At 59.4% G+C, this 57,671-nt stretch carries 53 protein-coding genes (2 of these 53 running past the window's edge); 37 read left to right on the top strand and 16 right to left on the bottom strand.

Annotated features, from left to right (window positions below; all coding sequences use genetic code 11):
* Nucleotides 1–28, top strand: partial view of a response regulator transcription factor gene (locus AD659_RS27990; protein WP_053127137.1) — the final stretch only. 707 nt of this gene lie to the left of the window's left edge; only the last 28 of its 735 coding nucleotides appear in the window; its start codon lies off the left edge, out of view; it ends in the stop codon at nt 26–28.
* Between the two features lie 99 nt (nt 29–127).
* Here AD659_RS27990 and AD659_RS27985 read toward each other — a convergent pair whose 3' ends face one another.
* The 5 genes from AD659_RS27985 to dnaA form a co-directional block, all read right to left on the bottom strand.
* Entirely contained in the window at nt 128–1,225 is a 1,098-nt protein-coding gene (locus tag AD659_RS27985; RefSeq protein ID WP_231987662.1) for an Abi family protein, read from the bottom strand.
* Nucleotides 1,226–1,419: 194 nt separating this feature from the next.
* Nucleotides 1,420–3,837 carry a DNA topoisomerase (ATP-hydrolyzing) subunit B gene (gene gyrB, locus AD659_RS27980; protein WP_053127133.1) on the bottom strand — a complete coding sequence of 806 codons (2,418 nt, stop codon included), beginning with the start codon at nt 3,835–3,837 and terminating at the stop codon, nt 1,420–1,422.
* Between the two features lie 5 nt (nt 3,838–3,842).
* Nucleotides 3,843–4,946, bottom strand: coding sequence for a DNA replication/repair protein RecF (recF, locus tag AD659_RS27975; RefSeq protein WP_053126833.1), 1,104 nt, complete (start codon nt 4,944–4,946; stop codon nt 3,843–3,845).
* Between the two features lie 14 nt (nt 4,947–4,960).
* Complete coding sequence (gene dnaN / locus AD659_RS27970; RefSeq protein ID WP_003177083.1) at nt 4,961–6,064, bottom strand: DNA polymerase III subunit beta; 1,104 nt, start codon at nt 6,062–6,064, stop codon at nt 4,961–4,963.
* A 39-nt stretch (nt 6,065–6,103) separates the two neighbouring features.
* On the bottom strand, nt 6,104–7,633 hold the full coding sequence (gene dnaA / locus AD659_RS27965) for a chromosomal replication initiator protein DnaA (protein ID WP_053126831.1): 1,530 nt from the start codon (nt 7,631–7,633) through the stop codon (nt 6,104–6,106).
* Nucleotides 7,634–8,200: 567 nt separating this feature from the next.
* On the opposite strand from dnaA, the gene rpmH reads away from it, so the two are divergent.
* The 28 genes from rpmH (at nt 8,201) to AD659_RS27835 (ending at nt 36,805) form a co-directional block, all read left to right on the top strand.
* The gene (rpmH, locus tag AD659_RS29665; RefSeq protein WP_003213577.1) at nt 8,201–8,335 is read left to right on the top strand and encodes a 50S ribosomal protein L34; all 135 of its coding nucleotides are present in this window, start codon (nt 8,201–8,203) and stop codon (nt 8,333–8,335) included.
* Between the two features lie 16 nt (nt 8,336–8,351).
* Nucleotides 8,352–8,753, top strand: coding sequence for a ribonuclease P protein component (gene rnpA, locus AD659_RS27960; protein ID WP_003207107.1), 402 nt, complete (start codon nt 8,352–8,354; stop codon nt 8,751–8,753).
* Nucleotides 8,746–8,991: a membrane protein insertion efficiency factor YidD gene (gene yidD, locus AD659_RS29660; protein WP_010465488.1), complete on the top strand. Its 246-nt coding sequence runs from the start codon at nt 8,746–8,748 to the stop codon at nt 8,989–8,991. The genes rnpA and yidD overlap by 8 nt, the downstream gene beginning before the upstream one ends.
* A 2-nt stretch (nt 8,992–8,993) precedes the next feature.
* The gene (gene yidC, locus AD659_RS27955) at nt 8,994–10,676 is read left to right on the top strand and encodes a membrane protein insertase YidC (RefSeq protein ID WP_053126829.1); all 1,683 of its coding nucleotides are present in this window, start codon (nt 8,994–8,996) and stop codon (nt 10,674–10,676) included.
* 79 nt (nt 10,677–10,755) lie between these two features.
* Entirely contained in the window at nt 10,756–12,126 is a 1,371-nt protein-coding gene (mnmE, locus tag AD659_RS27950; RefSeq protein ID WP_053126827.1) for a tRNA uridine-5-carboxymethylaminomethyl(34) synthesis GTPase MnmE, read from the top strand.
* Between the two features lie 746 nt (nt 12,127–12,872).
* Nucleotides 12,873–14,771 (top strand): tRNA uridine-5-carboxymethylaminomethyl(34) synthesis enzyme MnmG, encoded by a 1,899-nt coding sequence (mnmG, locus tag AD659_RS27945; protein ID WP_053126824.1) that lies wholly within the window; start codon nt 12,873–12,875, stop codon nt 14,769–14,771.
* Nucleotides 14,772–14,776: 5 nt separating this feature from the next.
* A complete protein-coding gene (gene rsmG / locus AD659_RS27940) occupies nt 14,777–15,412 on the top strand; it encodes a 16S rRNA (guanine(527)-N(7))-methyltransferase RsmG (RefSeq protein ID WP_172681770.1) in 636 nt (211 codons plus the stop codon).
* A gap of 18 nt (nt 15,413–15,430) precedes the next feature.
* The gene (locus AD659_RS27935) at nt 15,431–16,228 is read left to right on the top strand and encodes a ParA family protein (protein ID WP_003207100.1); all 798 of its coding nucleotides are present in this window, start codon (nt 15,431–15,433) and stop codon (nt 16,226–16,228) included.
* Nucleotides 16,229–16,237: 9 nt separating this feature from the next.
* The gene (locus AD659_RS27930) at nt 16,238–17,110 is read left to right on the top strand and encodes a ParB/RepB/Spo0J family partition protein (protein ID WP_053126822.1); all 873 of its coding nucleotides are present in this window, start codon (nt 16,238–16,240) and stop codon (nt 17,108–17,110) included.
* A 148-nt stretch (nt 17,111–17,258) separates the two neighbouring features.
* Nucleotides 17,259–17,666, top strand: a complete 408-nt coding sequence (locus AD659_RS27925; RefSeq protein WP_053126821.1) for a F0F1 ATP synthase subunit I — start codon at nt 17,259–17,261, stop codon at nt 17,664–17,666.
* A gap of 16 nt (nt 17,667–17,682) precedes the next feature.
* Nucleotides 17,683–18,552, top strand: a complete 870-nt coding sequence (gene atpB, locus AD659_RS27920; protein WP_014340989.1) for a F0F1 ATP synthase subunit A — start codon at nt 17,683–17,685, stop codon at nt 18,550–18,552.
* Between the two features lie 131 nt (nt 18,553–18,683).
* Nucleotides 18,684–18,941 carry a F0F1 ATP synthase subunit C gene (gene atpE / locus AD659_RS27915; RefSeq protein ID WP_003097235.1) on the top strand — a complete coding sequence of 86 codons (258 nt, stop codon included), beginning with the start codon at nt 18,684–18,686 and terminating at the stop codon, nt 18,939–18,941.
* A gap of 58 nt (nt 18,942–18,999) precedes the next feature.
* A complete protein-coding gene (locus AD659_RS27910; RefSeq protein WP_003187193.1) occupies nt 19,000–19,470 on the top strand; it encodes a F0F1 ATP synthase subunit B in 471 nt (156 codons plus the stop codon).
* A 12-nt stretch (nt 19,471–19,482) separates the two neighbouring features.
* Nucleotides 19,483–20,019, top strand: a complete 537-nt coding sequence (locus tag AD659_RS27905; RefSeq protein WP_003187192.1) for a F0F1 ATP synthase subunit delta — start codon at nt 19,483–19,485, stop codon at nt 20,017–20,019.
* Nucleotides 20,020–20,040: 21 nt separating this feature from the next.
* Nucleotides 20,041–21,585, top strand: coding sequence for a F0F1 ATP synthase subunit alpha (gene atpA, locus AD659_RS27900; RefSeq protein ID WP_053126819.1), 1,545 nt, complete (start codon nt 20,041–20,043; stop codon nt 21,583–21,585).
* A 50-nt stretch (nt 21,586–21,635) separates the two neighbouring features.
* On the top strand, nt 21,636–22,496 hold the full coding sequence (gene atpG, locus AD659_RS27895; RefSeq protein WP_030139034.1) for a F0F1 ATP synthase subunit gamma: 861 nt from the start codon (nt 21,636–21,638) through the stop codon (nt 22,494–22,496).
* 27 nt (nt 22,497–22,523) lie between these two features.
* Nucleotides 22,524–23,900 (top strand): F0F1 ATP synthase subunit beta, encoded by a 1,377-nt coding sequence (atpD, locus tag AD659_RS27890; protein ID WP_003187186.1) that lies wholly within the window; start codon nt 22,524–22,526, stop codon nt 23,898–23,900.
* 45 nt (nt 23,901–23,945) lie between these two features.
* The gene (locus AD659_RS27885) at nt 23,946–24,371 is read left to right on the top strand and encodes a F0F1 ATP synthase subunit epsilon (protein WP_053126817.1); all 426 of its coding nucleotides are present in this window, start codon (nt 23,946–23,948) and stop codon (nt 24,369–24,371) included.
* 115 nt (nt 24,372–24,486) lie between these two features.
* Complete coding sequence (gene glmU / locus AD659_RS27880; protein WP_053126815.1) at nt 24,487–25,854, top strand: bifunctional UDP-N-acetylglucosamine diphosphorylase/glucosamine-1-phosphate N-acetyltransferase GlmU; 1,368 nt, start codon at nt 24,487–24,489, stop codon at nt 25,852–25,854.
* Between the two features lie 209 nt (nt 25,855–26,063).
* Nucleotides 26,064–26,840: a DeoR/GlpR family DNA-binding transcription regulator gene (locus AD659_RS27875; protein ID WP_053126813.1), complete on the top strand. Its 777-nt coding sequence runs from the start codon at nt 26,064–26,066 to the stop codon at nt 26,838–26,840.
* 1 nt (nt 26,841) lies between these two features.
* On the top strand, nt 26,842–28,674 hold the full coding sequence (glmS, locus tag AD659_RS27870) for a glutamine--fructose-6-phosphate transaminase (isomerizing) (RefSeq protein WP_053126811.1): 1,833 nt from the start codon (nt 26,842–26,844) through the stop codon (nt 28,672–28,674).
* A gap of 520 nt (nt 28,675–29,194) precedes the next feature.
* Nucleotides 29,195–30,166: a tripartite tricarboxylate transporter substrate binding protein gene (locus tag AD659_RS27865; protein WP_053126809.1), complete on the top strand. Its 972-nt coding sequence runs from the start codon at nt 29,195–29,197 to the stop codon at nt 30,164–30,166.
* Nucleotides 30,167–30,242: 76 nt separating this feature from the next.
* A complete protein-coding gene (locus AD659_RS27860) occupies nt 30,243–30,716 on the top strand; it encodes a tripartite tricarboxylate transporter TctB family protein (protein ID WP_053126807.1) in 474 nt (157 codons plus the stop codon).
* 9 nt (nt 30,717–30,725) lie between these two features.
* On the top strand, nt 30,726–32,246 hold the full coding sequence (locus tag AD659_RS27855; RefSeq protein WP_046063370.1) for a tripartite tricarboxylate transporter permease: 1,521 nt from the start codon (nt 30,726–30,728) through the stop codon (nt 32,244–32,246).
* A 70-nt stretch (nt 32,247–32,316) separates the two neighbouring features.
* Complete coding sequence (locus AD659_RS27850; protein WP_053126805.1) at nt 32,317–33,474, top strand: L-talarate/galactarate dehydratase; 1,158 nt, start codon at nt 32,317–32,319, stop codon at nt 33,472–33,474.
* A 12-nt stretch (nt 33,475–33,486) separates the two neighbouring features.
* Nucleotides 33,487–34,956, top strand: coding sequence for an FAD-binding oxidoreductase (locus AD659_RS27845; protein WP_053126803.1), 1,470 nt, complete (start codon nt 33,487–33,489; stop codon nt 34,954–34,956).
* A 138-nt stretch (nt 34,957–35,094) separates the two neighbouring features.
* Nucleotides 35,095–35,556 (top strand): helix-turn-helix domain-containing protein, encoded by a 462-nt coding sequence (locus tag AD659_RS29655; protein WP_082342057.1) that lies wholly within the window; start codon nt 35,095–35,097, stop codon nt 35,554–35,556.
* A complete protein-coding gene (locus AD659_RS27835; RefSeq protein WP_053126801.1) occupies nt 35,549–36,805 on the top strand; it encodes a type II toxin-antitoxin system HipA family toxin in 1,257 nt (418 codons plus the stop codon). The genes AD659_RS29655 and AD659_RS27835 overlap by 8 nt, the downstream gene beginning before the upstream one ends.
* Before the next feature lie 3 nt (nt 36,806–36,808).
* Here the strand turns inward: AD659_RS27835 and AD659_RS27830 are convergent, their stop codons facing one another.
* Together AD659_RS27830 and AD659_RS27825 are read right to left on the bottom strand one after the other, a co-directional pair.
* Nucleotides 36,809–37,516 carry an NUDIX hydrolase gene (locus tag AD659_RS27830; RefSeq protein WP_053126799.1) on the bottom strand — a complete coding sequence of 236 codons (708 nt, stop codon included), beginning with the start codon at nt 37,514–37,516 and terminating at the stop codon, nt 36,809–36,811.
* A complete protein-coding gene (locus tag AD659_RS27825) occupies nt 37,506–38,063 on the bottom strand; it encodes an adenylyltransferase/cytidyltransferase family protein (RefSeq protein ID WP_053126797.1) in 558 nt (185 codons plus the stop codon). Before AD659_RS27825 ends, AD659_RS27830 begins: the two co-directional genes overlap by 11 nt.
* Before the next feature lie 182 nt (nt 38,064–38,245).
* Between AD659_RS27825 and AD659_RS27820 the strand changes: the two genes are divergently transcribed.
* The 4 genes from AD659_RS27820 (at nt 38,246) to nudK (ending at nt 41,814) form a co-directional block, all read left to right on the top strand.
* Nucleotides 38,246–38,893 (top strand): nicotinamidase, encoded by a 648-nt coding sequence (locus AD659_RS27820; RefSeq protein ID WP_053126795.1) that lies wholly within the window; start codon nt 38,246–38,248, stop codon nt 38,891–38,893.
* A gap of 9 nt (nt 38,894–38,902) precedes the next feature.
* Nucleotides 38,903–40,132 (top strand): nicotinate phosphoribosyltransferase, encoded by a 1,230-nt coding sequence (gene pncB / locus AD659_RS27815; RefSeq protein ID WP_053126793.1) that lies wholly within the window; start codon nt 38,903–38,905, stop codon nt 40,130–40,132.
* A 1-nt stretch (nt 40,133) separates the two neighbouring features.
* Complete coding sequence (gene nadE / locus AD659_RS27810; RefSeq protein ID WP_053126791.1) at nt 40,134–40,967, top strand: NAD(+) synthase; 834 nt, start codon at nt 40,134–40,136, stop codon at nt 40,965–40,967.
* Nucleotides 40,968–41,217: 250 nt separating this feature from the next.
* Nucleotides 41,218–41,814 (top strand): GDP-mannose pyrophosphatase NudK, encoded by a 597-nt coding sequence (gene nudK, locus AD659_RS27805; RefSeq protein WP_053126790.1) that lies wholly within the window; start codon nt 41,218–41,220, stop codon nt 41,812–41,814.
* Nucleotides 41,815–41,937: 123 nt separating this feature from the next.
* On the opposite strand, the gene AD659_RS27800 is transcribed toward nudK, so the two are convergent.
* Nucleotides 41,938–44,160, bottom strand: a complete 2,223-nt coding sequence (locus AD659_RS27800) for an LTA synthase family protein (RefSeq protein ID WP_173667202.1) — start codon at nt 44,158–44,160, stop codon at nt 41,938–41,940.
* A gap of 330 nt (nt 44,161–44,490) precedes the next feature.
* On the opposite strand from AD659_RS27800, the gene AD659_RS27795 reads away from it, so the two are divergent.
* Nucleotides 44,491–45,393 carry a LysR family transcriptional regulator gene (locus tag AD659_RS27795; protein ID WP_053126786.1) on the top strand — a complete coding sequence of 301 codons (903 nt, stop codon included), beginning with the start codon at nt 44,491–44,493 and terminating at the stop codon, nt 45,391–45,393.
* A gap of 125 nt (nt 45,394–45,518) precedes the next feature.
* The gene (locus tag AD659_RS27790) at nt 45,519–46,145 is read left to right on the top strand and encodes a glutathione S-transferase family protein (protein WP_053126784.1); all 627 of its coding nucleotides are present in this window, start codon (nt 45,519–45,521) and stop codon (nt 46,143–46,145) included.
* Nucleotides 46,146–46,367: 222 nt separating this feature from the next.
* Here AD659_RS27790 and AD659_RS27785 read toward each other — a convergent pair whose 3' ends face one another.
* The 8 genes from AD659_RS27785 to AD659_RS27750 are packed head-to-tail and all read right to left on the bottom strand — an operon-like array spanning nt 46,368 to nt 55,371.
* Nucleotides 46,368–47,498, bottom strand: a complete 1,131-nt coding sequence (locus AD659_RS27785) for a glycosyltransferase family 4 protein (protein WP_053126782.1) — start codon at nt 47,496–47,498, stop codon at nt 46,368–46,370.
* Nucleotides 47,499–48,629, bottom strand: coding sequence for a glycosyltransferase family 4 protein (locus AD659_RS27780; RefSeq protein WP_053126780.1), 1,131 nt, complete (start codon nt 48,627–48,629; stop codon nt 47,499–47,501). It lies immediately after the preceding gene.
* On the bottom strand, nt 48,620–49,987 hold the full coding sequence (locus AD659_RS27775; RefSeq protein ID WP_053126778.1) for a glycosyltransferase family 4 protein: 1,368 nt from the start codon (nt 49,985–49,987) through the stop codon (nt 48,620–48,622). The genes AD659_RS27780 and AD659_RS27775 overlap by 10 nt, the downstream gene beginning before the upstream one ends.
* Complete coding sequence (locus tag AD659_RS27770) at nt 49,984–51,249, bottom strand: ABC transporter ATP-binding protein (protein WP_053126776.1); 1,266 nt, start codon at nt 51,247–51,249, stop codon at nt 49,984–49,986. The genes AD659_RS27775 and AD659_RS27770 overlap by 4 nt, the downstream gene beginning before the upstream one ends.
* Nucleotides 51,249–52,046 (bottom strand): ABC transporter permease, encoded by a 798-nt coding sequence (locus tag AD659_RS27765; protein WP_053126773.1) that lies wholly within the window; start codon nt 52,044–52,046, stop codon nt 51,249–51,251. Before AD659_RS27765 ends, AD659_RS27770 begins: the two co-directional genes overlap by 1 nt.
* Nucleotides 52,037–53,488, bottom strand: coding sequence for a mannose-1-phosphate guanylyltransferase/mannose-6-phosphate isomerase (locus AD659_RS27760; RefSeq protein WP_053126771.1), 1,452 nt, complete (start codon nt 53,486–53,488; stop codon nt 52,037–52,039). Before AD659_RS27760 ends, AD659_RS27765 begins: the two co-directional genes overlap by 10 nt.
* A 3-nt stretch (nt 53,489–53,491) precedes the next feature.
* On the bottom strand, nt 53,492–54,460 hold the full coding sequence (gene gmd, locus AD659_RS27755) for a GDP-mannose 4,6-dehydratase (RefSeq protein WP_053126769.1): 969 nt from the start codon (nt 54,458–54,460) through the stop codon (nt 53,492–53,494).
* Nucleotides 54,457–55,371 carry a GDP-mannose 4,6-dehydratase gene (locus AD659_RS27750; RefSeq protein WP_053127131.1) on the bottom strand — a complete coding sequence of 305 codons (915 nt, stop codon included), beginning with the start codon at nt 55,369–55,371 and terminating at the stop codon, nt 54,457–54,459. Before AD659_RS27750 ends, gmd begins: the two co-directional genes overlap by 4 nt.
* Nucleotides 55,372–55,796: 425 nt before the next feature.
* On the opposite strand from AD659_RS27750, the gene AD659_RS27740 reads away from it, so the two are divergent.
* Entirely contained in the window at nt 55,797–57,377 is a 1,581-nt protein-coding gene (locus AD659_RS27740) for a glycosyltransferase (protein WP_053126765.1), read from the top strand.
* Nucleotides 57,371–57,671, top strand: partial view of a glycosyltransferase gene (locus AD659_RS27735; RefSeq protein WP_053126763.1) — the start only. 992 nt of this gene lie beyond the right edge of the window; 301 of the gene's 1,293 nt are visible here — the first part of the coding sequence; the start codon lies at nt 57,371–57,373; its stop codon lies beyond the right edge, outside the window. Before AD659_RS27740 ends, AD659_RS27735 begins: the two co-directional genes overlap by 7 nt.

Genomic DNA, 57,671 nt, shown 5'->3' with positions numbered 1-57,671 from the left:
GGGGAGTGAAGCGTCTGTCGCGAGCTAGGACAGCAGGAATGAAAAAGGCCAACGCATGTGCGTTGGCCTTTTTTGTTGAAGTAGGGTGGGGTTCGTCGAGCCAATATGCGGTCGACGATCAAGCGAGCTAAATCCCAAAGGCTGCCCGAGGGAACCCAGTCTCGGTCGGAAGCCCTAACGATGCAAACGTGCATCCCGGCAACCCCGGTTTGGTGTCAACCAAGTCCGCGACGGTCTTGATCCAGTTCGAGCGCGGTGCGATCTTCTGCAATAGGAACCAGACAATAGAGACTAGTCCATAGAGCCTGGTCAGCGCGTTGCCGTCCAAATTCAGAGCAATGAAATATGGTTCAGTAGGAAGTGCAGACAGTGGATTCAGGGATACCTGATTCCAAACTCGAGTGTGATGAGCACAGCGGTTGCGCAGAAGATTGATCTCCTGCAGCCAGCGAGCGAAAATCCGCGCATCAGTCAAACCAAACCTAGCCAGAACTTGGTTCTGGTAAGTGCCGTTAAGCATCTCGAAGTAGCGAGAAAGGGCACCAAAATCCCACGCCTCTACCGCTACCCAGAAAGGAATCGGTCTCCCCGACCGGCGATGCCACTCGATGGAATCCTCGGTACTTCTGTTCAGCAGCTCCTGCTGCCGAGCCACCCACTCGTTCCATTTGTTACGGACCTTGCCGCGCGAAGTGAAGTTCTTGGCGTACTTAGGCTGGATGAACTTTGGATCGGTGTACCCCATAGGGTGGTGATAGCCTACAACGTGAGCGATCACAGTCTTCAGGTTAACCTCTAGCCGCTCGATAGCATCAAGCATGAGTAGTCGCAGATGTTTATCGAACTGATAGAGGGCAACAGCGTCATCAAAATCGGCACCATTTGCGAACATATCCTGGCGAAGCGGCTTTCCCGATATCGGACAGATTTTAGTCAGGTTAGTCGCAGGATCCTTGTCAAACTCGCGGGCGGGATACCAATAGCCACTAAGGCGGTAATACCCCAACTGAGCGAGCTTACGCTCTGCGCGTGCAGGGTCCGCTACGTGCATATTGCGCTGAGTAAGGAGGGCGACAAGGTCTGGATAGGTTCGGAAAGGCTTTGGAGCCAACAACTTCCATGTCTCCAGAAATAAGAAGGCCCGAACATAATGCCGGACCAAGCCAGCACCAGAGGATCGGGCGCGATTGGGCATAATATTGCCGAATGCACTATCTAACGTCAAGCGAAAATCGCTTGACGAAAAATGCGTCGAAACAGGTGCGGAAAATCAATGAGGCTTGTGTCATGAGAGAAAGAAATCGTGCGATGCGGAGCACAATGAAAAAAGCCAACGCCTCTTAAGCGTTGGCTTTTTGTTTAGCATGGTTCAACTGTTTGCGGGAGTTCTCGTTTATTTTGAGAACCCACAGGGCCGGATCAGAAATCCAGGTTGGACACCGCCAACGCGTTGCTCTCGATGAAGTCACGACGTGGCTCGACCGCATCACCCATCAGGGTGTTGAAGATCTGGTCCGCGCCAATGGCGTCTTCGATGGTGACTTTCAGCATCCGGCGCGAGCCCGGGTCCATGGTGGTTTCCCACAGCTGATCCGGGTTCATCTCACCCAGACCTTTGTATCGCTGGATGGTGTGGCGCTTGGTGCTTTCGGCCATCAGCCATTCAAGGGCTTCCTTGAACTCGGTCACGGACTTCTTGCGCTCACCGCGTTGGATATACGCACCTTCGTCCAGCAGCGTGCTCAGTTGCGCGCCGAGGGATACCACGGTCTTGTAATCGTTGCTGCCGAAGAAGTCGCGGTTGAAGGTGACGTAGTTCGACAGGCCGTGGGAGATCAGTTCGACCTCCGGCAGCCAGACGTTACGCTCACGGTCTTCGCGCAAGCTGGCCTTGTAGACCAGGCCGGATTTTTCCACGGTGCGCAGGCGTACTTCGTACTGGGCCAGCCAATCCTGCATCGCTGCGTGATCGGACAGTTGCTCCAGGCTCACGGCTGGCAGGTAGATGAAGTGCTCGGTCAGTTCCTGTGGGTACAGGCGCGACAGGCGCTTGAGGGTCTTCATCACCAGGCGGAAGTCATTCACCAGGCGCTCGAGGGCTTCACCGGAAATGCCCGGGGCGTCTTCGTTCAGGTGCAGGCTCGCATCTTCCAGGGCCGACTGCGTCATGTACTCTTCCATGGCGTCGTCGTCTTTGATGTATTGCTCTTGCTTGCCTTTCTTGACCTTGTACAGCGGCGGCTGGGCGATGTAGATGTAGCCGCGCTCGATCAGCTCCGGCAACTGACGGAAGAAGAAGGTCAGCAGCAGGGTACGGATGTGCGAGCCGTCGACGTCAGCATCGGTCATGATGATGATGTTGTGATAGCGCAACTTGTCGATGTTGTACTCTTCGCGGCCAATGCCGCAGCCCAGCGCGGTGATCAAGGTGCCGACTTCCTGGGAGGAAATCATCTTGTCGAAGCGCGCCTTCTCGACGTTGAGGATCTTGCCCTTGAGCGGCAGGATAGCCTGGGTGCGACGGTTGCGACCCTGCTTGGCGGAACCGCCAGCAGAGTCACCTTCCACGAGGTACAACTCGGACAGGGCAGGGTCCTTTTCCTGGCAGTCAGCCAGTTTGCCCGGCAAGCCGGCGATGTCCAGCGCGCCTTTGCGGCGGGTCATCTCACGAGCCTTGCGCGCCGCTTCCCGGGCACGGGCGGCGTCGATCATCTTGCCGACCACCAGCTTGGCTTCGTTCGGGTTCTCCAACAGGAAGTCGGAGAAGTACTTGCCCATTTCCTGTTCGACCGCAGTCTTCACTTCGGAAGACACCAGCTTGTCCTTGGTCTGGGAACTGAACTTCGGATCCGGCACCTTCACCGAAATGATCGCCGTCAGGCCTTCACGGGCATCGTCACCAGTGGTGGCGACTTTGTGCTTCTTCGCCAGGCCTTCCTGTTCGATGTAGTTGTTCAGGTTACGGGTCAACGCCGAACGGAAGCCCACCAGGTGGGTCCCGCCGTCGCGCTGCGGAATGTTGTTGGTGAAGCACAACAGGTTCTCGTTGAAGCTGTCGTTCCATTGCAGGGCGATTTCGACGCCGATGCCGTCTTCACGCTGGACGTTGAAGTGGAACACCTGGTTGACCGCAGTCTTGTTGGTGTTCAGGTATTCAACGAACGCACGCAGGCCACCTTCGTACTTGAACAGCTCTTCCTTGCCGCTGCGCTCGTCCTTGAGGACGATGCCGACACCGGAGTTGAGGAAGGACAGTTCACGAATCCGCTTGGCCAGGATGTCCCAGCTGAAGTGGATGTTCTTGAAGGTTTCGCTCGAGGCCTTGAAGTGAATCTGGGTGCCGGTGGACTCGCTGTCGCCAACGATCGCCATCGGTGCCTGAGGCACGCCGTGGACGTAGGTCTGTTCCCAGATCTTGCCGCTGCGGCGAACGGTCAGGACCAGTTGCTCGGACAGTGCGTTCACCACCGAGACACCTACGCCGTGCAGACCGCCGGATACCTTGTAGGAGTTGTCGTCGAACTTCCCGCCTGCGTGGAGGACGGTCATGATGACCTCGGCGGCGGAAACGCCTTCCTCTTTGTGCACGTCTACCGGGATGCCACGGCCGTTGTCGCGAACGGTGATGGACTCATCCGGGTGGATGATGATGCTGATGTCGTCGCAATGGCCGGCGAGGGCTTCGTCGATGGAGTTGTCGACCACCTCGAACACCATGTGGTGCAGACCGCTGCCATCGTCGGTGTCACCAATGTACATACCGGGACGTTTGCGTACGGCATCCAGGCCTTTCAGCACTTTAATGCTCGTTGAGTCGTACGTATTTTCTTCGCTCAATGCCTTCACTCCCGATGGTCGTGGGTCTGGGTGATACGGCCCTGTTCCACGTGGAACAGAGCGACTGGCGTTTCCGTCTGCCAGCCTTCCCTCAATAATTCGTGGTCTACACAGGTGATGAACACCTGGCAGCGTAAGTCTTCCAGCAAGCGGCACAATGCGCGACGGTGGGCTTCGTCCAGCTCGGACGGCAAATCATCCACCAGATAAATACACTGACCGCGACGGGCCTGGCTGACCAGATGCCCTTGGGCAATACGCAAGGCACACACCACCAACTTCTGCTGCCCCCGGGACAAGATGTCCGCGGCATTATGTGCGCCCAATCTGAGACGCAAGTCAGCGCGTTGTGGTCCAGCCTGGGTATGGCCCATCTGTTGGTCTCGCTGCAGCGAGCCAGCCAGCACGGTGCTCAGTTCCCGGTCCTTGTCCCAGCCTCGGTAATAGCTGAGCGTCAGGCCCTCAAGCTCAACCAGTTCGCTCAAGGTCTGCTCGAAGACCGGTTTCAAGGCTTTGATGTAAGCGCGGCGGTATTCATCGATTTCAGCGCTGGCCTGGCACAGTTCCCTGTCCCAAACCGCTTGCGAAACGGCGTCAAGTGTACCATGTCGCAGCCAAGAGTTTCGCTGGCGCAGCGCCTTCTGCAGGCGTTGCCAAGTCATCATGAAACGCGGTTCCACGTGGAACACGCCCCAGTCGAGGAATTGCCGGCGAATCTTCGGTGCGCCTTCCAACAGGCGGAAGCTGTCCGGGTTGATCAGCTGCAACGGCAAGATCTCAGCCAGTTGTGCAGCACTGCGGGCGTTCTGCCCGTCAATGCGGATCTGGAACTCGCCTTGCCGGTCCCGCGAAATCCCCAGGGCGCTGTGGCCGCCTTCCGCCAGTTCTACCTGTCCGAACACCGTGCACGCCAGTTGATCGTACTGGATGACCGGTAACAGGCGGGTGCTGCGAAAGGAACGGGCAAGCCCAAGCAGGTGCACGGCTTCCAGGACGCTGGTTTTGCCGCTGCCGTTGGCGCCGTAAAGGATATTGATGCGGGGGGAAGGGGAGAAGGTCACCGGGTGCAGATTGCGCACCGCGGTGACCGAGACGCGACTTAAGGACATCTAGCTGATTCTGATTACAGACGCATCGGCATGACAACGTAAGCCGAATCGTCGTTGTCAGACTCTTGCACCAGCGCACTGCTGTTGGAGTCGGACAGGATCAGACGTACTTGCTCGGTGGTCATCACGCCCAGCACGTCCAGCAGGTAGCTGACGTTGAAGCCGATTTCCAGGGAACCGCCGTTGTAATCAACACCGACTTCTTCTTCCGCTTCTTCCTGTTCCGGGTTGTTCGCCTGGATCTTCAGTTGACCATTGGCCAGTTGCAGACGGATGCCGCGGTACTTCTCGTTGGACAGGATCGCGGTACGGCTGAAGGCTTCACGCAGCGCTTGGCGATCGCCCAGTACCAGCTTGTCACCGCCTTTTGGCAGCACGCGCTCGTAGTCTGGGAATTTGCCGTCCACCAGTTTCGAGGTGAAGGTGAACTCGCCGGTGGTGGCGCGGATGTGGTGCTGGCCCAGCACGATGCTGACGTTGCCATCCGGCTCGGTCAGAAGGCGGGCCAACTCCAGGATACCTTTACGCGGCACGATCACCTGGTGGCGATCCGGCTGACCGATATCGGCCTGCATCGAGCACATGGCCAGGCGGTGCCCGTCGGTGGCGACGGCGCGGATAACACCGGCGGACACTTCCAGGAGCATGCCGTTGAGGTAATAACGCACGTCCTGCTGGGCCATGGCGAAGCTGGTGCGTTCGATCAGGCGACGCAATTTGCTCTGGTCCAGGCTGCAGGTCAGCGAACCCGGGCCTTCTTCAACGGTTGGGAAATCGTTGGCGGGCAGTGTGGACAACGTGAAACGGCTGCGACCGGCCTTGACCACGAGCTTCTGCTCATCAACCTTGATGTCGATCAGTGCGTCGTTGGGCAGGCTCTTGCAGATGTCCATCAGCTTGCGCGCCGGCACGGTGATGGAACCCGGATCGGCCGGTTCCTCAAGTTGCACACGACCGACCAGCTCGACTTCCAGGTCGGTACCGGTCAGCGACAATTGCTGGCCTTCGACAACCAGCAGCACGTTGGAAAGTACCGGCAAGGTCTGGCGGCGTTCGACGACGCCTGCGACCAGTTGCAGGGGTTTCAACAGGGCTTCGCGTTGAATGGTGAAATGCATGGTCTAGTCCCTTGCCTTAATAAGCTGCGCTGGTGGTCATCAAGTGGTCAGTGTACGCAGCAGGTTCTTGTAGTCCTCGCGGATGTCCGCGTCGGATTCCTTAAGTTCGTTGATCTTGCGGCAGGCGTGCAACACGGTGGTGTGGTCGCGTCCGCCAAACACATCGCCGATTTCCGGCAGGCTGTGGTTGGTCAGTTCCTTGGACAGGGCCATGGCCACCTGGCGCGGACGTGCCACCGAACGCGAACGGCGTTTGGACAGCAGGTCGGAGATCTTGATTTTGTAGTATTCGGCAACCGTTCGCTGAATGTTATCCACAGAAACCAATTTGTCCTGAAGTGCCAACAGATCCTTCAAGGATTCGCGAATCAGCTCGATGGTGATATCGCGGCCCATGAAGTGCGAGTGAGCGATCACTCGCTTGAGAGCGCCTTCGAGCTCGCGCACGTTCGAACGAATACGCTGGGCAATGAAGAAGGCGGCGTCGTGAGGCAGCTCGACCTTGGCCTGGTCGGCTTTCTTCATCAGGATCGCGACCCGGGTCTCCAGCTCCGGCGGCTCGACGGCTACCGTCAGGCCCCAGCCGAAACGCGACTTGAGGCGTTCCTCGAGGCCTTCGATCTCTTTCGGGTAGCGGTCACTGGTGAGAATGACCTGCTGCCCACCTTCAAGCAAGGCGTTGAAGGTGTGGAAAAACTCTTCCTGGGAACGTTCCTTGCGGGCGAAGAACTGAATGTCGTCGATCAACAAGGCATCCACCGAACGGTAGAAACGCTTGAACTCGTTGATGGCGTTCAGTTGCAACGCCTTGACCATGTCGGCCACGAAACGCTCGGAATGCAGGTACACGACCTTGGCATTCGGGTTCTTCTTTAATAGGTGGTTGCCCACGGCGTGCATCAAGTGAGTCTTACCCAAGCCGACGCCGCCATACAGGAAGAGCGGGTTGTAACCGTGCTTGGGATTGTCCGCGACCTGCCAGGCCGCCGCGCGAGCCAGTTGGTTGGATTTACCTTCGACGAAATTCTCGAAGGTAAAGGTCCGGTTCAGGTAACTGGTGTGCTTGAGCGCGCCTTCGACCTGGACGGTACGCTGTTCGGCCCGAATCGGAGCCTGCTGGGAGCTGGCGCCGGCCATCGGGTCGAAGCTGTCCCGGGAAGGCTCTTCGCTGACTTCGGCAACCTTTTGTGCGTTGCGTTTGCTCGGGGCGGGCGAGGGCGCCGGGGCGGCATGGTTGGTGACCGGTGCCGGAGCGGCCTGCTGGGCCTGGGAAGCGGCGGCAGCCGCCAGCGGTGCATTGGGTGCAGCGCGGGGTGCCGAGCTGCGCTTGCTGCCTATTAATAAGGACAACGCAGGCGCCATGCCATTGCCATGCTCGTCGAGCAGTTCCATGACCCGGCCCAGGTACTTTTCGTTGACCCAGTCGAGAACGAAACGGTTCGGTGCATAGACACGCAACTCGTCGCCTTCGGCTTCGACCTGTAGTGGACGGATCCAAGTGTTGAATTGTTGGGCAGGCAGCTCATCGCGCAAAAGCTCCACGCACTGCTGCCAAAGTTCCACTGACACGGATATCCCCTAAGTTGAAAGCCGGTGAGGCAAAAACAAGCGGCCATTGTAGCGAGCAGACGTGCACTTATCCACACGCAGCTTGCTCATCAGCCATGATTTATCAATGCGTTAACCGAGAGAAAGGCGACCGGCGGTCAGTGGATAAGCTCTGTGGATAACCGCACTTGAGGTCGTTGCACAACTGGGGGCGAAACTCGGTGGATAACCAGCCTGTGGATAACCATGCATTCCACACACAGCTTATCCGACAGCGCAGCACAGGCTGGCCACTGCTTTCCCGCCTAGTTGTCATTCTCTGTACATGGCGGATTACAAGGCCTCAGCATGGTTATCCACAGACAGGTGGCGCCCTTGCTTTTATAAGCTTTACAGAAAAGCTTTAAATAATTCCCTTCTTTATTTCTATATCTAGCGCTGTGTGATGAATCCGCCGAAAGCGGCTGGATATCTATTTAAAGGAAACGCTGGTTGGAAATTGACCTAGAGGCTTGCTTTCTCTAGAATCCCCGGTCTCTTAAAACGGGGGCCATTCCGGCCCGTTGTGGACGAACCAGGTAACACGACATGAAACGTACTTTCCAACCAAGCACTATCAAACGCGCTCGTACCCACGGTTTCCGTGCTCGCATGGCTACCAAGAACGGTCGTGCCGTCCTGTCGCGTCGTCGCGCCAAAGGTCGTGCGCGTCTGGCAGTTTGATAATCCGGCACTGGAGGTGAGTCAGGACTTCAGTCGGGAAAAGCGTCTGCTTACACCCCGGCATTTCAAGGCAGTCTTTGACTCCCCTACCGGCAAGGTTCCGGGGAAAAATCTCCTGCTCCTTGCGCGCAGCAACGATCTCGATCACCCCCGTCTAGGGCTGGTTATCGGGAAAAAGAGCGTCAAGCTCTCCGTTCAGCGCAATCGCCTCAAACGTCTGATGCGCGAATCGTTTCGCCTGAACCAGGATTCACTGGTCGGATGGGACATCGTTATCGTCGCGCGCAAAGGTTTGGGTGACGTAGAAAACCCCGAATTGATTCAGCATTTCGGCAAGCTCTGGAAACGTCTGGCACGCAACAAGCCAGTACCAGCAGTCAACACCGAAACTGTAGGGGTAGACAGTCCCGATGCGTAAACTGGCACTCGTTCCGATCCAGTTTTATCGCTATGCCATTAGTCCTTTGATGGCCAGTCACTGTCGTTTCTACCCCAGTTGTTCCTGCTACGCGTACGAAGCCATAGAAAATCATGGCCTCCTGCGCGGTGGCTGGCTGACCTTTCGTCGTTTAGGTCGCTGTCATCCGTGGAATCCCGGCGGTTATGACCCGGTTCCGCCTATCCCTACCTCCCGTTCTTCTTCGATGGCCGAGTAATCATGGATATCAAACGCACGATCCTGATCGTCGCCCTGGCAATCGTGTCCTACGTCATGGTCCTTAAATGGAACCAGGACTATGGCCAGGCTGCCCTGCCGACTCAGAATGTTGCAGCCAGCAATACCGCACCGAGCCTGCCGGATGCTCCAGTTGGCAACAACGCTGCCAGCAATGACGACATCCCACGCGCGGCAAGCGATACCAGCGCTCCTGCCGAAGCCCCCGTGGCCGTAAGCAAAGATCTCATCCAGATCAAGACGGACGTGCTCGAGCTGGCAATCGATCCACAAGGTGGTGACGTCGCCCAGCTGAAGCTGCCGCTGTACCCACGTCGCCAGGATCATCCGGAAATTCCGTTCCAGTTGTTCGACAACGGTAACGAGCGCACCTATCTGGCCCAAAGTGGCCTGATCGGTACCAACGGCCCGGATTCGAACCCGGCCGGTCGCCCGGTCTACTCTGCCGAGAAGAAGACTTATCAACTGACTGACGGTCAGGACCAACTGGTTGTGGACCTGAAGTTCAGCAAGGATGGCGTCAACTACATCAAGCGTTTCACTGTGAAACGTGGCATGTACGACGTAACCGTCTCTTACCTGATCGACAACCAGAGCGCCCAGCCTTGGTCCGGTGCGATGTTCGCGCAACTCAAGCGTGACGCCAGCGACGATCCTTCCTCCAGCACCGCCACTGGCACCGCGACTTACCTGGGCGCCGCCCTGTGGACAAGTTCGGAGCCGTACAAAAAAGTGTCCATGAAGGACATGGACAAGGCTCAGCTGAAGGAAACCGTCCAGGGTGGGTGGGTGGCCTGGCTGCAGCACTATTTTGTAACAGCCTGGATCCCGCAGAAAGGCGACAGCAATGTCGTCCAGACGCGTAAAGACAGCAAAGGCAACTTCATCATCGGTTACACCGGCCCGACATTGACTGCCGCGCCCGGTGCAAAAGCCGAAACCAGTGCCGTTCTGTACGCCGGTCCAAAAAGCCAGGCGGTGCTGAAAGAGTTGTCCCCAGGCCTGGAACTGACCGTTGACTATGGCTTCCTGTGGTTCATTGCCCAGCCGATCTTCTGGCTGCTGCAACATATCCACAGCCTTGTCGGCAACTGGGGTTGGTCGATCATTTTCCTGACCATGCTGATCAAGGGGATCTTCTTCCCGTTGTCGGCCGCCAGCTACAAGTCGATGGCACGCATGCGTGCAGTGGCGCCGAAACTGGCCGCCCTGAAAGAACAGCATGGCGATGACCGGCAGAAAATGTCCCAGGCCATGATGGAGCTGTACAAGAAAGAGAAGATCAACCCGCTGGGTGGTTGCTTGCCGATTCTTGTGCAAATGCCTGTATTCCTCGCGCTTTACTGGGTTCTGCTGGAAAGCGTGGAGATGCGTCAGGCACCGTTCATGCTGTGGATTACCGACCTGTCGATCAAGGATCCGTTCTTCATCCTGCCGATCATCATGGGCGCGACCATGTTCATCCAGCAGCAGCTGAACCCAACGCCTCCGGACCCGATGCAGGCGAAGGTCATGAAAATGATGCCAATCATCTTCACCTTCTTCTTCCTGTGGTTCCCGGCGGGTCTTGTGCTGTACTGGGTTGTGAACAACGTGTTGTCCATCACCCAGCAGTGGTACATCACGCGTAAGATCGAAGCGGCGACGAAAAAAGCCGAGGCGTAACTTGCTCTGTGGATAACCACACAAAACGCCCCCTAGTGGGGCGTTTTGCTATCTGTCACTTTTGTCTGGATACCGGTTTATGAGCGCACCGCGTGAAACCATCGCCGCCGTTGCCACCGCCCAAGGTCGCGGCGGTGTCGGCATCGTCCGTATTTCGGGGCCCCTGGCCAGTGTCGCGGCCAAGGCTATCAGCGGTCGTGAACTCAAGCCGCGGTTCGCCCATTACGGCCCGTTTTTCAGTGATGACCAGCAGGTGCTCGACGAAGGGCTGGCCTTGTATTTCCCAGGGCCGAATTCGTTCACCGGCGAAGACGTCCTGGAACTGCAGGGACACGGTGGCCCCATTGTGCTGGACATGCTGCTCAAGCGTTGCCTTGAACTGGGCTGTCGCCTGGCCCGGCCGGGTGAGTTCAGCGAACGGGCGTTCCTCAACGACAAGCTCGACCTGGCCCAGGCCGAGGCGATTGCCGATTTGATCGAAGCCAGTTCTGCACAGGCCGCCCGCAACGCCTTGCGTTCCTTGCAAGGGGCGTTCTCCCAGCGTGTGCATAACCTCACTGAACAGTTGATTGGCTTGCGGATCTACGTCGAGGCCGCTATCGACTTCCCTGAAGAAGAAATCGACTTCCTCGCCGATGGCCACGTATTGAGCATGCTCGATAAAGTGCGCGATGAATTATCCACAGTACTGCGCGAAGCCGGGCAGGGTGCCTTGTTGCGCGACGGGATGACCGTGGTGATCGCTGGCCGACCGAATGCTGGCAAATCCAGCCTGTTGAACGCCCTGGCCGGCCGCGAGGCGGCGATCGTCACCGAGATCGCCGGCACCACCCGGGATATCCTCCGTGAACATATCCACATCGACGGCATGCCGCTGCACGTGGTAGATACCGCCGGTTTGCGTGACACCGAGGACCAGGTGGAAAAAATCGGCGTTGAGCGGGCGCTCAAGGCTATCAGTGAAGCCGACCGGGTATTGCTGGTGGTGGACGCCTCCGCGCCGGAAGCGGACGATCCCTTTGCCTTGTGGCCTGAATTCCTCGAGGTTCGCCCGGATCCGGCGAAAGTCACCCTGATTCGCAACAAGGCCGATTTGACCGGGGAAGCGATTGCCCTGGAAATCAGCGATGACGGGCACGTGACCATCAGCCTGAGCGCGAAATCGGCGGGCGAGGGCTTGGAGCTGCTGCGCGAGCACCTCAAGGCCTGCATGGGCTACGAACAGACCTCGGAAAGCAGCTTCAGCGCCCGCCGACGGCACCTTGAAGCATTGCGCCATGCCAGCGCGGCCCTGGAACACGGTCGCGCGCAGTTGACCTTGGCGGGGGCGGGTGAGTTGTTGGCCGAAGACCTGCGCCAGGCGCAACAGTCCCTGGGGGAAATTACCGGCGCCTTCAGCTCCGATGACCTGCTGGGACGAATCTTTTCCAGCTTCTGCATCGGTAAATAACCCTACCGGACTGACGACGAACCTGTGGCGAGGGAGCTTGCTCCCGTTCGGCTGCGAAGCAGTCGTAAACTGGCGGGTGCGGTGTGTCAGGTACTCCGCATTCGGCAGGTTTTGGGGCCGCTTCGCGACCTAGCGGGAGCGAGCTCCCTCGCCACAGGCCCATAGCTCTTTAGGAACCGCATCACGTCTTTGCAACCGGGTTTTTCCTCGAAGGCCTATCGAGCACAACACAAACCCGGTCCTTCCTCTCCTTTTTTGCACCGATTGCCGTTGATGGCGGCTTGCCTGTGGACGCTGCGGCGACCTTGGCCGCTGTTTTCTGTGGATTAAGCCCTGTGAATAACTGCCATTGAGGTCGGTTGATAAGCGGCCTTCAAAACTGAAGATAACCACCTCTGTGGATAACCACCTCATTCATCCACAGGCTTACACCGGTTATCCAAGCCCCTCACGGCCACATGACCACAGGGTTTTAAATCTCTGTACACACCGCAAATCATAGCTTACAGAACGTTATCCACAGATAGGTGGGGCAGTAAGAATAAACATAAAAACAAAGATTTTATAAATTTCTTTCTTTTTTATTTTTTTAACCGCGAGTTCTCCACAGCTGGTTAAATTTTGTGCAAAGGGTTCTTTAGAAAGGGCGAAGTCCCTATACTTGCCGACCTGGCTCGAAAAACGCCCAGGGCCAGACTCAAAACCTATTTCCGAATTACCTGAATAAAGCAGGCACGAGGTGCGTGGTGGATTTCCCTTCCCGTTTTGAAGTGATCGTCATCGGCGGCGGTCATGCCGGTACCGAGGCAGCACTTGCATCAGCACGCATGGGGGCAAAAACCCTGTTGCTGACGCATAACGTGGAAACCCTCGGTGCCATGAGCTGCAACCCTGCCATTGGCGGGATCGGCAAAAGCCATCTGGTCAAGGAAATCGATGCCCTTGGGGGCGCGATGGCCATGGCTACCGATAAAGGTGGTATCCAGTTTCGCGTGTTGAACAGCCGCAAAGGCCCAGCCGTGCGCGCTACTCGCGCCCAGGCCGACCGCGTCCTGTACAAGGCCGCTGTCCGCGAAATCCTGGAAAACCAGCCGAACCTGTGGATATTTCAACAAGCGGCCGATGACCTGATCGTCGAGCAGGACCGGGTACGCGGTGTCGTCACGCAAATGGGCCTGCGGTTCTTCGCCCATTCCGTGGTGTTGACCACCGGGACCTTCCTCGGTGGACTTATCCACATTGGCTTGCAGAATTTTTCCGGCGGTCGTGCCGGTGATCCGCCGTCGATTGCTCTGGCTCAGCGTCTGCGTGAGTTGCCATTGCGTGTCGGGCGCCTGAAAACCGGTACGCCACCTCGCATCGACGGCAAGTCCGTGGATTTCTCGGTGATGACCGAGCAGCCTGGCGATACGCCGATCCCGGTGATGTCGTTCATGGGCAACAAGGAACAGCATCCACGGCAAGTCAGTTGCTGGATCACCCATACCAACGCCCGCACCCACGAAATCATCGCGGCGAACCTCGATCGTTCGCCGATGTATTCCGCTGCCGGTGAGATCGAAGGTGTCGGCCCGCGTTATTGCCCGTCGATCGAAGACAAGATCCATCGCTTTGCCGACAAGGAAAGCCATCAGGTCTTCATCGAACCGGAAGGTTTGACCACCCATGAGCTGTATCCGAACGGGATATCCACAAGCCTGCCGTTCGACGTGCAATTGCAGATCGTGCAATCGATCCGTGGCATGGAAAACGCGCACATCGTGCGTCCGGGTTATGCGATCGAGTACGACTACTTCGATCCGCGCGATCTGAAGTACAGCCTGGAAACCAAAGTGATCGGCGGTCTGTTCTTCGCCGGCCAGATCAACGGCACCACCGGTTACGAAGAAGCGGGTGCCCAGGGTTTGCTCGCCGGAGCCAACGCCGCACTGCTCGCCAAGGGCAAAGAAGCCTGGTGTCCGCGCCGTGATGAGGCGTACATCGGTGTACTGGTGGACGACCTGATTACCCTGGGTACCCAGGAACCGTATCGGATGTTCACCTCCCGGGCTGAATATCGCCTGATTCTGCGGGAAGACAACGCCGACCTGCGCCTGACCGAGAAAGGTCGCGAGCTGGGGTTGGTGGATGACGTGCGCTGGGCTGCGTTCTGCAAGAAACGCGAAAGTATCGAGCTGGAAGAACAGCGCCTGAAAAGCACCTGGGTTCGTCCCGGTACCGAGCAGGGCGATGCCATCGCAGCGAAATTCGGCACGCCGCTGACCCATGAATACAACCTGCTCAACCTCTTGAGCCGTCCGGAAATCGATTACGCCGGGCTGGTGGAAGTGACCGGCCAGGGCGCGGAAGATCCACAGGTCGCCGAGCAGGTCGAGATCAAGACCAAATACGCCGGTTACATCGACCGCCAGCAGGACGAAATCGCCCGCCTGCGCGCCAGCGAAGACACCAAGTTGCCTGTGGATATCGATTACACCGGCATTTCCGGGTTGTCGAAAGAAATCCAGAGCAAGCTCGGTGCGACCCGTCCAGAGACCCTGGGCCAGGCGTCGCGCATTCCCGGCGTCACGCCGGCGGCCATTTCGCTGTTGATGATTCATTTGAAAAAACGCGGCGCGGGCCGCCAGTTGGAGCAAAGCGCTTGAGTTCGATGGTCACCTCGCAACACGCTGAAGAGTTATCCACAGGTGCCCGTCAGCTCGGCGTCAGCCTGACCGAAGCCCAGCACGCGCAATTGCTGGGTTATCTGGCGCTGTTGATCAAATGGAACAAGGCCTACAACCTGACCGCCGTGCGCGATCCGGATGAAATGGTCTCGCGGCATTTGCTCGACAGTCTCAGCGTGATGTCCTTCATCGAAAACGGTCGCTGGCTGGATGTTGGCAGCGGCGGCGGCATGCCGGGGATCCCGTTGGCCATCCTGTTTCCCGGCTCGCAAGTGACCTGTCTGGACAGCAACGGCAAGAAAACCCGTTTCCTGACCCAGGTCAAACTCGAACTCAAACTGGATAACCTGCAAGTTATCCACAGCCGCGTCGAAGCGTTCCAGCCTGCCGAGCCGTTCAACGGGATCATCTCCCGGGCATTCAGCAGCATGGAGAACTTCAGCAACTGGACTCGCCACCTGGGCGATGCCGATACGCGCTGGCTGGCAATGAAGGGCGTTCATCCGGCCGATGAGCTGGTAGCATTGCCGGCAGACTTCCACCTCGATAGCGAACACGCCTTGGCCGTACCCGGTTGCCAAGGCCAACGCCATCTGCTGATACTGCGCCGCACGGCATGATTGGGAACACAAGCAAGAATGGCTAAGGTATTCGCGATAGCGAACCAGAAAGGTGGTGTGGGCAAGACCACCACCTGCATCAACCTCGCAGCATCCCTGGTCGCGACCAAGCGCCGGGTGCTGTTGATCGATCTCGATCCACAGGGCAACGCCACCATGGGCAGTGGTGTGGATAAACATGGCTTGGAAAACTCCATCTACGACGTCCTGATCGGCGAATGCGATCTGGGCCAGGCCATGCATTTCTCCGAACATGGCGGTTATCAACTGCTGCCAGCCAACCGTGACCTGACGGCGGCTGAAGTGGTGCTGCTGGAAATGCAGATGAAGGAAAGCCGCCTGCGCAGCGCCTTGGCGCCGATCCGGGAAAACTACGACTACATCCTGATCGACTGCCCGCCGTCGCTGTCGATGCTGACCCTCAATGCCCTGGTGGCGGCCGATGGGGTCATTATCCCCATGCAATGCGAATACTTTGCATTGGAAGGGTTGAGCGACCTTGTGGATAACATCAAGCGCATCGCCGAACTGCTGAACCCGGACCTGAAGGTCGAAGGCCTGTTGCGGACCATGTACGACCCGCGCCTGAGCCTGATGAACGATGTCTCGGCCCAGCTCAAGGAACATTTCGGCGAGCAGCTCTACGACACCGTCATCCCGCGTAACATCCGCTTGGCCGAAGCGCCGAGCTACGGCATGCCGGCCCTGGCCTACGACAAACAATCCCGTGGTGCGCTGGCTTACCTGGCCCTGGCGGGCGAGATGGTTCGTCGTCAGCGCCGCAACCCACGCACCGCTGCAGCCCAGCCAACTTAAGGAAACCCCATGGCCGTCAAGAAACGAGGTCTCGGACGTGGACTGGATGCACTGCTCAGCGGTCCGACCGTCAGCTCGCTGGAAGAACAGGCCGTACAGGCCGACCAGCGCGAGCTGCAGCACCTGCCCCTGGACCTGATCCAGCGCGGCAAATACCAGCCGCGCCGGGACATGGACCCGCAGGCGTTGGAAGAATTGGCCCAGTCGATCAAGAGCCAGGGCGTGATGCAGCCGATCGTGGTCCGGCCGATCGCCAATGGACGCTTCGAGATCATTGCCGGCGAACGCCGCTGGCGCGCCAGCCAGCAGGCCGGCCAGGAAACCATCCCGGCGATGGTCCGCGATGTCCCGGATGAAACGGCCATCGCCATGGCGCTGATCGAGAACATCCAGCGTGAAGACCTCAACCCGATCGAGGAAGCCGTGGCCCTGCAGCGCCTGCAGCAGGAGTTCCAGCTGACCCAGCAGCAAGTTGCCGAGGCGGTGGGCAAGTCCCGCGTGACTGTGGCCAACCTGCTGCGCCTGATTGCGTTGCCGGAAGTCATCAAGACCATGCTGTCCCATGGCGACCTGGAAATGGGTCATGCCCGGGCATTGCTCGGTTTGCCGGAAAATCAACAGGTTGAAGGGGCGCGACATGTTGTCGCACGCGGCCTCACCGTGCGCCAAACCGAGGCACTGGTTCGCCAGTGGCTCAGTGGCAAACCGGCGCCTGTCGAGGCCCCCAAACCCGATCCGGATATCGCCCGCCTCGAACAGCGCCTGGCCGAGCGCCTGGGCTCTGCGGTGCAGATCCGCCACGGGAAGAAGGGCAAGGGGCAATTGGTGATTGGCTACAACTCCCTCGATGAGCTGCAAGGTGTCCTTGCACACATTCGCTGAAACAATTGCTCTTGTAGCGCGCAGTCGGAAATCACTACCTGACAGTTGAATAGGGGCAGAACCGCCCCTATACTCTGCGCGCATTTTGTCGGCACAAATTATGCCAAGTTATTGAATTATGGCGGCCGACTATTGGAGAGCAAAAGCGATGGAAACCCGCACGCCAAACCGCTTGCCGTTCCATCGTCTGGCAGTTTTCCCGGTTCTGATGGCTCAATTCACCGTCGTACTGATCGCCACATTGGCGCTCTGGCAATGGAAAGGAGTCGTCGCCGGATACTCAGGGCTTTGCGGAGGCCTGATAGCCTTGCTTCCCAATATTTACTTCGCTCACAGGGCCTTTCGGTTTTCCGGCGCCCGAGCAGCCCAGGCTATCGTCCGGTCTTTTTATGCCGGCGAGGCGGGGAAACTGATTTTGACGGCAGTGCTGTTTGCACTGACGTTCGCAGGTGTGAAGCCATTGGCGCCGCTGGCTGTATTCGGCGTCTTCGTGCTGACCCAACTGGTCAGCTGGTTCGCTCCCCTGCTAATGAGAACAAGACTTTCGAGACCTTAGGGCGTTTGAGGCAACCATGGCAGAGACAACCGCTTCGGGCTATATCCAGCACCACTTGCAGAACCTGACCTTCGGTCAGCTACCCAACGGCGGCTGGGGCTTTGCCCACACCGCAGCAGAAGCCAAGGAAATGGGCTTCTGGGCTTTCCACGTCGATACCCTCGGCTGGTCTGTCGCACTGGGCCTGATCTTCGTTCTTCTTTTCCGCATGGCGGCCAAGAAGGCGACTTCCGGTCAGCCAGGTGCACTGCAGAACTTCGTTGAAGTACTGGTCGAATTCGTCGATGGCAGCGTGAAAGACAGCTTCCATGGCCGCAGCCCGGTGATCGCACCGCTGGCACTGACCATCTTCGTCTGGGTGTTCCTGATGAACGCCGTCGACCTGGTACCGGTCGACTGGATTCCTCAGTTGGCCATCCTGATCTCCGGTGACGCACACATCCCATTCCGCGCCGTGTCGACCACCGACCCGAACGCAACCCTGGGCATGGCGTTCTCGGTTTTCGCACTGATCATTTTCTATAGCATCAAGGTCAAGGGCATCGGCGGCTTCATCGGCGAACTGACCCTGCACCCGTTCGGCAGCAAGAACATCCTCGTTCAAGCCCTGCTGATCCCGGTGAACTTCCTGCTGGAGTTCGTGACCCTGATCGCCAAGCCGATTTCTCTGGCACTGCGTCTGTTCGGCAACATGTATGCCGGCGAACTGGTGTTCATCCTGATCGCTGTGATGTTCGGCAGCGGCCTGCTGTGGCTCAGCGGCCTGGGTGTAGTTCTGCAGTGGGCGTGGGCTGTGTTCCACATCCTGATCATCACCCTGCAGGCGTTCATCTTCATGATGCTGACCATCGTCTACCTGTCGATGGCGCACGAAGAAAACCATTAAGGCCAGTCTCGACTAGTCTGATGTCCTTCCCGGTCAAACGGGGAGGAGCCCGATCCGGGCTGAGAAACGATTTGTTTTACCGCTTTAATCTAAAAAACCTAAACCATACGACGTAAAAGTCGGGAGGAAAGATGGAAACTGTAGTTGGTCTAACCGCTATCGCTGTTGCACTGTTGATCGGCCTGGGCGCACTGGGTACCGCAATTGGTTTCGGCCTGCTGGGCGGCAAGTTCCTGGAAGGCGCTGCGCGTCAGCCAGAAATGGTTCCAATGCTGCAAGTTAAAATGTTCATCGTGGCCGGTCTGCTCGACGCCGTGACCATGATCGGTGTTGGTATCGCGCTGTTCTTCACCTTTGCGAACCCGTTCGTTGGTCAAATCGCTGGCTAATTACTCGGATGTCTCGAGTAGATTGGTGTGATGGACAACGTAACTGCGAGGTGTTGGCGTGAACATTAATGCGACCCTGATTGGCCAGTCCGTTGCGTTCCTGATTTTTGTACTGTTCTGCATGAAGTTCGTATGGCCTCCGGTCATTGCGGCATTGCACGAACGTCAAAAGAAGATCGCTGATGGTCTGGACGCTGCCAGCCGTGCAGCTCGCGACCTGGAGTTGGCCCATGAGAAAGTGGGTCAGCAACTGCGCGAAGCGAAGGCTCAGGCAGCTGAAATCATCGAGCAAGCCAAGAAACGCGGTACCCAGATTGTCGACGAAGCCCGTGAACAGGCTCGCGTCGAAGCTGACCGTGTGAAGGCTCAGGCTCAAGCCGAGATCGAACAGGAACTCAACAGTGTCAAAGACGCGCTGCGTGCCCAAGTGGGTGCCCTGGCCGTTGGCGGTGCTTCGAAGATCCTGGGTGCCACAATCGATCAAAACGCGCACGCAGAGCTGGTTAACCAACTGGCTGCTGAAATCTAAGCGAGGGCGATCATGGCAGAACTGACCACGTTGGCCCGACCTTACGCTAAGGCGGCCTTCGAGCACGCTCAGGCCCACCAGCAACTGGCCAATTGGTCAGCCATGCTCGGCCTGGCAGCAGCGGTGTCGCAAGACGACACCATGCAGCGCGTGCTCAAGGCCCCGCGACTGACGAGCGCAGAAAAGGCCGCCACGTTCATCGACGTGTGCGGCGACAAGTTCGATGCCAAGGCACAGAATTTCATTCACGTCGTTGCCGAAAACGACCGTCTCCCGCTTCTGCCGGAGATCGCCGCTCTTTTCGACCTGTACAAGGCCGAGCAAGAGAAGTCGGTAGACGTGGAAGTGACCAGTGCTTTCGCATTGAACCAAGAACAGCAAGACAAACTCGCCAAGGTTCTCAGTGCACGACTCAACCGGGAAGTGCGCCTGCAAGTCGAGGAAGACAAGTCCCTGATTGGGGGCGTTGTCATCCGCGCCGGCGACCTGGTTATCGATGGCTCGATTCGCGGCAAAATCGCGAAACTTGCCGAAGCATTGAAATCTTGAGTTTGAAGGGGCAGCAGAGCAATGCAGCAACTCAATCCTTCCGAAATAAGTGAAATTATCAAGGGCCGCATCGACAAGCTCGATGTAACCTCCCAAGCCCGTAACGAAGGCACTGTCGTCAGCGTATCTGACGGCATCGTGCGGATTCACGGTCTGGCCGACGTCATGTACGGCGAGATGATCGAGTTTCCGGGCGGCGTCTACGGTATGGCCCTCAACCTGGAGCAAGACTCTGTAGGTGCCGTGGTATTGGGCGCGTACACGACGCTGGCTGAAGGCATGAGCGCCAAGTGCACCGGCCGCATCCTCGAAGTTCCTGTCGGTAAGGAACTGCTGGGTCGCGTTGTCGACGCATTGGGCAACCCTGTTGACGGCAAAGGTCCGCTGAACAACACCGAGACCGACGCGGTCGAGAAAGTTGCTCCGGGCGTGATCTGGCGTAAGTCGGTAGACCAGCCTGTACAGACTGGCTACAAGGCTGTCGATGCCATGATCCCTGTCGGCCGTGGCCAGCGTGAGCTGATCATCGGTGACCGTCAGATCGGTAAGACCGCTCTGGCGATCGACGCGATCATCAACCAGAAAAACAGCGGCATCTTCTGCGTCTACGTGGCAATCGGTCAGAAGCAATCGACCATCGCCAACGTGGTTCGCAAGCTGGAAGAGAACGGTGCACTGGCTAACACCATCATCGTTGCCGCCAGTGCTTCGGAATCGGCCGCACTGCAGTTCCTGGCACCGTACTCCGGTTGCACCATGGGCGAATACTTCCGCGACCGCGGTGAAGACGCGCTGATCGTCTATGACGATCTGTCCAAGCAAGCAGTGGCCTACCGCCAGATTTCCCTGCTGCTGCGCCGTCCACCAGGCCGTGAAGCCTACCCAGGCGACGTGTTCTATCTCCACTCCCGTCTGCTGGAGCGCGCATCCCGCGTTTCGGAAGAGTACGTAGAGAAGTTCACCAACGGTGCCGTGACTGGCAAGACCGGTTCCCTGACCGCTCTGCCGATCATTGAAACCCAGGCTGGCGACGTTTCCGCGTTCGTTCCGACCAACGTGATTTCCATCACCGACGGTCAGATCTTCCTGGAATCGGCCATGTTCAACTCGGGCATCCGTCCTGCTGTGAACGCCGGTGTTTCGGTATCCCGTGTGGGTGGTGCCGCTCAGACCAAGATCATCAAGAAGCTGTCCGGTGGTATCCGTACCGCCCTGGCCCAGTACCGTGAACTGGCGGCATTCGCCCAGTTCGCTTCTGACCTGGACGAAGCGACCCGTAAGCAACTTGAGCATGGTCAGCGCGTTACCGAGCTGATGAAGCAGAAGCAATACGCACCAATGTCGATCGCTGACATGGCGCTGTCGCTGTATGCCGCTGAGCGTGGGTTCCTGACTGACATTGAAATCGCCAAGATCGGCAGCTTCGAACAAGCGCTGATCGCTTTCTTCAACCGCGATCACGCCGATTTGATGGCCAAGATCAACGTTAAAGGTGACTTCAATGACGAAATCGACGCTGGCCTCAAGGCCGGTATCGAGAAGTTCAAGGCCACCCAAACCTGGTAAGCCGCAGCGGGAGCCGCAAGGCTCCCGCTTGCTAACCTGATAGGTGTTACATGGCAGGCGCAAAAGAGATTCGCAGTAAGATTGCGAGCATCAAAAGCACGCAAAAGATTACCAGCGCCATGGAAAAAGTGGCGGTCAGCAAAATGCGCAAGGCACAAATGCGCATGGCTGCTAGCCGTCCTTATGCGGAGCGCATCCGCCAGGTGATTGGTCATCTGGCCAACGCCAACCCGGAATACCGCCACCCGTTCATGATCGACCGCGCCGTCAAGCGCGTCGGTTACGTTGTGGTGAGCAGTGACCGTGGTCTGTGCGGTGGCTTGAACACCAACCTGTTCAAGGCCCTGGTCAAGGACATGGCGGTAAACCGCGAACAAGGCGTCGAGATCGATCTGTGCGTGGTCGGTAGCAAGGGTGCGGCTTTCTTCCGCAACTTCGGCGGTAACGTCGTCGCTGCTATCAGCCACCTGGGTGAAGAACCGTCGATCAATGACCTGATCGGCAGCGTCAAGGTGATGTTGGATGCTTACCTGGAAGGCCGGATCGACCGCCTGTCCGTGGTATCCAACAAGTTCATCAACACCATGACGCAACAGCCGACCGTGGAGCAGTTGATTCCACTGGTGGCGACCCCGGAACAGGAACTCAAGCACCACTGGGACTATCTCTACGAACCGGATGCCAAGGAGCTGCTCGACGGCTTGATGGTCCGTTACGTGGAGTCGCAGGTCTACCAGGCGGTGGTCGAGAACAACGCAGCTGAACAAGCGGCGCGGATGATCGCGATGAAGAACGCTACCGACAACGCCGGTGATTTGATCAGCGATTTGCAGCTGATCTACAACAAGGCGCGTCAGGCTGCGATCACCCAAGAGATCTCGGAAATCGTCGGCGGCGCTGCCGCGGTTTAACGGTTCAAATATTCAGAGGATCCAGCTATGAGTAGCGGACGTATCGTTCAAATCATCGGCGCCGTTATCGACGTGGAATTCCCACGCGACAGCGTACCGAGCATCTACGACGCCTTGAAGGTTCAAGGCGCCGAAACCACCCTGGAAGTTCAGCAGCAGCTGGGCGACGGCGTGGTTCGTACCATTGCGATGGGCTCCACCGAGGGCTTGAAGCGCGGTCTGGACGTCAACAACACTGGCGCAGCTATCTCCGTACCGGTCGGTAAAGCGACCCTGGGCCGGATCATGGACGTGCTGGGCAACCCGATCGACGAAGCTGGCCCGATCGACACCGAAGAGCGCTGGGGCATTCACCGTCCTGCGCCAACCTTCGCTGAACAGGCTGGTGGCAACGAGCTGCTGGAAACCGGCATCAAGGTTATCGACCTGGTTTGCCCGTTCGCCAAGGGCGGTAAAGTCGGTCTGTTCGGTGGTGCCGGTGTAGGCAAGACCGTAAACATGATGGAACTGATCCGTAACATCGCCATCGAGCACAGCGGTTATTCCGTGTTCGCCGGCGTGGGTGAGCGTACTCGTGAGGGTAACGACTTCTACCACGAGATGAAGGATTCCAACGTTCTGGACAAAGTGGCACTGGTCTACGGCCAGATGAACGAGCCGCCGGGAAACCGTCTGCGCGTGGCCCTGACCGGCCTGACCATGGCCGAGAAGTTCCGTGACGAAGGTAACGACGTTCTGCTGTTCGTCGACAACATCTACCGTTACACCCTGGCCGGTACCGAAGTATCCGCACTGCTGGGCCGTATGCCTTCGGCAGTAGGTTACCAGCCGACCCTGGCCGAAGAGATGGGCGTGCTGCAAGAGCGCATCACTTCGACCAAGCAAGGCTCGATCACCTCGATCCAAGCGGTATACGTACCTGCGGACGACTTGACCGACCCGTCGCCAGCGACCACCTTCGCCCACTTGGACGCCACCGTCGTTCTGTCCCGTGACATCGCTTCCCTGGGTATCTACCCGGCGGTAGACCCACTGGACTCGACTTCGCGCCAACTGGACCCGAACGTGATCGGCCAGGAGCACTACGACACCGCTCGCGGCGTTCAGTACGTGCTGCAGCGTTACAAGGAACTGAAGGACATCATCGCGATCCTGGGTATGGACGAGCTGTCGGAAGCCGACAAGCAGTTGGTAAACCGTGCTCGTAAGATCCAGCGCTTCTTGTCGCAGCCGTTCTTCGTGGCTGAAGTCTTCACCGGTGCCTCGGGTAAATACGTTTCCCTGAAAGACACCATTGCTGGCTTCAAAGGCATCCTCAACGGTGACTACGACCACCTGCCAGAACAAGCGTTCTACATGGTCGGCGGCATCGAAGAAGCGATCGAGAAAGCCAAGAAACTGTAATCCCGGCGCCCGGCAACGGGCGCTAATTTAGGTTGAGGCAATCAGATGGCTATGACAGTCCATTGCGATATCGTCAGTGCGGAAGGGGAAATCTTCTCCGGTCTGGTCGAGTTTGTGGTTGCGCACGGTGATCAGGGTGATCTTGGTATCGCCCTGGGTCACGCACCGCTGATCACCAGCTTGAAGCCAGGTCCGATTACTCTGACCAAGCAGGGCGGGGAGCGGGAGGTGTTCTACATCTCCGGTGGTTTCCTCGAGGTTCAGCCGAACATGGTCAAGGTCCTTGCCGACACCGTGCAACGTGCTGCCGACCTGGACGAAGCCTCCGCTCAGGAGGCCGTCAAGGCCGCCGAGAAGGCCCTGCACGAGCGCGGCGCCGAGTTCGACTACGGTTCTGCTGCTGCACGTCTGGCCGAGGCCGCAGCCCAGCTGCGTACCGTCCAGCAGATCCGCAAGAAGTTTGGCGGCTAAGCCGTCTGCTTTCTGTGCGATTGATTAAAAAGGGTAGCCTCGGCTACCCTTTTTTCTTTTCCCGACACTCATTACCTGGTCGCAGCCGCTGACCACCCAGGATTGGTAGCCAGTCATGTCTCTTGAAATCGTTATCCTCGCGGCCGGCCAAGGCACCCGCATGCGTTCGGCGTTGCCCAAGGTCTTGCACCCGGTCGCCGGCAATTCCATGCTCGGTCATGTTATCCACAGCGCGCGGCAACTTGATCCACAGCGCATTCACGTGGTGATCGGCCACGGTGCCGATGCAGTACGCGAACGCCTGGCGGCGGATGACCTGAATTTCGTCCTGCAGGATAAACAACTGGGCACCGGCCATGCGGTGGCCCAGGCCGTACCGTTCATCACGGCCGATACAGTGCTGATTCTCTACGGCGATGTGCCGCTGATCGAAGTCGAGACCTTGCAGCGCCTGCTCAAGCATGTCGCCCCCCAGCAGTTGGGCTTGCTGACCGTCGAGCTGGATGACCCCACCGGTTACGGCCGTATTGTGCGTAACGCCGACGGTCAGGTGACCGCGATTGTCGAGCAAAAGGACGCCAACGAAGCCCAGCGCACGATCACCGAGGGCAACACCGGGATTCTCGCCGTGCCGGCCGAGCGCCTGGGCGACTGGATGAGTCGTCTGTCGAACAACAATGCCCAGGGCGAGTACTACCTGACCGACGTGATTGCAATGGCCGTTGCCGATGGCCTGGTCGTCGCTACCGAGCAGCCGCTGGACGCCATGGAAGTGCAGGGCGCCAACGATCGCCGACAACTGGCCGAGCTGGAGCGCCACTATCAATTGCGCGCCGCCCGCTGCCTGATGGCCCAAGGCGTGACCCTGCGCGATCCGTCCCGTTTCGACGTGCGTGGTGACGTCAGCGTGGGTCGCGACGTGGTCATCGATATCAACGTTATCCTCGAAGGCAAGGTTGTCATCGAAGACGACGTGGTCATCGGCCCGAACTGCGTGATCAAGGACAGCACCCTGCGCAAAGGCGTGGTGATCAAGGCCAACAGCCACCTCGACGGCGCAGTCATGGGCGAAGGCAGCGACGCCGGCCCGTTTGCCCGCCTGCGTCCAGGCTCTGTGCTGGAAGCCCGTGCCCATGTGGGTAACTTCGTCGAACTCAAGAACGCTCACTTGGGCGAAGGCGCCAAGGCCGGTCACCTGACCTACCTGGGTGACGCTGAAGTCGGCGCTCGCACCAATATTGGCGCCGGTACCATCACCTGTAACTACGATGGCGCCAACAAGTGGAAGACCGTGTTGGGTGACGATGTTTTCATTGGTTCCAACAACTCGCTGGTGGCGCCTGTGGATATCTCCAGCGGGGCAACCACGGCGGCCGGTTCGACCCTTACGCAGAATGTGGATAAAGATCAATTGGCGGTGGGGCGCGCGCGCCAGCGCAATATTGACGGCTGGAAGCGACCAGAGAAAATCAAGAAGCCCTGAAGTTATCCACAATCTCCTGTGGGAGCGAGCTTGCTCGCGATAGCGGTGTATCAGGTAAAGCAGCTTTGCCTGACCTGGCCCCTTCGCGAGCAAGCTCGCTCCCACAGTGATTTAGGGGATTTCTGAATTTTTCTGCTGGCGCCTTGACGATATCGCTTCAATAGGTTTTGATTGCTTACGTTATCTTTCGAATCGAAACTTAAGCCGCCATGTCGAAACGCAATACGCCACAGCGCCGCCACAATATCCTTGCCTTGCTCCAAGAGCAGGGCGAGGTCAGTGTAGATGAGTTGGCCAGGCGCTTCGAAACCTCGGAGGTTACGATTCGCAAGGACCTCGCTGCCCTGGAAACCAATGGCTTGCTGCTGCGTCGCTACGGTGGCGCGGTGCCGATGCCGCAGGAGTTGGTGGCCGATAACGGGCAAACCGTCTCCAAGTACAAACTCGCCATTGCCCGGGCCGCTGTAAAGCGAATCCGCGAACACGCGCGAATCATCATCGACAGCGGCAGTACCACCGCCGCCATGATCCCTCAACTCGGCCAACAGCCGGGCCTGGTGGTGATGACCAATTCCCTGCACGTCGCCAGTGCCTTGAGCGAACTGGAACACGAGCCGGTGCTGTTGATGACCGGCGGCACCTGGGACCCTCACTCCGAGTCGTTCCAGGGCCAGGTGGCCGAGCAGGTGCTGCGTTCCTACGATTTCGACCAGTTGTTCATCGGCGCCGACGGCATCGATCTGGTTCGAGGTACCACCACCTTCAACGAACTGCTGGGCCTGAGCCGCGTAATGGCCGAGGTTGCCCGGGAAGTGATCGTGATGGTGGAGGCCGACAAGATCGGCCGCAAGATCCCCAACCTGGAGCTGCCGTGGAGCAGCGTCCATACCCTCATTACCGATGATCGCCTGCCCGTGGAGGCTCGCGATCAAATACAGGCCCGCGGCATTAATCTGATCTGCGCGCCTGTCAGCCAGGAGAAATAGCATGTGTGGAATTGTCGGCGCCGTTGCTGAACGCAACATCACGGCCATCTTGCTTGAAGGTCTCAAGCGTCTCGAATATCGCGGCTACGACAGTGCCGGCGTAGCGGTATTCACCAACGACGAAAAGCTTGAGCGCATGCGTCGTCCGGGCAAGGTCAGCGAGTTGGAACGCGCCCTGGACGCTGAACCGCTGCTCGGTCGCCTGGGCATTGCCCACACCCGTTGGGCCACCCATGGCGCGCCGTGCGAGCGCAACGCCCATCCCCATTTCTCCGGCGACTTGGCGGTAGTGCACAACGGCATCATCGAGAACTATGAAGCGTTGCGCGAACAGCTCAAGGCGCTCGGCTACGTGTTTACCTCCGACACCGACACCGAAGTCATTGCGCATCTACTGAGCCACAAGCTTAAGGACCTTGCAGACCTGACCGTAGCGCTCAAGGCAACGGTCAAGGAACTGCACGGTGCCTACGGCCTGGCGGTCATCAGCGCGAAACAACCCGATCGCCTGGTGGCAGCCCGCAGCGGCAGCCCATTGGTGATCGGCCTGGGCCTGGGGGAAAACTTCCTGGCTTCCGATCAACTGGCGCTGCGTCAGGTCACCGACCGCTTCATGTACCTGGAAGAAGGCGACATCGCCGAGATTCGCCGCGACAGCGTGCAGATCTGGGACCTCAATGGCAAAGACGTCGAGCGCGAGGTTGTTCAATACCGCGACGGTGCCGAAGCTGCCGACAAAGGCGAGTTCCGCCATTACATGCTCAAGGAAATCCACGAGCAACCGGCCGTTGTGCAGCGCACGCTTGAAGGACGCCTGAGCCAGAACCAGGTATTGGTCCAGGCATTCGGTCCACAGGCGGCCGAGTTGTTCGCCAAGGTCCGCAACGTGCAGATCGTGGCCTGCGGCACCAGTTATCACGCCGGTATGGTCGCCCGTTACTGGCTGGAAGAGCTGGCGGGTATTCCCTGCCAGGTCGAAGTGGCCAGCGAGTTCCGTTATCGCAAAGTGGTGGTGCAACCCGATTCGCTGTTCGTCACCATCTCCCAGTCCGGCGAAACCGCCGACACCCTGGCCGCCCTGCGCAACGCCAAGGAACTGGGTTTCCTCGCCAGCCTGGCAATCTGCAACGTCGGCATCAGCTCGCTGGTGCGTGAGTCCGACCTGACCCTGCTGACCCAGGCCGGCCGTGAGATTGGCGTGGCGTCGACCAAGGCCTTCACCACGCAACTGGTGGGCCTGCTGTTGCTGACCCTGTCCCTGGGCCAGGTCCGCGGCACGCTGGGTGAAGGCGTCGAGGCCAAACTGGTGGAAGAACTGCGTCGCCTGCCGGCCCGCCTGGGCGAAGCCTTGGCCATGGACAACACCGTGGAAAAAATCGCCGAGCTGTTCGCCGAAAAGAACCACACCCTGTTCCTGGGTCGCGGCGCGCAATTCCCGGTGGCGATGGAAGGGGCCTTGAAGCTCAAGGAAATCTCCTACATCCACGCCGAGGCCTACCCGGCCGGTGAACTCAAGCACGGCCCGCTGGCGCTTGTGGATAACGACATGCCCGTCGTCACCGTGGCGCCGAACAACGAACTGCTGGAAAAGCTCAAGTCCAACCTGCAGGAAGTCCGCGCCCGTGGCGGCCAGCTGATTGTCTTTGCTGACGAGAAGGCTGGCATGACCAACGGCGAAGGCACCCACGTGGTACACATGCCGCACATCCACGACATCCTGTCGCCGATCCTCTACACCATCCCGCTGCAACTGCTGTCGTACTACGTCGCAGTGCTCAAGGGCACTGATGTGGACCAGCCGCGTAACCTGGCGAAATCGGTAACGGTCGAGTAAGGCTGAAGCGCGGGCAACGGAGCCAGCCTGCCAGCTCTGATCCGAAACGCTCAAAAACCAACCCCCTGAAATTCAGGGGGTTTTTTTATGAGGGCAACTAAACTTCAGGCCGAATTTGTCCAGGAGCCACGATTCGATTACGCCTGGCTCACCCACCCTGTTCGTCGTATTCACGGCGAGCCGCCGAACAACTGCGTTGACAACGTGGGACATAGATGATGATATCCAGTCATACGACAACGTATGACATCAAAAAATAATAAAAACGAAAGGCGCAGCCATGTATCTCTACATTTGCCGCCCAGCGAATTTGCAGTCCACCGGACCCACGCGTTATCGACGTGCGCCAACGTCCTTCTTTACCTTCCGAAAAGCCCTGTGCGCGCTCGCCAGTGCAGTCGAATTCCCCAATCTCAACCTTCAAGCAGTCTCGCCTGTCCCGCCAGGCGTTAGCACCGTGCGTGTTGGTTTCTCGCTCAACCTCAATCCCACAATGAATGGCAGCACCCGGAGAACAATAATGAAGAAAACACTCTGCGCCTCTTTGATCGCCTCGTTTTTGAGTTTGACTGCTGGTACGGCGATGGCTGCCGATGCCAGCGACTGGCCAAATCGTCCGGTCCAGGTTGTGGTGATCGCCAACGCCGGCGGTGATACCGATTTCAACGCACGAATGATGGCCAAGTACTTCACCAAGGTTACTGGCAAGACCATGGTTGTCACCAACATGGCCGGCGGGGGGGGCACCATCGCCGCCGATGCGGTCAAGAGCGCGGCGCCGGATGGCAATACCATCTTGTTCACCCACACCGGCCAGTTGATCGTGAACGAGGTCGCAGGGCTGTCGGAGGACCGTTTTGATGCGTTTGATATCGCCTGCATCGCTGGCGTCGACAAAGGCGCGGTGTTCGTCTCGGCGAAAAGCTCGGGCATTGACAGCCTCGACCAACTGATTGAAAAAGCCAAGGCCAAGCCCGGCACCATCACCTATGGCACCGAGATGGGCAACTTCTCGCACCTGCAAGGCTTGATGTTCGAGAAGCTCGCTGGCGTGAAACTGAAAATGGTCGACAGCGGGACCGTCTCGGAAAAAATCGTTGCCTTGCTGGGCAAGCGCATCGACCTCGGCGCCATCAGCTATGGCTCGGTCCAGGATTACATCTCCAGCGGCAAGATGACTGCCTTGGGTCAGCCCAACGCTGAGCGCAACGCGCTGCTGGGCGACGTCAAGACTTTCAAGGAACAAGGCGTGGACCTGATCCTGGACAAGCCTTACGTCGTTGCTTTCCCGAAAGGCACGGACCCGGCCATCGTCAAGAAGATGGCCGATACCATGAAGAAAATCACCGAAGAGCCTGAATACGCCGAGGAACTGAAGAGGTCCTTCAAGCAGCCGGTCAGCTTCCAGGGCCCCGAAGAAGCCGTCGCCACGTTGAATAAAACCCGCGACAGCTTCATGCAGTTCAAGGACGAGATGCGTAAAGCGAAATAATTTTGCGTAACGGCTCGGGTGCGCGCCGCGCTGGCCAGCACCCGACAACCTGTCCTTTCCAGCAAGAGGAGCCTGTATGGATTCCTATAAAAGAAACGAGCTGATCGCCGGCCTGGCCATGCTCGGTGCCGGCGTCGCTTATCTGGTATTGACCATGAACCTGCCGCGTCGCGGGACGATCGATGCCGCGTTTGTACCTTGGGTACTCGCCGTCGCGTTGTGCCTGTTGGGCGCGTTGCAACTGTGGGTGTGGCGAAAGCTGCCGGACAAAAGTGCCGAGCCTGCGGAAAAGCCGGAGGCGATCGATTACCCAACGGTCATCAAGTCCCTGGCATTGGTGCTGCTTTATACGGCGCTGATGGTGCCGCTGGGTTTCGTGATCACGACCGTGCTTTATCTCTATGCCCAGTTCATCGTACTGACCCCTGCGGATCAAAAGGTCAAGCACCTGCGATATGCGCTGATAGCGGTCGTCTCGTCTGTCCTGATCTTTTACATCTTTCGCCATGGCTTCGACTTGCTCCTGCCGGTCGGTCTATTGGATTTCTAGGGGACGGCCATGATTGAACTCATGCAAACAGGCTTCGCAGCCGTACTTACACCCTACGCTTTCCTGATAATCACCCTCGGCGTGGTGGTAGGAATCATCTTTGGTGCGATACCTGGACTTTCGGCCACGATGGCGATCGCTCTATTTTTGCCGCTGACTTACTCGATGGGGCCTGGTACTGGCCTGGCGCTGTTGGTCGCGTTGTTCGTTGGCGCCACCTCGGGAGGGCTGATATCGGCGATATTGCTCAACATACCGGGAACGCCGGCCTCCATCGCGACGACGTTCGATGGTTGGCCGCTGATGAAACAGGGCCATGGCGTCAAGGCCCTTGGGATTGGCGTGGTGTTCTCGTTTCTCGGCACGATTTTCAGTATCGCCGCACTGATGTTCATCGCCCCGATCCTGGCGGAACTGGCCCTGAGCTTTGGCCCGCACGAATACTTCTCTATCGCGATCTTTTCGCTGACGCTGATCGCCACGCTGTCCACCGGCTCGCTGGTCAAAGGCTTGTTTGCCGGTGCCCTGGGTTTTGCTTTCTCCACCGTGGGGATCGCCCCGGTCGAGGCGATCCGCCGTTTTACCTTTGACCTGCCGAGCCTCAACGGCGGCTTTGCGATGCTCACCGTGATGATCGGTATGTTCGCCGTCGCCGAAGTATTGAAGTTCGCTGAGAGCGCACGCCTGAGCCACCGGGCCAAACCCCAGCACGTCAGCATGAAAGGCGTGAAAGGTTTCGGTTTTTCGATGAAGGAGTTTGTCGGCCAGTTGCCCAACGCCACCCGTTCGTCCCTGATCGGCCTGGGCATTGGCATCTTGCCCGGCATTGGTGCCGGTACGTCGAATATCGTCTCTTACATCGTGGCGAAGAAACGTTCCAAGACGCCTGAGGAGTTCGGCAAAGGCAAGATCGACGGCGTGGTCGCCAGCGAGACGGCCAACAATGCCGGCATCGGCGGCGCGATGATTCCCCTGCTGACGCTGGGCATTCCTGGCGATACCACCACGGCAGTCATGCTGGGCGGCTTCATGATCCACGGCATCCAGCCCGGGCCCCTGCTGTTCATCAGCCAGGCGCCGCTGGTCTACACGATTTTCGCCGCGCTGATCCTCGCTTCCGTACTGATGCTGGTACTGGAGTTCTACGGCCTGCGCATGTTCATCAAGTTGCTGGCGGTGCCCAAGCACATTCTGCTGCCGATTATCCTGGTGCTCTGCGTGGTCGGTGCCTTCGGCCTGAACAGCCGGATCTTCGATGTCTGGGCGGTATTGCTGTTTGGCTTGCTGGGGTACGGGTTCGTCAAGGCCGGTTTGCCGATTGCACCGTTCATCATCGGCTTCATCCTCGGTCCGATGGCTGAAACCAACTTGCGTCGAGGCTTGATGCTGTCCGATGGCAACTTCGGCGGCTTCCTGACCAATCCCATTTCGGCGGGCTTTCTCATCCTGGCTGCCGCCTCCATCTCCTGGCACTTGGTGACGGTCATTCGCAACCGCAAAAGCGCGGCCATTGAATTGATGCGCAGCTAGTCCACTGCATTCGCTGCTGTAACACGACGCTGTGTTGCAGCAGCCGAACCCAACCGTTCGGAGCATAGCCATGCAAGACACGCCTCAACTGTCTTCCGCCGACGACGATCGTATTGCCTGGGTGCGCGTGGCCTCGGTTTTCCTACCGTTGGCCAACCCCATCAGCGACGCCAAGGTGTTGACCGGTCGGCAAAAGCCAATGACCGAAATCGCCATTCTGTTTGTGGAAATCGAAACCAGGGACGGCCACCGTGGCCTGGGGTTCAGCTATTCCAAGCGCGCCGGTGGCCCCGGGCAATTTGCCCACGCCCAGGAAGTCGCCCCCAGCCTCATCGGCGAAAATCCCAGCGACATTTCCAAACTGTGGGACAAGCTCTGCTGGGCGGGTGCCTCGGTGGGGCGCAGCGGCCTGGCGACCCAGGCGATCGGTGCATTCGATGTCGCCCTGTGGGACTTGAAAGCCAAGCGGGCCAACCTTTCCCTGGCGCGCTTGCTCGGCGCTCATCGCGATTCTGTCCAGTGCTACAACACATCGGGTGGATTCCTGCACACGCCGCTTGATCAACTGATGATCAATACCGACATCTCCCGGGAAAAAGGCATCGGCGGGATCAAGCTCAAGGTCGGCCAGCCTGACCAGGCGCTGGATCTGCACCGGGTCAGCACCATCCGCAAACACCTGGGGGATGACTTCCCCTTGATGGTCGACGCCAACCAGCAGTGGGACCGACCCACTGCGCAGCGCATGTGCCGACGCCTTGAGCCGCTCAACCTGGTCTGGATCGAGGAACCGCTGGACTGCTACGACGCCGAAGGTCATGCCGCGCTGGCCCTGCAATTCGATACGCCGATCGCCACCGGTGAAATGCTCACCAGCGTTGCCGAGCACTGGGAATTCATCAAGCTGCGCGCGGCCGATTACCTGATGCCCGACGCGCCCCGTGTCGGTGGCATCACCCCTTACCTCAAGGTCCAGGCATTGGCCGAGCACGCGGGGCTGATGATCGCGCCGCACTTTGCCATGGAGCTGCATATCCATCTGGCCGCCACTTACAGCCGCGAGCCTTGGGTGGAACATTTCGAATGGCTGGAACCGCTGTTCAACGAACGCATGCAAACCCGTGATGGGCGCATGTTGGTGCCCACCCGGCCTGGCCTTGGATTGTCCTTGAGCGAGCGCGTGGCGGGCTGGACGGCTGGTCAGGCCGAGTTCGGCCAGCGTCCATAAACGGGAGAAGAGATGTCATCGTTGAGCGATCAAGTGCTCCAGCGCATCGAGCAGGTGGTCGGGCAAGCGGGATTGGTGCGCGACCCTGAATTGATGCACAGCTATCTGACGGACTGGCGTAACGCCTATCAAGGCCAGGCCGCCCTGGTGGTGCGCCCGGCCACGACCGAAGAAGTGGCCGAGGTTGTGCGCATCTGCCATGACGCCCAAGTTGCCTTGGTGCCGCAGGGCGGCAACACCGGCTTGTGTGGCGGCTCGATCCCCGATGCCTCAGGCAGCCAGGTGGTGTTGTCCTTGACCCGGATGAAGCGCATCCGTGAGATCGACCTGGCCAATGAAACCATCACGGTCGAGGCGGGGGTAATCCTGCAGCAGCTACAGGACGCCGCCAGCCAGGCCGGTCGCCTGTTTCCGCTGTCGTTGGGGGCGGAGGGCAGTTGCACGGTGGGCGGCAATCTGGCGACCAACGCCGGCGGCACGGCGGTGCTGCGCTACGGCAACATGCGTGAGCTGACCCTGGGCCTGGAAGTGGTGCTGCCTGACGGCCGCGTCTGGAACGGTTTGCGGGGCTTGCGCAAGGACAACACCGGTTACGATCTCAAGCATTTGTTCATCGGCTCGGAAGGCACGTTGGGCATCATCACCGCGGCGGTGCTGAAACTGTTCCCGGCCACCCACAGCACGGCGACAGCCTGGGTCGCTCTGCCTTCGCCGCAAGCGGCGGTGGACTTGATCGGCCATATCCGCAGCCTGTGCGCCGATCGCCTGACGGGCTTCGAGATGATGTCGCGCCAGAGCCTGGACTTTGTCCTGGACCATGTGGCCGGCTGCAATGACCCGCTGGAAGCGAAGCACCCTTGGTACGCCTTGATTGAACTGCGCGACACAGTGCCCGACGCGCCCTTGACGCTGTTGCTGGAAAACGGCCTGGCCCATGCCTTCGAACGCGGTTGGGTCATCGACGCGGTGTTGGCCAGCAGCCAGGCGCAGGCCGCCGCCCTGTGGGCGCTGCGCGAAGGGATCTCCGAGGCGCAAAATCATGAAGGCCCGAGCCTCAAGCATGACATCAGCGTACCCGTGAGCCGGATTCCGGAGTTCATCGAGCGCACCGACAAAGTCCTGCAACAGGACTTTCCGGGCGTGCGCATCGTTTCTTATGGCCACATGGGCGACGGCAACCTGCACTACAACATCAGCAAGCCGATCGGCGACGAGGACGCCTCGTTCAAGGCGCGGGAACAGGCGATCACGCAGGCCATCTACCGGATGACCAGTGCCTTCAACGGCAGCATCAGCGCTGAGCATGGGCTGGGACAAGCCAAGCCTGACGCGGCGGTTCACTTCAAGGATCCGCTGGAGATCGAGTTGATGCGTGCCATCAAGCGCACGTTGGACCCGGCGGGGCTGATGAATCCGGGTAAGGTCTTTACTGCCGGGCTGGGAGTGACTCAGTCGGCCGCTGCTGGCTTCCCGGTCGGGTAAAGGCATGGCTGAAAGTATTTATCGATTATTCTATAGATTATGAAAAAATACTTTCATATTTGGCTTCGCCTAGCGTACGTCGACGATAGCTATGCTAGTATTTTTTCAAATTAACGAAGAAACTGAAAAAATACTGACATGCCAAAAAAAACAGCACCTCTCATGCCGTCAGCTGAGCGGCTCCTGCGCCAGTTTGGCGAACGGATCGAGCTGGCTCGCAAGCGCCGTAAGATCACTGCGGCGCAAATGGCTGCGCGGGCAGGCATGAGCGCGCCTACGTTGAGGGCCTTGGAGAATGGCAGCCCTGCAGTGACCATCGGGGCTTACATGTCGGTATTAGTGGTGTTGGGGTTGGAGAAGGACCTTGAGTTACTCGCACACACGGATGAGTTAGGCCGTGATCTGCAAGATGCTGAATTGAAGAGGCGTTTCACAGTCGAGCACATCAAGCCGAAAGTACCGCTGCCTGGTCAGTTTCATCGAGACAATTTGATCAGCCACTCAGCGCAAGAGAACCTCGCTATGTCGTCTGCCACCGTCAGTCGGAGCCAGACAAGCTCGGAACTGGCTAAGAAGCTTCTAGGGGACGATGATGCCTGAAAGGATTTTCGTCTACGCAGGCTGGAATGACGCGGCACCGGTACTGCTTGGAACTCTCCATCCTCGAAGATTGGCAGGATCCGAGCGTATGGAGTTCGAATACGCGCGGGCTGCTCTTCAAACGATTCATACTCAGATTGTGATCGACCCTCGAATTCAACCTTACGAAGGGCGGCAGTATCCAGCGCGAAATTGCTTTGGGTGCGTATCGGATTCCTCGCCTGATCGATGGGGACGACTGCTGATGGATCGTCGGCTGGAGCGAGATAAGAGAGCCGGCTTTGTACCGCAGGACGCACGGCTATTTGACTCGGACTACCTTATCGGCGTTCACGACGCTTACCGGGTAGGGGGGCTGCGTTACAAAGTTGAGGAAGAAGGAGCGTTTCTTGACGACCATGTGGAGCAAGCCGCCCCACCTATGGCCCGTATGCGTGAGCTTGAAGAGGCTTCGCGTCGATTTGAAGCTGGAGAGGATCGGGGAGCCCATGGTCAGGACTGGATTCGAATGCTCATTGCCCCTGGTGGCTCGTTGGGTGGGGCAAGACCCAAGGCAAGTGTGGTAGACGATGATCAAGCACTCTGGATAGGGAAATTTCCCAGCAATAAGGACACTCACGACGTGGGCGGCTGGGAGATGGTCGTCAATACATTGGCCCAGGGGTGTGGGCTAAATGTTGCTGAAGGAAAAGCGCAACGGTATGCGAGCGAGCATCACTGTTTCATGGTCAAGCGCTTTGACAGAACAGCCAAGGGTGGGCGACTTCATTTTTCTTCAGCGATGACCCTGACGGACCACCAGGATGGTGACGGGCATGAGACAGGGGCGAGCTATCTGGAAATTGCGGAGGTATTAGTGAGGGAGGGGGCGTCCCCCGATGTGGATCTTCCCGAGCTTTGGCGAAGAGTTGTCTTCAACATGCTGGTTTCGAACACTGACGATCATCTACGCAACCATGGTTTCCTGCTGGAGCCAGGACGCGGTTGGCGTCTTTCGCCTGCGTATGACATGAACCCTGTCCCCGGTGACACTGGCTTGAGGCTCAACGTTTCAGAGGCGGATAACGCCATAGATCTCGATTTGGCAATGAGCGTGGCCGGCTACTTTCGAGTCTCTGCTGACGATGCCAGACAAACCATCGAGAAGTTCCAAAGCGTCATCAGCAAATGGCCCAAGGTTGCGCGCTATCTAGGAATCTCAGGTAATGAGCAGGAGCGGATGGCGCCAGCATTCGCGCTTGCCCGCTAAGCGCTACTCCAGAAAACACCGATCAAACAGATAAACGCTGGCCGGTTTGAGATTTTCCACCGTGCGTTGCGGGCGTCCGCCGTCGCCAGCTTTTTTGCGGCCGGTTTCCTGCAAATAACCGGCCTCGGTCATCTTCAGCAAACGCTGGCGCATGCTGGTCTTGAGCACCGGGCGATCGAGTACCACGGAAAAAATGCCCACCGCTTCCGGCGCGCTGAATTCCGAGCCCAGGAACATCAGCGGCAGGCTGCTATAGAGGGCTTTGGACAGCAAGCGCTCGTGGACCGTCGCCACCAGGCTGTTGTGGTCGAAAGGGAGTTTGATCGAGGCGTCTGCGACGTCCTTGAGGGAGAAGAATCCCTGATGTTCGGCGAGCTGGACCGCTTCGCTGGCAATCGCCAGGTAGAACGTCGAGGACGACCAGCAGCGCGGATCGCGGAACGCGTCGCCGACGGTGCCGACCTGTTCGATCCAAGCCAGCGGCATGCCGACCTTGTTTGAGTTACGCAGGCGCTCCACGGCGTCGTTCAGCGTGAGATCTTCGACGTCACCATTGACCACGATCCCGGGCAACGCCCAATGACCGGCGAACGGCTCGGCCTCCCGTCGGTTCAGGAGAATTTCCAGCGCCTGGGTCTCCCGGCAGAAGCGCAGCACACAGAGGTCGATGGTGTGCAGGTAACCGCGCGCAGGGGCTGTGCTAGTGGGCATGTCGATTTCCGTGGGTAGCGTAAAGGTCATAGTTTAACGGGTTCATGCCGGGTGCCATCCAGTCGCTGGGCAGCGGCTTGCCCAAGGCCAGTCGTTCGCGAACCACCGTGCTGCGCACGTGGATCTTTTCCTCGACGCAAAGGATGGAAAAACGCTCCAGCAATTCCTGGCCCCGATAGAAGGTCGACAGTTGATCCGCGACATCCTCACCCACCACCAACGCGATCCGCTTGCCGTCCAGGGCCAGGCTGTCGGCGAGATGGGCGAGCAGGGTGTAGCTGTAGATGGCGCCTTCAACGCCACGGGCCACGACCTGTTCCACCCGGCTTGCACGCACTTCGGCGCAGCACAGCGGCTGGACGTTCTCGACAATCGATTCCAGCCAGTTCAGGCGCACCTCATAGTCGACCATTTGCTTGCCATAGGGATGCCGGAAGCTGGGGACCACCAGCACGCGTCTGGTCTGGCGCGAGGCCTCGATCATCACTTGGGCGTGACCGGCGTGAGGGGGATTGAAAGCGCCGCCATACAGGGCAATCTCGAACATGGTTTATCCTCTTTTAGTACACGACATGTACTGTATCAGCAAAATCTTTTTGATGAAAATCTGCTTCTTGTCTAATAGACGCATTGATTAAGAGGGAATCATCCAAAAATATTTTCTCAAAGTGGCTTGTTATGAAAGTACACCTTATGTACTCTCGTCGCCATGAAGAGGAGAAACCCAGCATGAACAGCCTGACCCGGAAAACCGCTTCCTTCGATGTCGATGCGCAAAAGAGTTTCACGCCACTGTGCCCCGATGAGCTTCCAGTGCCGGGCGGTGACCAGATTGCCAGTGAGCTGAATTTCATCGCGTCCCTGGCCAGCCTCCGCATCGGCAGCAAGGATGCCCACTCGCCCCTGGCCCCTTGGGTAGTCGCCGATCACGCACAGATGTTCGTGCCGACCGGGCTTGAGCACGCCGACATCACCTGGGTCAGTCACTGCGTTCCCGGCACCGAGGGTTTCGCCTTGCTGGATCAGCTGCCAACCCCCTACGACTACGACTATTTCGTCTGGAAGGGTGTCGAGCCGGATCTGCACCCGTACGGCGCCTGCTACCACGACCTGCACGGCAAGCTATCCACGGGGGTGATCGAATACCTGAAAGGCCTGGATGTAGAGCAAGTCATTGTTGGCGGGCTGGCGCTGGATTTCTGCGTCAAGACCACCGCGCTGCAACTGGTCGCCGCCGGCTTCAAGGTGATCATTCACCTTCCGGCCTGCCGGGCCATCAGTGAGGAGGGGGCCGTTCAAGCCATTCAGGACATGCAGCAAGCAGGCGTCTCGGTTGCCGCGACGCGCGAAGAAACCATCTGCCTGGCAAACGCATAAGGAACAGACATGGACAGCGCATTCGATTCAAACAGCGGCACCATCCAGAGCCTTCTGGATACCGACTACTACACCTTCACCATGATGCAGGCGGTCTTGCACCAGCACCCGAATGTCGAGGTGGAATACCAGTTCATCGTGCGTTCCAAGGAGCGGCTCGGTCACCTGATCCCGGACATTCGTGTCGAGCTGGAGAAACTCGCCGGGTTGCAGCTGCGTGAGGGGGAGCAGCGGTTTTTGTTCAACAAGCGTTTCCGTGAGTACCTGACACCGGACTTCGAACAGTTTCTCGGCCTGTTTCGCTTCAATTTGCGCTACATCCACGTTTCGGAAGTCGACGGCCAGCTGCACATCCGCGTCCGTGGGCCGATGCTGCACTGCATCATGTTCGAGCAGCCGGTATTGGCGATGGTCAGCGAACTGCGCAACCGGGAGAAATACCCCGAAGTCGAGTTGGCCGACGTCACCCGCAAGCTGTACCAGAAGTTCGAATGGCTGGAGAAGAATGCCAGTCGTGAAGAACTCGCCGAGTTTCGCGTTTCAGACTTCTCCACCCGCCGGCGGTTGTCGTTCAGGGCCCAGCGTGAAGTGGTGAATGTCATGCGCAGCGATTTTCCTGGGGTCTTTGTCGGCACCAGTAATGCGCACTTGGCTTATGAATTCGATCTCCCGCTGATCGGCACCATGGCCCACCAATGGCTGATGGTGCACCAGCAGCTCGGGCGCTTGCGCGAGAGCCAGAACGCGGCGTTGGAAAACTGGGTGCGCGAGTATCGCGGTCGCCTCGGTATCGCCTTGACGGACTGCATCAGCACCGACTTTTTCCTCAAGGATTTCGACCTGTACTTTGCCAAGCTCTATGACGGCCTGCGCCAGGATTCCGGTGACCCGATCGTCTGGGCCGACAAGGTGCTGGGGCGTTACCAGGAGCTGGGCATCGACCCGCGGACCAAGGACCTGATGTTCTCCGATGGCCTCAATTTCGAGAAGTGCCTGCCGATTTTGCGTCATGTTCGCGGCAAGGCCAGATTCGGTTTTGGCATGGGCACCAGCCTGGCCTGCGATGTCGACGGTGTCGAACCACTGAGCATCGTCATGAAACTGGTGCGAGTCCACGGCGAGCCGGTGGTGAAGTTCTCCGACGATCCGATCAAGAACGTCTGCGAGGACGCCTCGTTCCTGCGCTACGCCGCTCAAGTGTTCAACGTCGCCCTGATCAATCCACAGTTGGGAGCCTGATATGACTTCGTTTCAGCAAGAGCGCATTGCCCGGGAACTGGGCATCGACCGCCAACTCACCCAGGGTGGCGAAGCCACCGAGATTGCCCGCCGCGTCGAATTCATCAAGCAGACCTTGCGCGAGTCGGGCTGCCAGTCCCTGGTCCTGGGGATCAGTGGCGGCGTCGACTCGCTCACCGCCGGCCGCCTGTGCCAGTTGGCGGTTGAGCAACTGCGGGATGAAGACTACGCGGCGCGGTTTATCGCCGTCCGGCTGCCGTACAAGGTCCAGGCCGATGAGCAAGACGCCCAGGCGTCCCTGGACTTCATCCGACCTGACTCGATCATCAGCAGTAACATCGCCGCGTGTGTTGATGGGCTGATGGGCAGTATCGCCATCGACGGCTTGCAGCCTTCGGCCGAACTCACCGATTTTGCCAAAGGCAACGCCAAGGCCCGGGCACGGATGCTGGCGCAATACGCCATTGCCAACCTGAGCAACGGATTGGTGGTTGGCACCGATCATGGGGCGGAGGCGGTGATGGGCTTTTTCACCAAGTTTGGCGACGGTGCGTGCGACCTGGCACCGTTGTCCGGGCTGACAAAGACCCAGGTGAGATTGTTGGCCGACGCGATGGGCGCCCCCGCGCGTCTGGTGCGCAAGGCGCCGACCGCGGATTTGGAGGACCTGGCCCCCGGTAAGTTGGATGAAGTGGCGTATGGCTGCAGCTACGAGGAAATCGATGCGTACCTGATGGGCGAAGAGGTCTCGCCCCAGGCACGACAGATCATCGAACGCGCCTACCTCAAGACAGCGCACAAACGAGCATTGCCCCGCGCCCCTATATCGTTGTAGTAGGGTTCTAAATGCAATGCTGTTCACTTAAGGCAATCGATAAACCTGTGGCGAGGGAGCTTGCTCCCGCTCGGCTGCGAAGCAGTCGTAAACCGGCGGGTGCGGTGTGTCTGATGCTCCGCATTTGGCAGGTGTTGGGGCCACTTCGCGGCCCAGCGGGAGCAAGCTCCCTCGCCACAGGTCGAGCATTTTTCTTAAGTGAACAGCATTGGGTTCTAAAGGGGATTTTTGGCCTCGAACGGAGTGGCAAATGACACAGGCAATCGGCATCAAGGATCGCGTACGCATCAAGCACGTCGAAGTCCTCTCGGACAATTGGTACGTGCTGCGCAAGACCACCTATGACTACCTCGGCCGCAATGGCCAATGGCGCGAGCTGACGCGCGAAACCTATGACCGGGGCAACGGCGCCACCATCCTGCTCTACAGCAAGGCCAAGCAGACCGTGGTGTTGACCCGGCAATTCCGCTTCCCGGCCTTCGTCAACGGGCACGATGACTTGTTGATAGAAACCTGCGCCGGCCTGTTGGACAACGACGACCCGCACACCTGTATCCGCAAGGAAACCCAGGAGGAAACCGGCTATATCATCCAGGACGTGCGCAAGGTGTTCGAAGCCTTCATGAGCCCGGGCTCGGTGACTGAGCGGGTGCATTTTTTCGTCGGCGAATATTTCGACGAAGACAAGCAGCACGAAGGTGGTGGCCTTGAAGCCGAGGGCGAAGAGATCGAAGTGTTGGAGATGTCCCTCGACCAGGCGTTGGGCATGATCGAGACCGGGGAGATTTGCGACGGCAAGACCATCATGCTGTTGCAGTACGCCAAGCTGCATCGGTTGCTGGATTAATCCTGGCCGCCTGTGCGCGGGACTCGATGCTGCCGAATCCTCCCGAAGTCATGCAATCGATCAAACATTGATCGGCCCCGGACAATAAATGCGCAGCCGTGTTCAAGGGCTGCGCGTTTTTGTTCAGCTGGATTGAGCCTCGCTGTCTTCCTGCATATCGTCCAGGTATTGCGGCTGGTCTGCCTGGCCTGTCTGGTCCGGCAGTTCGGTCACGACGCTGAAGTCGCTGATCTCGATGGCGCCGACCCCATGCCCGAGCAAATGGAAGGAAAACGCCTTGCGCTGCTGCGGGTTGTCGAAACTGATGTTCATCACCAGCGGCTGCTCGGGTGTCACCGCCACTTCGGTCGGCAGGTCCATCGGCACATCCTGCTCGAACTCCTTGGCCTTGAGGGAAATGTAGGCGGCATGGTCAGCCTCCACGGTGCGGATGGTCAGGCTGACGCGGGTCTGTGAGCCCTTGGGCATTTCCAGGTATTGGGCGCCGATCAGGTTGTCGGTCCAGTCGTTGGTGACCTGGGCCGGCAGCGGGATTTTATCCGTGCCGCCGAACTGATATTGCTGGTTCAGGGGCGTGCGCAACAGGGTCTGGTCCAGGGCGGTGGCCCGGGCGCTGATCAATCGGGCGCGCTGGCCGCTGTACTGCCCGCCGTAGGTGGCGTGGTCGGCGATGAAGCCTTCGCTGCTGTAATAACGGCAATGCTGGAGAAAATCGCACTCGGTAAACGTGCCCTTGCCGTCGTGGTAGCGCAGCTTGCCGTTGGTGAACGACATGATTTCCCGGCCCGTCGGGTAGTCCCTGAACATCGAGCGACCGGACAACGATGTGGGCACCGTAAAGCCGAAGTAATCGAGAATCGAGGCGGTCAGGTCCACATGCCCGTAGGTGCCTGACTTGATCCGGGGCAACGGTTCCGGCGCCAGCGTCAGGTTGAACCCCCAGGACGAGGCCAGCCGGACATCGTCGATGCCATGGGATTCGTCCGAGGTGATGACCACCAGGGTATTCTCCAGGATGCCCTGGTGTTCCAGGCCCGCCAGGAAGTTCTGCAGCGCGTCGTCCAAGTAACCCACCGCCGCCTGCTTGGCGGTGTCGTAACGTTGCAGGTAGTCATCCGGCGCCGAGTAAGGTTGGTGCGTGCCCACGGTCAGCAGGGTCAGCATCCAGGGCTTGTCGGCCTGTCGCAGTTGCCCGACGTAGTCCAGGGCGCCCTCGAAGAAGGTCTTGTCGTCCTTGCCCCAAGGAAATTCCAGGTAGGCGGGGCGCGTGAACCACTCCATGCCCAGGGTCGTGTCGAAGCCGATGTGCGGCATGATCCGGTCCTTGGCCATGAACCGCAGGCCCGCGCCTTGCAGGAAGTGGGTGGAAAAACCGTTCTGGCGCAACTGGGCCGGCAGACAGGCCTGGTTGCGCTGGGTCTGGTTGAGCATTTCGACGCCTTTGGGCGTGCCGTCGTCGAGCTTGTCGTAGTCGCCACACAGCATCGCGTACAAGCCACGAATGGTCTGGTGGCTGTGCAGGACGTAATCGGGGGTGTTCATGCCACGCTCGGCCCAGGCGCTGAGGTGCGGCATCAAGTTTTCTTGGTAACTGCTTTTCAAGGCCTGGCGGTTGGCACTCACGTAGGCGCCGGGAATGCCCTCCAGGGCGATGACCAGAACGTTGCGTGCTCGCCCTGGTTCGGCCAGCAATTTGTTGCCATCGAGGTCCAGGCGGGTCAGCCCTTCCATCGGCGGGGTTGGGTCCACGGCATCGCCGTCGAGCCATTGCCGGGCTTGGTCCTGCCCGGCGGCGATGCCCGCTGTGACGAGTTGGTGGGGCAGGTTGAACACATTCCATTGGTCCGCCTCACTGGGGCGCCAGGCTTGCAGCGCGCCGTGGCTCAGCAGGAGCAACACGGGCAACGCCCAGGCGTGGCGAGGCAAGCGTGGCGCCTGGTGTGGGCGGCGGGTCCATTGGGTCATCAGCCAGATCGCCAGCGCCGCCAACTGGATCGTTGCCAGCCACGGATGGGCGAAGCCGCCGCTGGTGGAATTTTCAACGAATTGCGGGTCGGTCAGGTAATGAATGTCCGACGGATTGGGCATCCGCCCGACCGCGCTGACCAGCTCGATGCTGGCCAGGGTCAACGCGCTCCAGGCCAGCAATGCCGGGAACGCCAGCCAACCGGGACGGCGATGGAGCAGCACGATCAGCAACCCGCCAACACCCAGGTCCGAGAGATAGCCCAGCGGGTCGGACCAGCCCAAGGCGAGGCGCAGGCCCATGGGGACGAGTAATACGCAGCCAATCAGAGCAATGAGGGCGGCGCGAGGGTGGGTTGAAGCGCGATAAAGAACGTTCACAAAAGCAGGCCTTTCGGTTGAAATCATTCTACTAAACGGACACTGCCACTGTGGGAGCGAGCCTGCTCGCGATAGCGCCGGATCAGCTGAGTTCATAGTGACTGACACACCGCCATCGCGAGCAGGCTCGCTCCCACAGGGTTCTTCCGTCGGTCATGAAACTGTCATGAGGGGAGATGGTAGCAAGGCCCGTTGCCGCTGGTCGGGCCAATGTCCCGGTGTCCGGCTGCGCTACGCTGTGGTTCACTGGCCCAGGCCTCTACAATGGCCGCGCGGTGCTGCTTTGCGGCGTGTAGAAAACTTGTATCAGGATTTCTCATCGGGGGATGGATGGACAGGTTCCAGGAAATGCAGGTGTTTCTCGCCGTCGCCCAGGCGTCGGGTTTTTCAGCGGCTGCGCGGCGCCTGGGCCTGTCGGCGGCCAGTGTCACGCGTGCGGTGGCGGGGTTGGAACAACGCATTGGTACGCCATTGCTGGTGCGCACCACTCGCAATGTGTACCTGAGCGAAGCAGGCCAGCGCTTTCTCGAAGACTGTCGGCGGATCCTGAGTGATTTGCAGGAAGCCGAGGATTCGGCCGCCGGCAGTCACGTCCAGCCTCGCGGGCAGTTGACGATTACCGCTCCGGTATTGTTCGGCCAGTCGTTCGTCACGCCGCTGCTGGTGGATTACCTGCACCGATTCCCCGAGGTCTGCATCAACGCCTTGTTGTTGGATCGTACGGTGAGCCTGGTGGAGGAGGGCATCGACGTTGCCCTGCGCATTGGCGAGCTGCCGGACAGCAACCTGCACGCCGTGCGGGTCGGTGAAGTGCGGCGAGTGGTGTGCGGCTCCCCGGATTTTTTCGCGCGCCACGGGCGGCCCCGACATCCGGATGATCTGGAGCGAATGCCTGTGGTGGCGTCGTCGGCCATTGGCCAGGTCAAAAGCTGGACCTTCATCGATTCAGGCCAACCGTTGGCCGTCCGGCCCGTGCTGCGGCTGGTGGTGACGGCCAACCAGGCGGCGATCACCGCCGCCTGCCAAGGGCTGGGGATGACGCGGGTCCTGTCTTACCAGGTGGCGGGCAACGTCGCTGCCGGCGAACTGGAAATCGTCCTCGCCGACTTTGAATTACCGCCGCTGCCGATCCATGTGGTGTATCAGGGTGGGCGCAACGCGCCGGCGCGGGTCCGCAGTTTTGTCGATTTTGTCGTCAGTGCATTGCGCGAACATCCGGCCTTGAGCGGCTGAAGCATTGTTTCTATGGATGAAACAATGGATTGCATTTCTGGGTGATTCTCTTGTTTTTGCCTGGAGCGGAAGATGACCCCATCGACGCCGTTGTGCTGATGGCGTCACTTCCAGCGGAGTCGACCATGAACCCTATCAAGCACTATCACTTCCCGCTTTCCGGCCATTCCCATCGCGTTCAACTGATGCTTTCGTTGCTCGGGCTACCGGTCGAGGAAGTCTTCGTCGACTTGGCCAAGGGTGCGCACAAACAAGCGGATTTCCTCGCGCTCAATGCGTTTGGCCAGGTACCGGTCATTGACGATGACGGCGTGGTGTTGGCGGACTCCAATGCGATCCTGGTGTACCTGGCGCACAAATATGGCCAGGGCCGCTGGCTGCCCGCCGATCCAGTCGGCGCCGCCCGGGTGCAGCGCTGGTTGTCGGCGGCGGCCGGGCCGATCCATGCGGGGCCGGCCACGGCGCGACTGATCACGGTGTTTGGTGCGGCCTACAACGCCGAGGATGTGATTGCCCGTTCCCACGCTGTGTTGAAAGTCATCGATCAAGAACTGAGCAACCGTGATTTTCTGGCGGGTGACACGGCGACCGTCGCGGACATCGCCGGCTACAGCTACATCGCCCACGCACCGGAAGGCAATGTGTCGTTGGAGGACTATGCCCATGTGCGGGCCTGGCTGGCGCGGATCGAAGCCTTGCCCGGGTTCGTGGGTATGCCGCGGACGGTGGCTGGGTTGCAAAAGCACGCCTGAAGCGGCAGGTGAGTAACCCTGTGGCGAGGGAGCTTGCTCCCGCTGGGTTGTAGGAGCTGCCGAAGGCTGCGATCTTTTGATTCTGATCTTTCGCTTGAGATTCAAGTGTCTGGGAAAAGATCGCAGCCTCGTTGCACTCGACAGCTCCTACAGGCCCAGCGGGAGCAAGCTCCCTCGCCACAGGGTGAGTCATGTCCTACCAACACGGATCCAGTTGAGAGGTCAGGCGTAGGAAAGCGCCTTTTCCTCCAGCAGTTCCTCATACAACCGCACCCACTTGCGGCCCATCTCTTCGGACGTGAATAGCTGCCGGTAACGGGCTTCGGCCCTGGCACCCATTACCTGGGCCTGCGCCGGGTTTTCCCACAGGGTGCGCATCGCCTCGCGGAAGGCCTCGGCGTTGCTCGGTGGCACCACCAGGCCGGTTTCTTCGTGGATGTTGATGTAGCTGGTGCCAGTGCCGATTTCGCTGGAGATCATCGGCTTGCCGAACATCGCGCCTTCGAGCAGGGAGATGCCAAAGGCTTCGGAGCGCAGGTGCGAAGGGAACACGATGGCATAACTCAGTTCCAGCAGCGCGACCTTGTCTTCGTCCCCGAGGCGGCCGAGGAAATGCAGGTTGCGCAAGCCCAGTGCTGCGGCTTGGGCATGCAGTTGTTTTTCCAGTGGGCCGGCGCCCATGATGACCACCGGGTAATCCACGCCTTTAAGGGCGTCGAGCAGAATGTGCAGGCCCTTGTAATAACGCATCACCCCTACGAACAAAAAGAACCGGTCGCCCAGTTTTGCCTTCCACTGCCCCATGCGCTCAGCATCAGGCTGTGGATAACTGCTCTTGTTCAGGCCGTAGGTGATGATTCGGGTCTTGGCCCTGTATTCCTTGAGCACATCGCTGGTATGCACATAGTTCGGCGAGGCCGCGACGATGCGATCGGCGCCGCTCAGAAAGCGCCGCATCAGTGGTTGATAAAGCTTGAGCAGGTGCCGCTGGCGAATGATGTCCGAATGGTAGGTCACGACGTAGGGTTTTTTCACCGCACTGCAAAAGTGCACCAGGTCCATGAACGGCCAGGGGAAGTGGTAGTTGATCACGTCCGCTTCGGCGGCCAGCTCACGGAATTTCTTGAAAACGCTGTAGGAGAAGCCGGTCGACGCCAGTTGAAAGTCCAATCGGGCTTGGTGCACGACATGCTGGCGGATCTTGATCGGCTCGAGGGCCGGTTGCCCGCTCAGGGCCAACACGGTGTTCTCGATGCTCAACCGGTCAGTGCTGTCGCACAGTTGGAAAATGACCTGTTCGATGCCGCCCATGGAGTCAGGCAAGTAGGTTTTGTAAAAGTGCAGGACTCGCATTCAACCTCCCAAGACCTGGCGATACGCGTGAGCAGTGACCTTTGCACAACGCTCCCAGGAAAACAGCGCAGCCTGTTGTAATCCCGCTTCCCGACGCGCCTGCCAGTGCAGGCGGTCTTCAATCAACCGCTCCATGGCGTCGCGCATGCCTTGCGGATCGTCAGGTTCGCAATAGATACCAGCCGGCCCGGCCACTTCTGGCATCGCCGAGCAGCGGGTGGTAATCACTGGCGTGCCGCTGGCCATGGCTTCGAGCACGGGCAGGCCAAAGCCTTCGTAGAATGAAGGGAAAATCAGTGCCCGTGCCCCTGCCAATAGCTGGGCGACCTGTTCGTCAGGCAGGTAACCCGCCAGACAAACATGACCATCAGCCAGGGCGCGTTTCAACTCATCATTGAGCTGCGCCTGTTGCCATCCGCTCATTCCTACAATGAACAACGGAAAGGCCTGACGTATGGATTCAGGAAGCCCGGCATGGGCGCGCAGGGCCAGGGACAAGTTCTTGCGCGGTTCCAGGGTGCCGACGCAGAGGAAGTAACGACCCGCCTCCAGGCCATGGGCCTTGAGCACCGCGTCGATGACTGCGGGTTCGCGCGGATGAAAACGCGCCGCCACCCCTAGCGGCGCGACCCTCAGGCGCTCGGCGGGAAGGCCGAAATATTGCTGGGCTTCATCGGCGATGAACTGCGAGTCGGTCAGAATCAGCTGCGCCTGTTCCACCGCACGGCTAAGTCGTCGTTCTATTTCCTTCAGGCGTGCCGGTGGTTGCGTCTCGGGGTAACGCAGGTGCGTGAGGTCATGGAGGGTTATTACCGTTGGCCCTTCGAAGGCCAGCGGCCACAGGCTGGGTTCGTGATACAGATCGATGGCCTTTGAGCGGCCTTGATCGAAGCGTTTCTGTTCCAGCCAGCGCCGCGCCTGATACGCGCCCGGTACCCGTCGCAGCAAGGGGCTTAACCTCGAATAACCAGGCTTGGCTGATGGTGGCAATTGCGGGCTCCAGCCCCAGCCGTGGAACAGCGACAACTGTACGTCCGGCTCCCGGGCCAAGGCAGTCGCCAGTTCCGCTACGTAATGGCCGATGCCGGTGCGTGGCGCCTGGAGAATTCGCGCGTTGAGGGCTATTCGCATACGGTTTCCCTGTCGACGATGACTTCGCCGACGTGGCCCTCGATCCGCTCCACCAATTGCGCACTGGCCTGACGCCAACTCAGCCATTGCCATTGATCGAGGTTGCGCTGGGCCGGGAATACCCCGGTGTGTTCCATGTCGATGACCAGGTTCGCCAGGCTTTGGGGATCGTCGAGATCGAAATAGACCATGAACTCACCGCCGATTTCACGAAATACCGGGATGTCGCTACCCATTGCCGGCAAGCCGCGCTGCATGGCTTCCACCAGGGGCAGACCGAAGCCTTCCACATAGGACGGGAACACCAGTGCGGTGGAGTGTTGGTAAGCGTATTCCAGGCTTTGGTCCGCCAGGTTGTTGAACATGAACAGGCGGCTGTCGAGTTGCGGATGACGTTGAATACGTTCGATCAGGGCTTCGCATTTCCAGCCGATCTTGCCGACGATGCATAGTCGTGCCTGTGAGCCGGCAGCCCAAGCCTGTTCGAACGCATCGAGCAGATAGGTGTGGTTTTTGCGCGGCTCGATGGTGCTGACCATCAGGAATACCGGCTTGGGTTGCTCGAACAGTCGCAGCAAGTTCGGGTCTACGGGGTGAGCGGCGTCAATCAGGTCCAGTTCGCTGCCCAGATGGAAATAGTCGAACCAGCGCTCGCCCAAGGCTTGCTCGCCAATGCGCCGGACTATTTCCTGGCGAACCTGATCGCGGATCGTGGTGGAGATGGCGATGTAGCCGTCGGCGGTGCGGGCAATCCAGTCGAACCAATGGTTGAACACCTTGACCAGTCCGGCGTCGCAGAATTGCGGATGGGTCAGGGGGATCAGGTCATAGATCACCGAGATGATCCCGACGCCATCACGCTTGAGCTGTTCGGCCAGGGGAAAGAAACCTGAGTGCCAGGAAGAGTCCAGCAATACCAATTGATCGCCGGCCCGATGCTTCAGCGGTACGCTGCGTGCCGGGACAGGCTCGCGTCTTAGGAGGCGATCAAGGATGCGAATGGGGAGGTTCAGGCATGCCAGAGCGAACAATCGGCAGGCAATGTACAAGCAGCGGCGAGCCCAGATCGATTGGTTGAAGGGGCGCCACCGTTCGAGGGTTCGCTGCCGGAGCCAGAACAGGTTGGCGAACTGTACCAACCGTGCCCGCAGGTCAGCCAGATCCAGCCCGTTCGAGGGCAGGGGAGCCAGGCTTATCACCTCATACAGCTTGCCCTGTAGCATCACCACGGGAATGCATTCGCGTTCCCGGTCCTTGGCCGGCAATTCGCGAATGACGTTGCGCACCACTCGCTGAATGCCGGAGTTGTCATGCGGGTGGTCGTATACGTAGGTGCAATCCACCAGAAGACGGCTCATGGCAACTCCTTTTGCGGCAACGCCTCGACGGCAGGCAGGCTCGAACGCTGGATGCTGGTCCGGGCCTGGAGCCAGGAACAGCCGACGAAATCCTCCTGGCGATTATTGATGACGTGAAACACCAGCCCGTAGTCGCGCCATTCGAAATTACGGTCCAGGTGCGAGTCCAGCCGTGACAGGCTGAGCGCGACGGAGTAATTGCCCTTGCCCAGGCGCATGTCGAAACTGAAGCGGAAGGTGATCTGTTCGCCGGCCTTGAGGTCGGTCACGGCTTTGTCCTGGCGATGGGTGTTGATGCCGTACATGGGCTGGCCAAGGCGGTCCTTGATCAGAAAACCCAGCACCAGCCGTTCGATGTCCTGGCGGATCTCGACCCGCACTTGCAGCACCATCGGCTGGCCGATCTCGGCCACCTCCACCGACTGCCCCTGGCTGTCGAGCAACTGCACATCGACGATGCCGGCCTCGCCGGTGCCGGAAATGGTACGTACCTGGCCGTTGGCGAGCATTTCCTGGCGAACCACTTGGCCTTCGCGCTGGGCCAGCATTGCGTTGTAGTAATCCATCACCTCTTCCGGCTTGCCGCGCATCGCCATGCGCCCGTGTTCGAGCAGGATCGCGGTGTCGCAGATCGACTGGATCGCCGAGCGATCGTGGGACACGATCAGCAGCGTGGTGCCGGCCTTGCGGAAGCTGCGGATGCGCTCGAAGCTCTTGTGCTGGAAGTAGGCATCGCCCACCGACAACGCTTCGTCGACGATCAGGATATCCGGGCGCCGGGCGGTGGCGACGCTGAAGGCCAGGCGCATCTGCATGCCGCTGGAATAGGTGCGTACCGGCTGGTCGATGGCTTCGCCGATTTCGGCGAACCCCTCGATCTCGGGCATCAGGGCTTCGATTTCCTCCACCTGCATGCCCAGCAACTGGCCGGCCATGAACGCGTTCTGGCGACCGGTGAAGTCCGGATGAAAGCCCATGCCCAGTTCCAGCAACGCGGCGACGCGGCCTTGCAGCTGGATGTGGCCGCAGGTCGGTTGGGTAGTGCCGGTGATCATCTTGAGCAACGTACTTTTACCGGCACCGTTGACCCCGACGATGCCGACGGCTTCCCCAGGCTGGATCTCGAAACCCACCCCCTGCAGGATCCAGTGCAATTGATGGCGCTGGCGGGAAAAGGGGATCAACCACTCGAGCAGCCGGCTCCAGCGGTTCGGATACTGCTTGTAGGCCTTGCCCAGGCCGGTGACGCGCAAATGTCCCATCAGAGTTCATCCACCATTTCACCGCCGCGCCGGCGAAACATGCGCAAGCCCAAGGCGCACAGCAGCAGGGCGAACACCAGCAACGGCAGCAGCGAACCCCAGACCGGCCATTGGTTGTAGAGAAACAGGTTCTGGTAGCTCTGCATCAGGGCGGTCATGGGATTGAAGGCCAGCAGTTGCTGGATCGACAGCGGCAGGATGGTCATCGGGTAGACGATCGGCGTGAGCCAGAACCAGAATTGCAGGCAAATGCCGAACAGCTGGCCGACGTCGCGGAAAAACACGTTGAGAATCCCCAGCAGCATGCCCAGCCCGGCGGCGAACATGATTTGCAGGGCCAGCAGCGGCACCAGGGCCAGCAAGGTCATGCCTGGCCAGCGCCCGGTGATCAGCAGGAAACCGAGAAACAACCCGAGGATGATCGCGAAGTTGATCCCGGCGTTGAACAGCACGATCACCGGCAGGCAGATCCGCGGGAAGCTGATCTTTTTCAGCAGATTGGCATTTTCCAGGAACATGCCCTGGCTGCGGGTGGTGATTTCCGCGAACAACCCCCAGGTCAGCAGCCCGGCGCAGAGATAGACGCTGTAGGCCATACCGTCTTCCACCCCGGGCAGGCGGGCGCGCATGATGTGGGAAAAAATCACCGTGTAGACGAGGATCATCGACAACGGATTGAGCACCGTCCACAACGCGCCGAACAACGAGTTGCGATACCGCGCCTGGAACTCACGCTTGACGCTGCCCAGGACGAAGCCGCGGTAATTCCACAGGGCGTAGGGCAAGCTCAGCAACATGCGTCGACCCTGCCGTAGTGGTCTTCGAAGCGAACGATGTCGTCTTCCCCCAGATATTCGCCACTTTGCACTTCGATGATCACCAGATCGATCACGCCGGGATTTTCCAGGCGATGCTTGTGCCCGGCCGGGATGAAGGTCGATTCGTTCTTGGCGACCAGGTGCGAGCCCGAGCCGTTGTTGGTGACCTTGGCCATGCCCTCGACGACCACCCAATGTTCGTTGCGATGGTGGTGCATCTGCAGCGACAGCGAAGCGCCAGGCTTGACCACGATGCGCTTGATCTTGAAGCGTGGCCCTTCTTCGAGCACGGTATAACTGCCCCAGGGGCGGCTGACCGTGCGGTGCAAGCGGTAGGCTTCGTGCTCCTTGTCCTTGAGTTGCCGGGCGACGCGGCGAACATCCTGGGCGCGGTCGGCATGGGCCACCAGCACGGCATCGGCGGTGTCGATGATGATCAGGTTTTCCACGCCCAGGGCCGCCACCAGGCGGCCTTCGCTCTGGACGAAGTTGTGCTGGCTGTCGATGAACAGGGCTTCGCCGGTGGCGCGGTTGTTCTGCGCATCGGCGGGCACCAGGTCGGCGACGGCGCTCCAGGAACCGATATCGCTCCAATCGAATGTCGCCGGAATCACCACGACATTGGCGGAGCGTTCCATCAGGGCATAGTCGATGGAGATGTCCGGCATCTCGGCGAAATGCGTCGCGGACAATTCCTGCTGCACACACCCCGAGGTTTCCACCGCCGTGCTGGCGGCGACACAGGCGCGCGCTTGTTCCAGCAGTTCGGGGGCGTGGGTCTGCAGCTCTGCCAGCAACGTCTTGACCGAGAAGCAGAACATGCCCGAGTTCCACAGAAAACGGCCGCTTTCCAGATACTGCGTGGCGGTCGGCAAATCGGGTTTTTCGACGAAGCGCAGGACCTTGGCCGCGCCTTTGGTGTCCAGGGGTTGGCCCCGTTCGATATAGCCGAAGCCGGTTTCCGGTGCCGAAGGCAGCACGCCGAAGGTCACCAGATGGCCGTTTTTGGCCAGTTCCACGGCGTGCGCCACGGATGCCTGGAAGGCGGCCTCATCCCGAATCAGGTGATCGGCCGGCATGACCACCAGGATCGCATCGTCACCGTGTTGGGCCTGCACCGCGAGGGTGGCCGTGGCAATGGCCGGCGCTGTGTTGCGGCCAGTCGGTTCCAGAACGAAGTGGCCGCGATGACGCTCCAGGTGGGCGCTTTGATAGTGGTCGCGGCTCTGGAAGTAGTACTCGCGATTGGTGACCGTGACGATATCGCCCCGGCCATCGAATAACCCCGCGGCCCGTCGGTAGGTCTTGCCCAGCAATGATTGGCCGTCGGGCAGAAGCATGAAAGGCTTGGGATGGCCTTCGCGGGACACCGGCCACAACCTCGTCCCGGCACCGCCGGAAAGAATCACGGGAATGAGCATGGCCTACTCCTTGGCGACGCGTTTCATGTCCGCATCCATCATCATGCGGATCAAGGTGTCGAGGTCGGTCCGGGGCTTCCAGCCCAGGACGCGTTGGGCCTTGGCCGAGTTGCCGAGCAACACCTCGACTTCGGCCGGGCGGAAAAACGCCGGGTCGATCTTGACGAAGTCACGGTAGTCCAGGCCCACATGTTCGAAGGCAATCCTGCACATCTCGCGCACGGTGGTGGTGATACCGGTGGCCACCACATAATCGTCGGGGGTGTCCTGTTGCAACATCAGCCACATGGCCTCGACGTAATCGCCGGCAAAGCCCCAGTCGCGCTTGGCGTCGATATTGCCCAGGCGCAATTCCTGCTGCTTGCCCTGCTTGATGCGCGCCGCGGCGTCGGTGACCTTGCGGGTCACGAACTCGATGCCGCGCAGCGGTGATTCGTGGTTGAACAGGATGCCACTGCTGGCATGCAGGCCGTAGCTTTCCCGGTAGTTGACGGTGATCCAGTGGCCGTACAGTTTCGCCACGCCATAGGGGCTGCGCGGGTAAAACGGGGTGTGTTCGTCCTGCTGTTCGGCCTGGATCAGGCCGAACATTTCGCTGGTGGAGGCCTGGTAGAAACGAGTCTGGGCACTGAACTGGCGAATGGCTTCGAGCAGGTGCGTGACGCCTAGCCCGTCGACGATACCGGTGGTCACCGGTTGGTCCCAGGAGGCCGCGACGAAACTCTGCGCGGCCAGGTTATACACCTCGTCCGGCGCCGACTTGATCACCGCCCGCTGCACCGAGCAGGCGTCGGCCATGTCACCGTCCAGGTAAACGATGTCCTGTTCGATGCCCATCTCTCGCAGCCGCCAGCGCGAGTCACTGCTGCGTCTTGCCACGAGGCCGTGGACTTTGTAACCCTTGTCGAGCAGCAACTTGGCCAGATACGCGCCGTCCTGGCCGGTGATCCCTGTGATCAATGCACTTTTCATTCTTGTTGTACCCGTATCTCCCAGTCGGACAGGATCGCCCGCAAGGATTGTTGTGTTGTTGTTTCGGGCGTCCATCCGGTGGCCTGTCGTAGCTTGGCAGGGCTACCACAGACGCGACGCTGTTCGGCGCGGCGAAGACGCGCAGGGTCCTGGATCAGTTGCACATCGACCTGGGCGATATCGCCCAGTTGTTCGATCAGGCTGCGAATGCTCTGCTCGCGGCCCGAGCAGATGTTGTAGACCTGCCCCGGGGCGCCTTTTTCCAGCAGGGCCAGGTAGGCCGAGATCACATCGCCGACATCGAGGAAATCGCGGGTCACGTCGATATCGCCCACTTGCAGCCGCGCCGGTTGCAGGCCCAGTTTGATCCGGCTGATTTGTCGGGCGGCGCTGGCAATGACGAAGCTGTCCTTCTGGCCCGCTCCGATATGGTTGAACGGGCGGGCCACCAGCACTGGCCAGCCTTCGCTCATGCCCCATTGCAGGCTCAGCAGTTCGGCTGACAGCTTGCTTACGGCATACGGGTTGCGTGGGGCGGGTGATTGCAGTTCGGTGATCGGCAGTTGGTCTTCGCCGACCTGGCCATAGACATCGCCGGAGCTGACATACAGGAACGTGCCGGTGAAACCCCGGGCCTTGAGGGCCTGGAGCAGGTTCAAGGTGCCCAGCAGGTTGATGTGCAGGGTGCGCGCCGGATCGCGGAAGGCTTCCGGGACGAATGTCTGACCTGCCAGGTGGATCACGGCGTCAGGAACCTCGGACCAGAGGCCTTCCAAGGTCTTGGCATCCGTCAGGTCGTAGCGCGCGGCGACAGGCATCACCTGCCACGCCGAATCATGACCGTTCAGTCGAGATTTGAGGTGACGTCCAACGAAACCGCCGAGGCCTGTAACGAACAGACGTTTTTTCAAGCACAAGCCCCCTCTACGGTGACTTCGTCTATCGCGAATTGAGTAGGAAATTTCCGTAAAATCTGGGAAAACTCACTCAACGATCAGCTTAGCGAAGTGTTTGTTGTAGTTGTTTGGTTGCCAATCTGTGCCAATTTCGCAGCAATTTCAACAGCGCAAACCGTGACCGGTCAGTTCTCATATTTATAGCGGGTTTATTCACATCGAGCGGTTCACGAACCCTTGGCGGATGTGTTTAGAATGCCCCCACGTCAGGCTTGCTCCTGGTTGCGATCTTCGGGTCGAACCCAAAGGGCGGGACCCCAAAAACAAGAACGAGACGGGTAACAAGACGAACCACGAGTGACGGCCCCCGGGCCGGCTCGATGCGTGACTCGACCGTCATGAAGTGGGCTGCCGGGATGGCGGCGCCATGATGGAATGCCATGAATTTCATTCTTTACTCGGACGTAAATGATCGCTCCATCAGCCAGAGCCTCGGACGGCCTGAGTACAGCTATTACTTCGTGCTCAAGGCTTATCGTCCCGTGCTGGAAAGCCTGGGGCCGGTGCATGTGGTGTCGTCGGTCGCCGAGGTCGATCCGCTTTATCAAACGTTGCAGCAGGCCGGACAGGACTGCTTGTTCCTTTCGTTTTCCCCTCCTCACAAGACCCCGCTGGATCTGCTTTGTCCGATGGTCTGTGTGGTGGCCTGGGAATTCGATTCGATCCCGGCCGAGCACTGGGACGACGACCCGAGGCATGACTGGAGCCGCACGCTGGCCCGACATGGCCGGGTGATTACCCTGTCCAGCCATACGGCCGAGGCGATCCGTCGGAGCTTGGGCGAGGATTTCCCGGTGCTGGTGTTGCCCACGCCGCTGTGGGAGCGTTTCGCAGCGGTTCGTGAGCGCCACCCGAGCTTGCCGATCAACCCGGGAACGACTTTGCGGATCAAGGGTTGCATCATCGACAGCCGGCCCCTCGGGCTGTCGGCGGACGGCTTGATCGCACCGATCCTTGAAGAGTCGCCGCACCCGGCCACCAAGCCGCAGCCCCTGACCTGGCGGCGGCGCGCATCCATTTCCCGCCGTTACCTGCGCGAAGTCATCCGCGCCTTCACCGGCAAGGCCGAGCAAGCTCCTGTGTGGCTGTTCAAGCACAACCTGCTGAGCTGGTACCGCGAGGCGGTTCGTGACCTGATTCCGGGGCCGGTTCGCATTGCGGCCAGCAGGATCCTGCGGGGACCGTCGCTGGCCGTCGAGGCCGCTCCAGAGCCAGGACCCTCCGAACATCCCCAGGCCGTTCTGCCGGACACCCGCCAGGTGGTCGAGACCAACGTCAGCGGGGTGGTGTACGTCAGCGTGTTCAACCCCGATGACGGTCGCAAGAACTGGCATCAGTTGATCACCGCATTCTGTTGGGCACTGCGCGACGTCGAGGACGCCACGCTGGTGCTGAAAATGACCCAGAACGATCTGTCGACCTATTACGTCGAGCTGCTGACGCTGCTGTCGCAACTGTCGCCGTTCAGTTGCCGGGTGGTGGTGATGCACGGTTACCTGGAGGACGAACAATTCGCCCGGCTGTATGGCGCGGCGAGTTTCTACGTCAATGCGTCCCGCTGCGAAGGCCTGTGCCTGCCGTTGATGGAGTTCATGTCCTGCGCTCGGCCGGTCATCGCGCCGGACCACACGGCGATGCGTGATTACATCGACGCCGAGGTGGCTTTCATCGTCAAGTCCAGCCGTGAACCGACGATCTGGCCGGAAGACTCACGTATTTTGTATCGCACCCTGCGCCATCGACCCGACTGGGGTTCATTGAAGCTCGCCTATGAGCAGAGTTATGCCATGGCCAAGCACCAGCCGCAGGCCTACCAGGCCATGGCCGTTGCCGCGAGCGAGCGGATGCGCCGTTATTGCGGGTTCGCCCCGGTGCAGCAGCGCCTGGCGGATTTCATCGCGGCGCCAGGCTGCGATGACGGGCTGTCATTGGCGGTTCAGGCAGGTATCGCCTCATGTTGATCATCATTTATTCGGAAACCAACCAGAGCAACATCCTGGAAAACCTCGGCAAGCCCGAATACAGCTATTACTTCGTGCTCAAGGAGTTTCGCCCGGTGCTGGAGCGGTTGGGGCAGGTCGTCGAAGTGACCCGGCCTGACGAAGAGGTCGATCAGCTATATGCCGATTGCCGGGCGCGTGGCGAAGAATGCATCTTCCTGTCGTTTTCGCCCCCTCATCGCACCGCCGCCCACTACGTTTGCCCGACGATCCCAGTATTCGCTTGGGAGTTCAGCACCATTCCCACTGAAAGCT

The sequence above is a fragment of the Pseudomonas thivervalensis genome (assembly GCF_001269655.1).
GTDB lineage: Bacteria > Pseudomonadota > Gammaproteobacteria > Pseudomonadales > Pseudomonadaceae > Aquipseudomonas > Aquipseudomonas thivervalensis.
The sequence above is the reverse complement of the archived record's forward strand: the minus strand, read 5'-3'. Positions and strand labels throughout refer to the sequence as shown.

Bases quoted from the DNA above. Each gene is read 5' to 3' on its own strand.
- AD659_RS27935 (WP_003207100.1), top strand. From the start codon at position 15,431: ATGGCTAAGGTATTCGCGATAGCGAACCAGAAAGGTGGTGTGGGCAAG.
- AD659_RS27785 (WP_053126782.1), bottom strand. From the start codon at position 47,498: ATGCGAGTCCTGCACTTTTACAAAACCTACTTGCCTGACTCCATGGGC.
- yidD (WP_010465488.1), top strand. From the start codon at position 8,746: ATGCGTAAACTGGCACTCGTTCCGATCCAGTTTTATCGCTATGCCATT.
- AD659_RS27830 (WP_053126799.1), bottom strand. From the start codon at position 37,516: ATGCCCACTAGCACAGCCCCTGCGCGCGGTTACCTGCACACCATCGAC.
- atpG (WP_030139034.1), top strand. From the start codon at position 21,636: ATGGCAGGCGCAAAAGAGATTCGCAGTAAGATTGCGAGCATCAAAAGC.
- AD659_RS27770 (WP_053126776.1), bottom strand. From the start codon at position 51,249: ATGGGACATTTGCGCGTCACCGGCCTGGGCAAGGCCTACAAGCAGTAT.
- atpA (WP_053126819.1), top strand. From the start codon at position 20,041: ATGCAGCAACTCAATCCTTCCGAAATAAGTGAAATTATCAAGGGCCGC.
- AD659_RS27885 (WP_053126817.1), top strand. From the start codon at position 23,946: ATGGCTATGACAGTCCATTGCGATATCGTCAGTGCGGAAGGGGAAATC.
- AD659_RS27775 (WP_053126778.1), bottom strand. From the start codon at position 49,987: ATGAGCCGTCTTCTGGTGGATTGCACCTACGTATACGACCACCCGCAT.
- AD659_RS27760 (WP_053126771.1), bottom strand. From the start codon at position 53,488: ATGCTCATTCCCGTGATTCTTTCCGGCGGTGCCGGGACGAGGTTGTGG.
- glmS (WP_053126811.1), top strand. From the start codon at position 26,842: ATGTGTGGAATTGTCGGCGCCGTTGCTGAACGCAACATCACGGCCATC.
- AD659_RS27925 (WP_053126821.1), top strand. From the start codon at position 17,259: ATGGAAACCCGCACGCCAAACCGCTTGCCGTTCCATCGTCTGGCAGTT.
- nadE (WP_053126791.1), top strand. From the start codon at position 40,134: ATGACTTCGTTTCAGCAAGAGCGCATTGCCCGGGAACTGGGCATCGAC.
- dnaN (WP_003177083.1), bottom strand. From the start codon at position 6,064: ATGCATTTCACCATTCAACGCGAAGCCCTGTTGAAACCCCTGCAACTG.
- AD659_RS27780 (WP_053126780.1), bottom strand. From the start codon at position 48,629: ATGCGAATAGCCCTCAACGCGCGAATTCTCCAGGCGCCACGCACCGGC.
- AD659_RS27820 (WP_053126795.1), top strand. From the start codon at position 38,246: ATGAACAGCCTGACCCGGAAAACCGCTTCCTTCGATGTCGATGCGCAA.
- AD659_RS27835 (WP_053126801.1), top strand. From the start codon at position 35,549: ATGCCTGAAAGGATTTTCGTCTACGCAGGCTGGAATGACGCGGCACCG.
- AD659_RS27795 (WP_053126786.1), top strand. From the start codon at position 44,491: ATGGACAGGTTCCAGGAAATGCAGGTGTTTCTCGCCGTCGCCCAGGCG.
- AD659_RS27790 (WP_053126784.1), top strand. From the start codon at position 45,519: ATGAACCCTATCAAGCACTATCACTTCCCGCTTTCCGGCCATTCCCAT.
- AD659_RS27850 (WP_053126805.1), top strand. From the start codon at position 32,317: ATGCAAGACACGCCTCAACTGTCTTCCGCCGACGACGATCGTATTGCC.
- atpB (WP_014340989.1), top strand. From the start codon at position 17,683: ATGGCAGAGACAACCGCTTCGGGCTATATCCAGCACCACTTGCAGAAC.
- atpD (WP_003187186.1), top strand. From the start codon at position 22,524: ATGAGTAGCGGACGTATCGTTCAAATCATCGGCGCCGTTATCGACGTG.
- AD659_RS27765 (WP_053126773.1), bottom strand. From the start codon at position 52,046: ATGTTGCTGAGCTTGCCCTACGCCCTGTGGAATTACCGCGGCTTCGTC.
- AD659_RS27865 (WP_053126809.1), top strand. From the start codon at position 29,195: ATGAAGAAAACACTCTGCGCCTCTTTGATCGCCTCGTTTTTGAGTTTG.
- mnmE (WP_053126827.1), top strand. From the start codon at position 10,756: ATGAGCGCACCGCGTGAAACCATCGCCGCCGTTGCCACCGCCCAAGGT.
- glmU (WP_053126815.1), top strand. From the start codon at position 24,487: ATGTCTCTTGAAATCGTTATCCTCGCGGCCGGCCAAGGCACCCGCATG.
- AD659_RS27905 (WP_003187192.1), top strand. From the start codon at position 19,483: ATGGCAGAACTGACCACGTTGGCCCGACCTTACGCTAAGGCGGCCTTC.
- AD659_RS27875 (WP_053126813.1), top strand. From the start codon at position 26,064: ATGTCGAAACGCAATACGCCACAGCGCCGCCACAATATCCTTGCCTTG.
- rsmG (WP_172681770.1), top strand. From the start codon at position 14,777: ATGGTCACCTCGCAACACGCTGAAGAGTTATCCACAGGTGCCCGTCAG.
- rpmH (WP_003213577.1), top strand. From the start codon at position 8,201: ATGAAACGTACTTTCCAACCAAGCACTATCAAACGCGCTCGTACCCAC.
- AD659_RS27930 (WP_053126822.1), top strand. From the start codon at position 16,238: ATGGCCGTCAAGAAACGAGGTCTCGGACGTGGACTGGATGCACTGCTC.
- AD659_RS27860 (WP_053126807.1), top strand. From the start codon at position 30,243: ATGGATTCCTATAAAAGAAACGAGCTGATCGCCGGCCTGGCCATGCTC.
- pncB (WP_053126793.1), top strand. From the start codon at position 38,903: ATGGACAGCGCATTCGATTCAAACAGCGGCACCATCCAGAGCCTTCTG.
- AD659_RS27825 (WP_053126797.1), bottom strand. From the start codon at position 38,063: ATGTTCGAGATTGCCCTGTATGGCGGCGCTTTCAATCCCCCTCACGCC.
- atpE (WP_003097235.1), top strand. From the start codon at position 18,684: ATGGAAACTGTAGTTGGTCTAACCGCTATCGCTGTTGCACTGTTGATC.
- nudK (WP_053126790.1), top strand. From the start codon at position 41,218: ATGACACAGGCAATCGGCATCAAGGATCGCGTACGCATCAAGCACGTC.
- yidC (WP_053126829.1), top strand. From the start codon at position 8,994: ATGGATATCAAACGCACGATCCTGATCGTCGCCCTGGCAATCGTGTCC.
- gmd (WP_053126769.1), bottom strand. From the start codon at position 54,460: ATGAAAAGTGCATTGATCACAGGGATCACCGGCCAGGACGGCGCGTAT.
- AD659_RS29655 (WP_082342057.1), top strand. From the start codon at position 35,095: ATGCCAAAAAAAACAGCACCTCTCATGCCGTCAGCTGAGCGGCTCCTG.
- recF (WP_053126833.1), bottom strand. From the start codon at position 4,946: ATGTCCTTAAGTCGCGTCTCGGTCACCGCGGTGCGCAATCTGCACCCG.
- AD659_RS27845 (WP_053126803.1), top strand. From the start codon at position 33,487: ATGTCATCGTTGAGCGATCAAGTGCTCCAGCGCATCGAGCAGGTGGTC.
- AD659_RS27740 (WP_053126765.1), top strand. From the start codon at position 55,797: ATGAATTTCATTCTTTACTCGGACGTAAATGATCGCTCCATCAGCCAG.
- AD659_RS27855 (WP_046063370.1), top strand. From the start codon at position 30,726: ATGATTGAACTCATGCAAACAGGCTTCGCAGCCGTACTTACACCCTAC.